This is a genomic window from Enterococcus phoeniculicola ATCC BAA-412, from assembly GCF_000407505.1.
GTDB classification, from domain to species: Bacteria; Bacillota; Bacilli; order Lactobacillales; family Enterococcaceae; genus Enterococcus_K; species Enterococcus_K phoeniculicola.
Map to the genome: position 1 here is coordinate 403700 of NZ_ASWE01000001.1, position 56662 is coordinate 460361.

Annotated in this window: 66 protein-coding genes, 2 tRNA genes, 1 pseudogene and 2 other annotated features (2 of these 71 cut by a window edge); of the genes and pseudogenes, 57 read left to right on the forward strand and 12 right to left on the reverse strand. The window is 36.5% G+C overall.

The window, feature by feature from the left end; genetic code table 11:
* Both I589_RS01725 and I589_RS01730 read left to right on the forward strand, forming a co-directional pair.
* Window positions 1-577 carry the final stretch of a DUF5054 domain-containing protein gene (locus I589_RS01725; protein ID WP_010769862.1) on the forward strand. Its footprint begins 1493 nt before the window's first position, so 577 of the gene's 2070 nt are visible here — the last part of the coding sequence; its start codon lies off the left edge, out of view; it ends in the stop codon at window positions 575-577.
* 300 nt (window positions 578-877) lie between these two features.
* The gene (locus I589_RS01730) at window positions 878-1402 is read left to right on the forward strand and encodes an NADPH-dependent FMN reductase (RefSeq protein WP_010769861.1); all 525 of its coding nucleotides are present in this window, start codon (window positions 878-880) and stop codon (window positions 1400-1402) included.
* Between the two features lie 84 nt (window positions 1403-1486).
* On the opposite strand, the gene I589_RS01735 is transcribed toward I589_RS01730, so the two are convergent.
* From I589_RS01735 to I589_RS01750, 4 genes are all read right to left on the reverse strand, one after another.
* The gene (locus I589_RS01735; protein ID WP_010769860.1) at window positions 1487-1861 is read right to left on the reverse strand and encodes a VOC family protein; all 375 of its coding nucleotides are present in this window, start codon (window positions 1859-1861) and stop codon (window positions 1487-1489) included.
* A gap of 72 nt (window positions 1862-1933) precedes the next feature.
* Window positions 1934-2704, reverse strand: coding sequence for a helix-turn-helix domain-containing protein (locus I589_RS01740; RefSeq protein WP_010769859.1), 771 nt, complete (start codon window positions 2702-2704; stop codon window positions 1934-1936).
* A gap of 210 nt (window positions 2705-2914) precedes the next feature.
* A complete protein-coding gene (locus tag I589_RS17705) occupies window positions 2915-3601 on the reverse strand; it encodes a hypothetical protein (protein ID WP_010769858.1) in 687 nt (228 codons plus the stop codon).
* The gene (locus I589_RS01750; protein ID WP_010769857.1) at window positions 3598-4074 is read right to left on the reverse strand and encodes an RNA polymerase sigma factor; all 477 of its coding nucleotides are present in this window, start codon (window positions 4072-4074) and stop codon (window positions 3598-3600) included. Before I589_RS01750 ends, I589_RS17705 begins: the two co-directional genes overlap by 4 nt.
* A gap of 250 nt (window positions 4075-4324) precedes the next feature.
* Here I589_RS01750 and I589_RS01755 point away from each other — a divergent pair, with 250 nt between their 5' ends.
* The 18 genes from I589_RS01755 to I589_RS17710 all read left to right on the forward strand — a co-directional run bounded on the left by I589_RS01755 (window position 4325) and on the right by I589_RS17710 (window position 18254).
* A complete protein-coding gene (locus I589_RS01755) occupies window positions 4325-5101 on the forward strand; it encodes an AzlC family ABC transporter permease (protein ID WP_010769856.1) in 777 nt (258 codons plus the stop codon).
* Window positions 5094-5411 (forward strand): AzlD domain-containing protein, encoded by a 318-nt coding sequence (locus I589_RS01760; protein ID WP_010769855.1) that lies wholly within the window; start codon window positions 5094-5096, stop codon window positions 5409-5411. Before I589_RS01755 ends, I589_RS01760 begins: the two co-directional genes overlap by 8 nt.
* Window positions 5412-5714: 303 nt before the next feature.
* Window positions 5715-6170: a PTS sugar transporter subunit IIA gene (locus I589_RS01765; RefSeq protein WP_010769854.1), complete on the forward strand. Its 456-nt coding sequence runs from the start codon at window positions 5715-5717 to the stop codon at window positions 6168-6170.
* Between the two features lies 1 nt (window position 6171).
* The gene (locus I589_RS01770; protein WP_010769853.1) at window positions 6172-6456 is read left to right on the forward strand and encodes a PTS sugar transporter subunit IIB; all 285 of its coding nucleotides are present in this window, start codon (window positions 6172-6174) and stop codon (window positions 6454-6456) included.
* Window positions 6457-6467: 11 nt separating this feature from the next.
* On the forward strand, window positions 6468-7730 hold the full coding sequence (gene ulaA, locus I589_RS01775) for a PTS ascorbate transporter subunit IIC (protein ID WP_010769852.1): 1263 nt from the start codon (window positions 6468-6470) through the stop codon (window positions 7728-7730).
* Window positions 7731-7763: 33 nt separating this feature from the next.
* Complete coding sequence (locus I589_RS01780) at window positions 7764-8378, forward strand: SIS domain-containing protein (protein ID WP_010769851.1); 615 nt, start codon at window positions 7764-7766, stop codon at window positions 8376-8378.
* Entirely contained in the window at window positions 8378-9271 is an 894-nt protein-coding gene (dapA, locus tag I589_RS01785; RefSeq protein ID WP_010769850.1) for a 4-hydroxy-tetrahydrodipicolinate synthase, read from the forward strand. Before I589_RS01780 ends, dapA begins: the two co-directional genes overlap by 1 nt.
* An 11-nt stretch (window positions 9272-9282) precedes the next feature.
* Window positions 9283-9906 carry a beta/alpha barrel domain-containing protein gene (locus I589_RS01790; RefSeq protein WP_010769849.1) on the forward strand — a complete coding sequence of 208 codons (624 nt, stop codon included), beginning with the start codon at window positions 9283-9285 and terminating at the stop codon, window positions 9904-9906.
* Window positions 9907-9984: 78 nt separating this feature from the next.
* Window positions 9985-12048 (forward strand): BglG family transcription antiterminator, encoded by a 2064-nt coding sequence (locus tag I589_RS01795; protein WP_010769848.1) that lies wholly within the window; start codon window positions 9985-9987, stop codon window positions 12046-12048.
* Window positions 12049-12224: 176 nt separating this feature from the next.
* Complete coding sequence (locus I589_RS01800; RefSeq protein ID WP_010769847.1) at window positions 12225-12455, forward strand: hypothetical protein; 231 nt, start codon at window positions 12225-12227, stop codon at window positions 12453-12455.
* A 52-nt stretch (window positions 12456-12507) separates the two neighbouring features.
* A complete protein-coding gene (locus I589_RS01805) occupies window positions 12508-13395 on the forward strand; it encodes an SPFH domain-containing protein (RefSeq protein WP_425387025.1) in 888 nt (295 codons plus the stop codon).
* A 274-nt stretch (window positions 13396-13669) separates the two neighbouring features.
* Entirely contained in the window at window positions 13670-13888 is a 219-nt protein-coding gene (locus I589_RS01810) for a helix-turn-helix transcriptional regulator (RefSeq protein WP_010769845.1), read from the forward strand.
* Window positions 13875-14351 (forward strand): hypothetical protein, encoded by a 477-nt coding sequence (locus I589_RS01815; RefSeq protein WP_010769844.1) that lies wholly within the window; start codon window positions 13875-13877, stop codon window positions 14349-14351. Before I589_RS01810 ends, I589_RS01815 begins: the two co-directional genes overlap by 14 nt.
* A gap of 170 nt (window positions 14352-14521) precedes the next feature.
* A complete protein-coding gene (lepB, locus tag I589_RS01820; protein ID WP_034684538.1) occupies window positions 14522-15091 on the forward strand; it encodes a signal peptidase I in 570 nt (189 codons plus the stop codon).
* Window positions 15092-15273: 182 nt separating this feature from the next.
* Complete coding sequence (locus I589_RS01825; protein WP_010769842.1) at window positions 15274-15564, forward strand: hypothetical protein; 291 nt, start codon at window positions 15274-15276, stop codon at window positions 15562-15564.
* Between the two features lie 82 nt (window positions 15565-15646).
* Window positions 15647-15888 (forward strand) — a binding site (T-box leader).
* A gap of 51 nt (window positions 15889-15939) precedes the next feature.
* Window positions 15940-17049 carry a 5-methyltetrahydropteroyltriglutamate--homocysteine S-methyltransferase gene (locus I589_RS01830; RefSeq protein ID WP_010769841.1) on the forward strand — a complete coding sequence of 370 codons (1110 nt, stop codon included), beginning with the start codon at window positions 15940-15942 and terminating at the stop codon, window positions 17047-17049.
* A 4-nt stretch (window positions 17050-17053) separates the two neighbouring features.
* Window positions 17054-17800, forward strand: a complete 747-nt coding sequence (locus I589_RS01835; protein WP_010769840.1) for a cyclase family protein — start codon at window positions 17054-17056, stop codon at window positions 17798-17800.
* 64 nt (window positions 17801-17864) lie between these two features.
* Window positions 17865-18254: an ASCH domain-containing protein gene (locus I589_RS17710; RefSeq protein ID WP_010769839.1), complete on the forward strand. Its 390-nt coding sequence runs from the start codon at window positions 17865-17867 to the stop codon at window positions 18252-18254.
* 412 nt (window positions 18255-18666) lie between these two features.
* Here the strand turns inward: I589_RS17710 and I589_RS18565 are convergent, their stop codons facing one another.
* Together I589_RS18565 and I589_RS18265 are read right to left on the reverse strand one after the other, a co-directional pair.
* Complete coding sequence (locus I589_RS18565; protein ID WP_010769838.1) at window positions 18667-18984, reverse strand: HD domain-containing protein; 318 nt, start codon at window positions 18982-18984, stop codon at window positions 18667-18669.
* Between the two features lie 267 nt (window positions 18985-19251).
* Window positions 19252-19407 carry a hypothetical protein gene (locus I589_RS18265; protein WP_010769837.1) on the reverse strand — a complete coding sequence of 52 codons (156 nt, stop codon included), beginning with the start codon at window positions 19405-19407 and terminating at the stop codon, window positions 19252-19254.
* A 522-nt stretch (window positions 19408-19929) separates the two neighbouring features.
* Here I589_RS18265 and I589_RS01850 point away from each other — a divergent pair.
* The 10 genes from I589_RS01850 to I589_RS01890 all read left to right on the forward strand — a co-directional run bounded on the left by I589_RS01850 (window position 19930) and on the right by I589_RS01890 (window position 28233).
* On the forward strand, window positions 19930-20337 hold the full coding sequence (locus tag I589_RS01850; protein ID WP_010769836.1) for a GNAT family N-acetyltransferase: 408 nt from the start codon (window positions 19930-19932) through the stop codon (window positions 20335-20337).
* 47 nt (window positions 20338-20384) lie between these two features.
* On the forward strand, window positions 20385-21329 hold the full coding sequence (locus tag I589_RS01855; RefSeq protein ID WP_010769835.1) for a phosphotransferase family protein: 945 nt from the start codon (window positions 20385-20387) through the stop codon (window positions 21327-21329).
* A 17-nt stretch (window positions 21330-21346) separates the two neighbouring features.
* Entirely contained in the window at window positions 21347-21502 is a 156-nt protein-coding gene (locus I589_RS18270) for a hypothetical protein (RefSeq protein ID WP_010769834.1), read from the forward strand.
* A 180-nt stretch (window positions 21503-21682) separates the two neighbouring features.
* On the forward strand, window positions 21683-22279 hold the full coding sequence (locus tag I589_RS01860) for a thymidine kinase (protein WP_010769833.1): 597 nt from the start codon (window positions 21683-21685) through the stop codon (window positions 22277-22279).
* The gene (gene prfA / locus I589_RS01865; protein ID WP_010769832.1) at window positions 22272-23345 is read left to right on the forward strand and encodes a peptide chain release factor 1; all 1074 of its coding nucleotides are present in this window, start codon (window positions 22272-22274) and stop codon (window positions 23343-23345) included. Before I589_RS01860 ends, prfA begins: the two co-directional genes overlap by 8 nt.
* Complete coding sequence (gene prmC, locus I589_RS01870) at window positions 23338-24180, forward strand: peptide chain release factor N(5)-glutamine methyltransferase (protein WP_010769831.1); 843 nt, start codon at window positions 23338-23340, stop codon at window positions 24178-24180. The genes prfA and prmC overlap by 8 nt, the downstream gene beginning before the upstream one ends.
* Window positions 24181-24414: 234 nt before the next feature.
* Window positions 24415-25437, forward strand: coding sequence for an L-threonylcarbamoyladenylate synthase (locus tag I589_RS01875; protein ID WP_010769830.1), 1023 nt, complete (start codon window positions 24415-24417; stop codon window positions 25435-25437).
* A gap of 87 nt (window positions 25438-25524) precedes the next feature.
* On the forward strand, window positions 25525-26763 hold the full coding sequence (glyA, locus tag I589_RS01880) for a serine hydroxymethyltransferase (protein WP_034684263.1): 1239 nt from the start codon (window positions 25525-25527) through the stop codon (window positions 26761-26763).
* Between the two features lie 87 nt (window positions 26764-26850).
* Window positions 26851-27480: a uracil phosphoribosyltransferase gene (gene upp / locus I589_RS01885; RefSeq protein ID WP_010769828.1), complete on the forward strand. Its 630-nt coding sequence runs from the start codon at window positions 26851-26853 to the stop codon at window positions 27478-27480.
* A 243-nt stretch (window positions 27481-27723) separates the two neighbouring features.
* Window positions 27724-28233, forward strand: coding sequence for an NUDIX hydrolase (locus I589_RS01890; RefSeq protein WP_010769827.1), 510 nt, complete (start codon window positions 27724-27726; stop codon window positions 28231-28233).
* Window positions 28234-28400: 167 nt separating this feature from the next.
* Here I589_RS01890 and I589_RS01895 read toward each other — a convergent pair.
* Window positions 28401-28473: transfer RNA gene (locus I589_RS01895), tRNA-Thr, on the reverse strand.
* A 124-nt stretch (window positions 28474-28597) separates the two neighbouring features.
* On the opposite strand from I589_RS01895, the gene I589_RS01900 reads away from it, so the two are divergent.
* Complete coding sequence (locus tag I589_RS01900; protein ID WP_010769826.1) at window positions 28598-28834, forward strand: hypothetical protein; 237 nt, start codon at window positions 28598-28600, stop codon at window positions 28832-28834.
* Window positions 28835-29115: 281 nt separating this feature from the next.
* On the opposite strand, the gene I589_RS01905 is transcribed toward I589_RS01900, so the two are convergent.
* The 3 genes from I589_RS01905 to I589_RS01915 form a co-directional block, all read right to left on the reverse strand.
* Complete coding sequence (locus tag I589_RS01905) at window positions 29116-29553, reverse strand: PH domain-containing protein (RefSeq protein WP_010769825.1); 438 nt, start codon at window positions 29551-29553, stop codon at window positions 29116-29118.
* Window positions 29554-30157: 604 nt separating this feature from the next.
* Entirely contained in the window at window positions 30158-30790 is a 633-nt protein-coding gene (locus tag I589_RS18010) for an ImmA/IrrE family metallo-endopeptidase (protein ID WP_010769824.1), read from the reverse strand.
* A 14-nt stretch (window positions 30791-30804) separates the two neighbouring features.
* The gene (locus tag I589_RS01915; RefSeq protein ID WP_010769823.1) at window positions 30805-31176 is read right to left on the reverse strand and encodes a helix-turn-helix domain-containing protein; all 372 of its coding nucleotides are present in this window, start codon (window positions 31174-31176) and stop codon (window positions 30805-30807) included.
* A 275-nt stretch (window positions 31177-31451) separates the two neighbouring features.
* Here I589_RS01915 and I589_RS01920 point away from each other — a divergent pair, with 275 nt between their 5' ends.
* The 17 genes from I589_RS01920 (at window position 31452) to I589_RS02000 (ending at window position 45551) form a co-directional block, all read left to right on the forward strand.
* The gene (locus tag I589_RS01920; RefSeq protein WP_010769822.1) at window positions 31452-31676 is read left to right on the forward strand and encodes a hypothetical protein; all 225 of its coding nucleotides are present in this window, start codon (window positions 31452-31454) and stop codon (window positions 31674-31676) included.
* 97 nt (window positions 31677-31773) lie between these two features.
* Entirely contained in the window at window positions 31774-32163 is a 390-nt protein-coding gene (locus I589_RS01925; protein ID WP_010769821.1) for a RinA family phage transcriptional regulator, read from the forward strand.
* A 350-nt stretch (window positions 32164-32513) separates the two neighbouring features.
* The gene (locus I589_RS01930; protein WP_010769820.1) at window positions 32514-33029 is read left to right on the forward strand and encodes a phage major tail protein, TP901-1 family; all 516 of its coding nucleotides are present in this window, start codon (window positions 32514-32516) and stop codon (window positions 33027-33029) included.
* A 46-nt stretch (window positions 33030-33075) separates the two neighbouring features.
* A complete protein-coding gene (locus I589_RS01935; protein ID WP_010769819.1) occupies window positions 33076-33435 on the forward strand; it encodes a tail assembly chaperone in 360 nt (119 codons plus the stop codon).
* Window positions 33436-33497: 62 nt separating this feature from the next.
* On the forward strand, window positions 33498-33806 hold the full coding sequence (locus I589_RS01940) for a hypothetical protein (protein ID WP_034684549.1): 309 nt from the start codon (window positions 33498-33500) through the stop codon (window positions 33804-33806).
* Window positions 33793-35445 (forward strand): phage tail protein, encoded by a 1653-nt coding sequence (locus I589_RS01945; RefSeq protein ID WP_010769817.1) that lies wholly within the window; start codon window positions 33793-33795, stop codon window positions 35443-35445. Before I589_RS01940 ends, I589_RS01945 begins: the two co-directional genes overlap by 14 nt.
* A 13-nt stretch (window positions 35446-35458) precedes the next feature.
* A complete protein-coding gene (locus I589_RS01950; protein ID WP_010769816.1) occupies window positions 35459-36247 on the forward strand; it encodes a distal tail protein Dit in 789 nt (262 codons plus the stop codon).
* Entirely contained in the window at window positions 36244-39156 is a 2913-nt protein-coding gene (locus I589_RS01955; protein ID WP_010769815.1) for a phage tail spike protein, read from the forward strand. The genes I589_RS01950 and I589_RS01955 overlap by 4 nt, the downstream gene beginning before the upstream one ends.
* Window positions 39157-39169: 13 nt before the next feature.
* Window positions 39170-39961, forward strand: coding sequence for a BppU family phage baseplate upper protein (locus I589_RS01960; protein WP_010769814.1), 792 nt, complete (start codon window positions 39170-39172; stop codon window positions 39959-39961).
* Complete coding sequence (locus tag I589_RS01965; protein ID WP_010769813.1) at window positions 39954-40298, forward strand: hypothetical protein; 345 nt, start codon at window positions 39954-39956, stop codon at window positions 40296-40298. The genes I589_RS01960 and I589_RS01965 overlap by 8 nt, the downstream gene beginning before the upstream one ends.
* Window positions 40299-40676, forward strand: a complete 378-nt coding sequence (locus I589_RS18660; RefSeq protein WP_010769812.1) for a collagen-like protein — start codon at window positions 40299-40301, stop codon at window positions 40674-40676.
* A gap of 1 nt (window position 40677) precedes the next feature.
* Window positions 40678-41196 carry a hypothetical protein gene (locus I589_RS01975; protein ID WP_010769811.1) on the forward strand — a complete coding sequence of 173 codons (519 nt, stop codon included), beginning with the start codon at window positions 40678-40680 and terminating at the stop codon, window positions 41194-41196.
* Window positions 41197-41277: 81 nt separating this feature from the next.
* Window positions 41278-41766, forward strand: a complete 489-nt coding sequence (locus tag I589_RS01980; RefSeq protein ID WP_010769810.1) for a phage holin family protein — start codon at window positions 41278-41280, stop codon at window positions 41764-41766.
* Window positions 41747-42664 (forward strand): GH25 family lysozyme, encoded by a 918-nt coding sequence (locus I589_RS01985; RefSeq protein ID WP_010769809.1) that lies wholly within the window; start codon window positions 41747-41749, stop codon window positions 42662-42664. The genes I589_RS01980 and I589_RS01985 overlap by 20 nt, the downstream gene beginning before the upstream one ends.
* 109 nt (window positions 42665-42773) lie before the next feature.
* The gene (locus I589_RS17715; protein ID WP_010769808.1) at window positions 42774-44105 is read left to right on the forward strand and encodes a peptidoglycan amidohydrolase family protein; all 1332 of its coding nucleotides are present in this window, start codon (window positions 42774-42776) and stop codon (window positions 44103-44105) included.
* A gap of 248 nt (window positions 44106-44353) precedes the next feature.
* Window positions 44354-44443: transfer RNA gene (locus I589_RS01995), tRNA-Ser, on the forward strand.
* Between the two features lie 241 nt (window positions 44444-44684).
* On the forward strand, window positions 44685-45551 hold the full coding sequence (locus I589_RS02000) for a YitT family protein (protein WP_010769807.1): 867 nt from the start codon (window positions 44685-44687) through the stop codon (window positions 45549-45551).
* Between the two features lie 273 nt (window positions 45552-45824).
* Here I589_RS02000 and I589_RS02005 read toward each other — a convergent pair.
* Window positions 45825-47366, reverse strand: a pseudogene (locus tag I589_RS02005) (IS1182 family transposase); the annotation flags it as partial.
* 159 nt (window positions 47367-47525) lie between these two features.
* Window positions 47526-48551 carry a YeiH family protein gene (locus I589_RS02010; RefSeq protein WP_010769806.1) on the reverse strand — a complete coding sequence of 342 codons (1026 nt, stop codon included), beginning with the start codon at window positions 48549-48551 and terminating at the stop codon, window positions 47526-47528.
* A gap of 202 nt (window positions 48552-48753) precedes the next feature.
* Here I589_RS02010 and I589_RS02015 point away from each other — a divergent pair, with 202 nt between their 5' ends.
* From I589_RS02015 to sufD, 9 genes are all read left to right on the forward strand, one after another.
* Window positions 48754-49611 carry a LysR family transcriptional regulator gene (locus I589_RS02015; RefSeq protein WP_010769805.1) on the forward strand — a complete coding sequence of 286 codons (858 nt, stop codon included), beginning with the start codon at window positions 48754-48756 and terminating at the stop codon, window positions 49609-49611.
* Window positions 49612-49833: 222 nt separating this feature from the next.
* Window positions 49834-51024 carry an FtsW/RodA/SpoVE family cell cycle protein gene (locus I589_RS02020; RefSeq protein WP_010769804.1) on the forward strand — a complete coding sequence of 397 codons (1191 nt, stop codon included), beginning with the start codon at window positions 49834-49836 and terminating at the stop codon, window positions 51022-51024.
* Window positions 51025-51029: 5 nt separating this feature from the next.
* Entirely contained in the window at window positions 51030-51386 is a 357-nt protein-coding gene (locus I589_RS02025) for an arsenate reductase family protein (RefSeq protein ID WP_034684562.1), read from the forward strand.
* Between the two features lies 1 nt (window position 51387).
* Window positions 51388-51726 (forward strand): glycine cleavage system protein H, encoded by a 339-nt coding sequence (locus I589_RS02030; protein ID WP_010769802.1) that lies wholly within the window; start codon window positions 51388-51390, stop codon window positions 51724-51726.
* 61 nt (window positions 51727-51787) lie between these two features.
* Window positions 51788-52038 (forward strand) — a binding site (T-box leader).
* Between the two features lie 72 nt (window positions 52039-52110).
* Window positions 52111-53145 (forward strand): methionine ABC transporter ATP-binding protein, encoded by a 1035-nt coding sequence (locus I589_RS02035; protein ID WP_034684564.1) that lies wholly within the window; start codon window positions 52111-52113, stop codon window positions 53143-53145.
* On the forward strand, window positions 53138-53824 hold the full coding sequence (locus I589_RS02040) for a methionine ABC transporter permease (protein ID WP_010769800.1): 687 nt from the start codon (window positions 53138-53140) through the stop codon (window positions 53822-53824). Before I589_RS02035 ends, I589_RS02040 begins: the two co-directional genes overlap by 8 nt.
* 21 nt (window positions 53825-53845) lie before the next feature.
* Window positions 53846-54697: a MetQ/NlpA family ABC transporter substrate-binding protein gene (locus tag I589_RS02045; protein ID WP_010769799.1), complete on the forward strand. Its 852-nt coding sequence runs from the start codon at window positions 53846-53848 to the stop codon at window positions 54695-54697.
* Between the two features lie 517 nt (window positions 54698-55214).
* Complete coding sequence (sufC, locus tag I589_RS02050) at window positions 55215-55988, forward strand: Fe-S cluster assembly ATPase SufC (RefSeq protein WP_010769798.1); 774 nt, start codon at window positions 55215-55217, stop codon at window positions 55986-55988.
* Window positions 55989-56002: 14 nt separating this feature from the next.
* Window positions 56003-56662: the 5' portion of a Fe-S cluster assembly protein SufD gene (gene sufD, locus I589_RS02055; RefSeq protein WP_010769797.1), read on the forward strand. 627 nt of this gene lie beyond the right edge of the window; 660 of the gene's 1287 nt are visible here — the first part of the coding sequence; the start codon lies at window positions 56003-56005; the stop codon falls past the right edge of the window.

The following is a 56662-nucleotide window of genomic DNA, read 5'->3' on the forward strand; positions in this document are numbered from 1 at the left end:
GCAAATCACTCATGAACAAATCGTTCCCTATGTAGTCCATTCGTCTATAGCTAAAGAAAAGCAGAAAAACCGTGTCTATATTCAATTTGAATTAAGCTACCCTAAACAAGCAGTTGAACAATATGGACTGCCTGAAAAAAATAGTCTTACGTACTGTTTGGATACGAATAAGAGAACACTGGAGTTATCTTATCAGTGGCAGAATAAGCAGGCAAATCGAATGCCAGAAAGCTATTGGCTGGAAACGAGTATTCAAGTAGAAAGTCCCGGTTTGTGGCGAGCAATGAAGCTAAATCACTCGATTGATTTTCTAAATACCGTGCAAGCAGGTAATCGTGCAATGCATTGCTGTACAGAAGAAGGAATGGTCTATTCTGACTTCCAAAGAACCATTAAAATCCAAAGTATTGATGCACCGTTATTTTCAATTGGTGGGCGAAAGCTACTTGATTTCTCAAACCATCAACCAGAACCAAATGAGGGGCTATATGTGAATCTGTACAACAACATTTGGGGAACTAATTTTCCTGCCTGGTTTGAAGATGATATGACCTATGAAGTAAAATTAAGTTTTTAGATAGATAAGTCGGTTATGGGAAATATAGATGAGAAGGAGAGTATCGATTTACTGACTCAAGAAAAACAGTCAACTACACTTCTCCTAAGTCCATATGAAGTGAAAGTGCTTGTTCCGCAGAGATAAAAGCGTCTGTCTTATCCTATGAAAGAGAACCAAAAACCTTATGATTAAGCGTTTTTGGTTCTTATTTTAAAAAAACTTACAAAATGTAAGCATTAATCTTTACTTACGAAAAGTAAGTGTGTATACTATGATTTGTAAGTTAATAAAAAACACATTTTAAAGGAGTATTACATTATGAAATTTGGAATCATCTTAGGAAGCACAAGAGAAGGACGCGTTAGCCCACAAGTGGGAGAATACATTAAAAAAGTTGCATCAGCACGTGAAGGACATGAATTTGAAATTGTTGATGTGAAAGAATACAACTTACCATTTATGGGAACTGCAACACCAAACTTGGCTTGGAATGAAAAAATCAACGAATTAGATGGTTACATTTTCATCGTTCAAGAATATAATCACGCAATGGCAGCTTCACTTAAAAATGCATTGGATAGTGCACGTGAAGAATGGTTTAATAAAGCAGCAGGGATTGTAAGCTATGGTTCTGGCGGAGGAATCCGTGCAGCTGAACAAGTACGTTTAGTATTAGCTGAACAAAAAGTTGCAGATGTTCGTACAAACCCAGCATTTAACCTATTTACTGACTTTGAAAACTTCTCTGACTTTAAACCTGGCGATCATATGGATGCAGGTGTAAACGATATGTTAGATGAACTATTGTTATGGTCACAGGCACTTAAAGGAATTCGTGCGTAAGAATAAAAAATATAATTGAATAAATAGTGAAAAAACGTCGCATTCTAAGTTGAGTGCGACGTTTTTTTCTTATGATGTTGAAAATTACAGTGGAGCAAACAACGAGAGTAGGTTTCCATCGACATCTTTAATAATGGCATAGCGTTGTCCCCAGAAAGCATCCCAAGGCTGTTGGAAAATCTCATAGCCTAATTTTGCCATCTTCTCGCAGGTTTGATCTACCTCAGCGATAGAGTCACATAAAAAAGCAAGTTCAAGCTTATCTCCCGCAGCTTTTGGTTCAAATCCATAGATTCCTTCAATCATTTTTTTTGAGTTTAAAGAAATACGTACACCTGCATTATTAAGTTCTAAATAATCATCTGAGGACTCTCCCTGTACTTCAAATCCTAAATGCTGATAAAACTCAACGGCTTTTGTTAAATCTGCTGTAATAATGCCAACCATATCTAATTTCATAAAATCCATTCCTTTCTGTATTCGCTACATTCATCATAGAGAAACTTTCATCGGCTGTCTTGTAAAAATACGTCATTTTTCATACATCGCAAGTAATTCAGTGGGAGTTAGCCCAATATGTTTTTTGAAGTCGTTGATAAAATGAGGTTGGTCATAGTAGTGCTGAAACGCAGAAACGTTTCTTTTATCTCCTTGTGTCGTTAAAAAAAGTAAGCACGATTGGAATCGAATGATACTAAGCACTTTTTTTGGTGATAAGCCATAATGTTTTAAAAAGTTCCGCTGACATTGTCTAGCGCTTAGAAAAAGAGTACGGTAGAGCTCCTGCGCCGTAGCAGGTAGCTGAATGGATAGTTTAGAAAAGAGAGTAGTATAAGAAGAAGGTGCAAGGCCCAGGGTTTTTACTTCTAAGAAATCTCGAAAGAATGTTTTAGCCAGTTCAACATCTAAAGAAAAAAAGTGTGTGTGGTCAAATTCTTGCCAGACTTCTTGCAAGGGGAGAAATTGATCCATAGCTGCTGTGGCAGGTAGGCCGGTTAATTGATGAAATGCACCAGGCATAAGACGCGCACCAAAAGAGAAAGAAGGTACATCGAATGGAAAATCAAAGACCGTCTCACTCATTCCTGAAAAGCCAATTTCTTGGTTAGTGAAGTCGACTACTAAATCAATACAGCCATCAGTCACAACAATGTTATTGACACTGCGAGAAAGAGAGTGAATAGAATCCATAGACCAATAACAAAGAATAAACGATTGATTTTGTGGGATGTATTCTTTATAAATAACATCTTGTGAAAATTTAGAATCAAGTAGATAAGGAATCTGTAGAGGATAATACATAAAAGGACTCCCTTCAAAGAAATAGTTATGCATCATCAGTTTGAAGCAATCGATATAGGAAGTCAACAAAAGAATAACCTTTACTAATAGTAAACATTGAAGTAACAGCTATAGAGTGAGGAGACAAATGTGGGCGGACTTACTAGCTTTTTTTACAAAAAAAGAATCTGAGCCATTCCAAAGAAAAGATCAGATTCTTAAAAATGGCGATTAGCTAACTTCGAAATATAGAATAACTGTTTTGCCAGATTCTATTAGTGTCTCTTTATCAGCAGCAACTATCGCTTCAGAAGAATACCCACGTCCTCCTGTTGTCCAATACTGTAGAATATATCGCTTGTTAGGAAGAAGTGTTCCGTTGCCTATAAGATTGAAGCTCGAAAATGCAAAATCAGAGGCTGCATTTTCTCCGAAAGTAGAAAAGTTGAAACCCGATTTTGATTGACCAGAAGTATTTGTAAATTGAATTCTTACCTCTTTGGTTTGGTCATTTGAACTAAGGATCCCCCAAGTAAGTGTCTCAGAAATCATGCCAACCTCTTCATTTTCGATTCCAGCGACCTCCTCATGTGAAATTCGTTTGTCTTTCTCATAATAGTCCGCATAAACAGTAATTTTTTTTCCTTTTACATTAAACCCATAGCTTCCGTAGTAATCTAAAAGAAGAGAAGCGAGGTGTCCGTTCTCATTTTCAGTAAACGAACGAATTTGACCGTCAGGCACCCCCGCAACTTTTTCTCCTTGGAATGGTCCTAGATTCCAATAGAATAGATAGCCGCCTAAAAGAATGACCGCAAGAAATATGATAGAAAAAGTAGAACCAAGGAGTGTGTTTATTAATCGTTTCCTTCGGGATTTCTTCACTAGTTGTTCAAATTGTTTGTCATCAAAATTCATTTGTCATTCTCCTCCATAATGGTTTGTAATTTTTTTCTTGCACGGTAGAGCTCTGTTTTCAAACTCTCTTTTGGTCGTTTTAAAACAAATGCCATTTCTTCAATTCGAAGATTTTGTTCATATTTCATAAGTAGAAGATTCGCTGATTTTTGATCGAGCTGGTTTAAAGCATGGTAGAGAGGTTCGTAATCGGTTTCTTTCGTCACAAAGTGAGTAGGTAACATATGTAAGTTAAGGATTTCCTGATATTTTTTCTTTCGATTGAACAGATTGAAATAAAGATTGATTCCCACGCGAAATATCCAAGGACGAATCATTTTAGCGGGAAGAATGGCTTCAATTTCTAAAATTTTTATAATTGTATCCTGTGCAATATCCTGAGCGTCTTGATTGTTGGCGCCCATTTTTATTAAATAGCTGATGAGTTCATTAATAATCTCTAATAACTGCTTTTCATAAGCATCAAGCTTCAAAATTTCCCCCTCTTTACAGATAAAACAAATAAAAACTAGAAAAGCGAACAAAAATAATTGTTTTTTTTTATTGTAACATGAGCATCTTTCTCCTGTTATAATGCTTTGCTGAGTAAGTTTTTCTATCGATGCTTTGTATTGTTGTGAAAATTCTAACGAAAAATCCATTGAAAAATACTACATTTTTTCCATAGATATGTTAAAATGTGTACGCTGTCTATTTGTTTTTAAATTAAAAGGAGTCATTTACATGAGTAGAGATAAAACCGTAGCATGGCGTGAAGCTTTACATGCCGTGATGCCACTGTGCTTAAGCTATATTCCTGTCGGATTAGCATGTGGTGTTTTGCTACAGCAGGTTGGATTTAACGTTTATTTAACAGCATTTCTTTCGATTATTGTCTTTTCTGGAGGCGCTCAATTTTTAGTTGCATCCATGTTAAGTATTCAGGCACCCATTTATTCGACAATTTTAATGACATTTTTCCTTGAGCTACGCTATATGCTATTAAGTTCAAGTATGTCTATGTTTATGAAAAAAGAAAAAAAACGATTCATCGCTCTGTTTTCTCAGTCATTAAATGATGAAAACTATGCGGTAAATTATTTAAAATATTCCACAGACCCTACATGGAATTCAAAAAAAGCACTCTATGTCAACTGGTTTTCATTGTTGTCGTGGTTGTTGAGTAATGTTGTCGGCACACTGCTAGGCTCAATGATTACATTGGATGCAGATATGGTTCATTTTGCTTTGACGGCTATGTTTATCTTTATGTTTGTTATGCAAATGAAGGATGCCACACTTATTTTTACGGGACTGTTATCGGGTGTACTTTCAGTCATTTTCATGTTAGCGTTTCAAAATACATTTGGACTTATTGTGGCAACTGTCCTAGCTTCACTTTGCGGGTATGTGGCCGAGCGTCTGTTTAAAAAGCAGGCAGAGGATAAGAAAAAAGTGGAGAATGAGCTGAATCCGCCACTTTTCCCATTCAGTGAACAGGAGACAAATAATAATGACTAATCTAAACTTGTTTTTGATGATATTAGGTTTATTTGCAGTATCGTATATTCCACGTGTAATTCCCTTGCTTTATTTTACAAAGAGAAAAGTTCCTACATGGTTTAGTGAGTGGATGAAATATGTACCGGTAGCTTTATTTGCGGCATTATCCTTTAAGGATGTATTCATTACCCACGAACATTTAGATTTAGCGTGGAATATAAAAATAGTTGCCATGCTGTTAGTTGCAGGAGTTGCCTATAAGACACGCTCAATGGCTCTTTCTGTTTTAACTGGTTTGTTAGCAATATTTTTATTGACGATGTTATAGAAGAAAAATTTCTAATTGCTGGAGGACATAAGTGGGTGTCACCGGCTTTTTTTTATCGGTAAGTGAAAATCGATTGTTTCACTATCTGTTCCAGCTAAAAACAAAATGTGAACAGACTAGGGGGAAATAGCAGAAAATAGCCCAGCGATTCATAAAAATAATCAACCTCCAAAAGAAATCGGATAATTCCGGTTTCTTTTTGTTCTCTCTGCCCACAAAAGTAGGCTTTAAATAAGATTGCGAACGAAGAATAGCTACATTATAGTCAAAATGTAAAGAAAACAACTTGGGAGGTGAACTTGATTGCTCAGTACAATCGTTAAACCAGAATACATTCAGTTGAAACAAGAGGTCCATTCATTTGAAGAAGCAATTGAGCTTGCGATGAGTCCATTATTGAAGGGAGGAGCAGTTACACAAGAATATGTCAAAAAAGTGATGGAAATCTATAAAGAAACGGGACCCTATATTGTTATTACGAAGCATGTAGCTTTACCGCATGCACCAACAGAATATGGGGCACTAGCTACAGCAATGGGGATTACTACATTAAAAGTGCCTGTTGAATCAGGACACGAGACCAATGATCCTGTAAGGTATTTATTTTCATTAAGTGCTGCAGATGGAGAAAAACATTTAAAAGCTTTATCTGAACTGGTAGCCTTTTTGAGCGATGATAAATTTTTAACAATGCTAGATAACGCGACAACAAAAGAAGAAATTATCAATTATATAAAAAAAGAAGAAGGGAATGAGTAATATGCATAAAGCATTAGTTGCATGTAGAGCAGGAGTCGGTTCAAGTTTGATGTTGAAAATCAAAGTAAGTGAGGTTGTGAGAGAACAGGGGTACCCAATAGAAGTGGAGCACTCTTCTTTAGATGGTGTTCCTGGATTTTCAGGAGATTTAATTATTACTTTAACAGATGTTGCAGAAGAGCTTCAGCAAAAAAAATTACCACAAGAAATTATTGGAATTACCAATATTGTAGACAAAGTGGAAATAAAGGATAAATTAGAGCGATTTTTAAATAATAAGGGATAGGAGTGAACGAAATGGAGTTCATTATAAGTTTTTTAAGTACACCAGCTGTACTTTTAGGGGTTGTTGCATTTATAGGATTATTAGCGCAAAAAAAGACAGGAACGGAAATTTTAACGGGTACATTTAAAACAATCATCGGCTTTTTAGTCTTTAGTGCCGGTGGAACCATTATGACGGGGGCACTGCAAAATTTTAATAAACTGTTTCAAACAGGTTTTCATATTGTTGGGGTTGTTGCCTCGCCAGAAGCAGCGACAGCCTTAGCGCAAACACAATATGCATTAGTTACTTCTAGTACACTTATTCTAGGATTTATTATGAATTTAGTGATTGCTAGAATTACACCGTTTAAAAATATCTTCTTTACAACGGGTCATAGTTTGTTCTTTGCCTGTGTTCTATCGTTAATTATTAAATCACAGGGATTTTCTGATATTGGGGCAATTTTACTTGGCGGAACGCTTTTAGGATTTTTCTCAGCTGCGTTACCACAGCTATGCCAACCATTTATGCGTAAGATTACAGGCAGCGATTCAACGGCTATCGGACATTTCAATATGATTGGCTACGCACTTTCTGGTTATATTGGAAAACTGTTCAGCAAACACAAAGAAAAGACGACAGAGCATATAAATTTTCCAAAGTGGCTTTCATTTTTTAGAGATTTTCTGATGGGTGTGGCAGTCGTTATGCTGGCTTTATTCTATATTTCAGCGATTAAAGCTGGGCCGGAAGTAACACAAGAATTAGCAGGAACACAGCATTGGTTAGTTTTTCCATTCGTGCAAGCGTTTACCTTTACTGCAGGGATGTCTATTTTAATGACAGGTGTAAGAATGTTTCTTTCAGAAATCACTGCAGCATTTGTTTCTATTTCTGAGAAGTTTATTCCGAATTCACGTCCTGCTTTAGATGTTCCAACTGTTTTCCCTTATGCCCCTACGGCTGTTATTGTTGGATTTATCTCAGCGTATGCAGCGGGATTACTTGGCGTCGGTGTTATGGTTTTCTTTAAATTTCCAGTGGTGATTATTCCGGCGGCACATATTTGCTTCTTTTCAGGAGGGACTGCGGGGGTATTTGGTAACTCGACTGGTGGATGGCGTGGAGCAGTAGCAGGTTCTTTCGTAGTCGGGCTACTACTTGCCTTTTTACCAATTATTCTTTATCCAGTCTATGGCAGTATGGGGATAGAAGGATCAACATTCCCAAATATTGATTACAATGTAGTCGGAATTCTATTAAATAAACTTCTTGGGTTCTTCCAATTTTAATTGAAAAATTTCTGTTTGTGAGAGGTGTCGTTGATGAGTAATGAGAGTTTGATAAAGTATCTAAGCGTGACAAAAAAAGAACTAACGTCTGTCATAAATAATCTAAACGAAAAAAGTTTGCTTTTAGCAGCAGATTTAATAGAAAAAGTAGTAAGCAACAATGGTCGGGTTCACGTAACGGGTATTGGCAAACCAGGTCATATTGCTACCTATGTGGCTTCGTTATTTTCTTCAATTGGAACCCCTACTTACTTTTTAGATGGGACAGAGGCGGTCCATGGTTCCTCAGGACAGGTCGCTTCTGGCGATGTTGTGATTGCTATTTCAAATAGTGGAGAAACAGAAGAGTTGAAAAAAACAATCCTTACGTTAAAGAACAATGGGGCACACCTCATAGGAGTGTCTGGAAATGAAGCTTCCTGGCTTTCAAAAAATACGGATATCTTTTTATTTGCAGGTGTGAAAGAAGAGGGCGATGTACTAAATAAACCCCCGCGAAACTCAATTTTAGCAGAGGCGATTGTCCTGCAAAGCTTATCTATTCTTCTGCAGGAAACGAATCAATTAGATTTACAAAAGTACTATGAGTGGCATCCAGGCGGGGCTTTGGGCGCATCAATAAAAAAGCTTGGAAAGGAGGAGAAGTAATGTTGGAAGGAATAATTACAGCCATGGTCACACCAGTTGATGAATCTGGAAAAATCAATCAGACAGCTACGTGTCAGCTGATTGATCGCCTCATTGAAAATGGCATCCACGGATTATTTATTTTAGGAACGAATGGAGAATTTCATCGCTTGTCAAAACAGCAAAAGAAAGAATTCATGAAAATAGTCGTTGAGTATACGAATAAAAGAGTTCCTGTCTACGCAGGAACAGGTGGAAATTGCACGGAGGAAGTCATACAGATGACAAAATCAGCCTCTGAAATAGGGGTAGATGCAGTATCTGTGATTACACCTTATCTCTTGGCGTTAACAGAAGAGGAACTGTATCAGCACTACAAAAAAATAGCTGATGCATCCTCTGTGCCGGTCATTTTGTACAATATACCAAAAAATACAGGAAATGCCCTTTCGCCATATTTAGTCAGCAGACTTTCTAAACTTCCGAATATTATCGGAATAAAAGATAGCAGCGGGGACTTGGAAAATCTAAGAAGCTATATTGATGAAACAGCTAAAGAAAACTTTTCAGTATTAGTTGGTTCAGACTCTTTGATATTGGAAGCTCTGAAGATAGGAGCAACTGGAGCGGTAGCAGCAACGTCCAATGTGCTGACTAAGACAGATTTGTTAATTTATCAATTGTGGAAAGCAGGAGATTTAGCTCAAGCAGAAAAAGTGCAAAAAAGTATTGATGCATTCCGTGCAGTTCTGAAATTTGGCACAGTGCCTTCTGTATTAAAGTTGGCTATAACAAATACCGGTATTGATGTGGGGTCTCCTATTGCACCAGTTCTTCCTCTGAAGGATAAGAAGCAATTGGAAAAGGTGAAACAAGTGCTTGCTTCTTATGAAAAGACAGAAACGATAGGTTAAGGAGTATTTAAATGAAAAAAATAGAAGTATTATCAAGAATTTTTAAAGAAAAGGTGATGGCCATTGTCCGTGTGGAGACAATCGACAGAGCCTATGAAATCGTCGATGGCTGTTTAGCTGGGGGAATCAGCTGTATCGAAATTAGTTATACAAATAACAATGCAGGGGATATTATTCATCAATTGGATAAGGAATATGGAAATCAGTTAGTCATTGGTGCAGGAACCGTTTTAGATAGCGAAACGGCTAGATTAGCAATCTTATCCGGTGCAAAATTTATCATTTCACCTGCTTATAGTATGGAAGTGGGAAGATTATGTAACAGATATCAAATCCCATATATGCCTGGCTGTACATCTATGACTGAAATAGTGGAGGCACTAGAGGGCGGAGCATCTATGGTGAAAGCCTTCCCCATTTCAAATTACTATGGTCCTAGTCTGGTACAGACGATTAAGACGCCTATGCCTTATGTTCCCGTGCTTTCTTCTGGAGGAGCAACTTTGGAAAATTTGTATAAGTGGATTGAAAATGGGGTGGACTGTATTGGAATAGGCAGCCTTCTAACAAAAGGCAGTAAAGAAGAAATTGCAGAAAATGCAAAACAGATACGTGCTATACTAAATACCAAATAAATAACGAGAGCGAGACAGAACTGGTGAGTGGAGGCAGTTCTGTCTCGGCTTCCTATTTTTAAGAAAGGAGTGAACCTGGTGTTAGATGAGCGTTCCCGAATGTTAATTGAAAAGTTAGTTGAGCGATCAACTGTAGAAACTTCAGTAATTATGTCAGATAAACAAATTACGAGAAGACAACTTGAATATTCTATTGAAAAGCTAAATCTTTTTTTAGAAGAAAATAAACAACCAATAATTACGTATGATGATTCGATGATTAGTTTAGATAAAAAAAGTCGGGAGTTCTTTATCACAATTATGCTCTCTAATGAATTTACAGAAGACTATATTTTTAGCAGTGAGGAACGAAAAAAGTATATTTTCTTTATGCTATTTTATTATTCAGACAATTACTTATCTCAACAACACTTTTTGTCCGAGCTGAAAATAGGAAAAACAACTTTTTCTAGTGACTTAAGAAAACTTGAAGCGGAGCTTTTTACTGAGGGCATAACGATCAGGTATACACGAAAAGATGGTTATTCGCTGATTGGGGATGAGATGAATATTCGCTATCATTTGATGCGGATGATTATTATTGATTTTTCGACAAATACCAATCGGATTTTGTATGATCATTTCTTTTTAGAAAATCAAGTGCGCTTACTAGATAAATTTGAACATTTTTTAGATGAGCAGATGGAAAAATATAATATTCGATTAGTTGAAAATAGAAAAGCAGAATTTATGGCAACCTTTCTTTTACTCGTTCCTCGATTAGATAGAGAAATTGAAGAATTCTATGAAAAATATAACTTTTCAATGTTTCTTGAAATGGATGAATACTTTTTTGCAACAGCGTTGTTAGATGAGTTTTCTGTTAACAATAAATATGCAGCACACTATATTTGTGCATGGATACTCGGAATTTCTGTCGGAAATCCTGAAAAAGAAACAAAAGATCATTCGATTATTTTAGAATTAGTCGAGCGGATCACCCATCGCTTTGAAATTTTGTCGGGAATACGATTTAAAAATAGAGAAATTGTTATTCAACGATTGTTTAATCATTTTCGCCCAACTTATTACAGGCTATTTTTTAAACTGCCTATTGTTAATCCTCTATCAGTGAAAATAAAAATGGAATACAAAGACCTTTATGAGATTGTTAACGAGACATTAAAGCCCATTACAGCATTGTTTGAATACACAATTCCTGAGGAGGAAATTGCTTTTTTGACCATCCATTTTGCTGCTATGATTAGTGAATATGATGAGGTTTCGGTGAAACAAAAAGTGGCATTGATTGTTTGTCCAAACGGGATTGGCAGTTCTTCGATTGTTTATACAGAATTAAAGGCGACATTTCCCGAGTTCATTTTTATTGGTCCAGTTGAAACGAATGCAGTAGCCAATATGGCATCCAGTTACGATGTTATTTTCACAACGGTTCCAAATGTTCGGTTATTTGCTTTAAAAAGACCAGTCTATGTCGTTAGTCCTATAATGAATACAGAGGAGAAGTATGACCTTATTAGGGATGTTTATACAGAAGTTGGGTCATTAACTTTCCGATTACCAAGCGTACCAGGGATTCTTTCTATTGTTGAAAAACACGCTGAAATTCAAGATTCGTTTGCATTGGAAAAAGAGTTATACAGCTATCTGATAGAGTCTGACGCTTCTGTTAGACAGGTAACAGAAGAAGGACCGAGTCTTTGGGAAACGATTGATGTTGACTGCATACAGCTTAAGCTGCATGTTCAAAATTGGGAAGAAGCAATTTATATGGCAGCAGCACCAATGGTCAATAAAGGAATAATTTTGAGAGAATATGTAGATAAAATTATTCAAACGGTAAAAAGAGAAGGAGCCTATATGTTAATTACAAAACATGTTGCGCTACCTCATGCACGACCAAGTGATGGTGCATTAAAGCTTGGCTTGGGCATTACAACACTAAAAAAGCCTATTTCATTTGAGGGAGCGGAAACAAATCCAGTAAAGTATATTTTTACGCTTTCGGCTATAGATAATACAAAGCATATTAATGCGATTTCCAAGCTTGTTCAGCTCATTGATAAGAAGGAATTTTTCTCAGTGCTGGATAAATCCACCGATTCAAGACAGATTTTAGATTATATCAAAGCGCATTCTTGATAGAATCGAAGGCGCAAATCTATACTTATTAAAAAACCTACAAATGAGTTTAATTGCTGAAGAACAGGCATTTTTGTCTCCAGCAATTTTTTTGTTTTACTCTTTTCAAGAATGTTCTGTATTTTTTCAAAACTAAGGGTATACTAGTAGGTAGAAAAAGAAGTGGAGAGTTTGTTATGGCAGATTATCAAATGATAAAAACAGTTGGAAAATGTTTCCGAAGTAAAAGTGAAGGATACTCAGGGTCCATTCGTATTTTGGGCAGCTGGTATGATTACAAAGTTGTTGAGGGAATACCGAGCGAGGGTGCGATGCTGGAAGTATTTGACTTTACCAGTAAAGAATTACTTGTTCGTGTAAATAATTATTTATTTGAAAGTGATGTGAATTATATTGGCAATTTTTAGTACGATTCTTATTTTGTTGATTTTAGTGGTGGTGGCAACCTTAGTGATTAAAATGGTTGTTATTGTTGAGCAGGGACAAGTGAAAGTTGTTGAAAGTTTTGGGAAGTACGTGCGTACGTTAGATCCAGGGCTACACTTTTTGATTCCAGTGTTATACAACGTGAAACAGCGTGTTTCATTAAAGCAGACACCGCTACAAATTGAATCACAAAGCGTGATTACAAGAGATAACGTAATTGTCGAAATTGATGAAGCGATTAAATATCATGTGACCGATGTTCGTGCATTTGTTTATGATAATGAGGATTCAGTGACGTCCATGATTCAAGACTGTCAGTCAAACTTACGTGGGATTATTGGAAAAATGGACTTGAATGAAGTGTTGAATGGGACAGAAGAAATCAACGTCAATTTATACGAGAGTGTAAAAGATATTACCGCAGGGTATGGACTGTCAATTGACCGAATTAATATTGGAGAAATCTCTGTTTCCGATGAGATTATTAATTCAATGAACAAATTAATTACAGCAAGCCGAGACAAAGAGTCATTGATTACTATTTCTGAAGGGAAAAAACAATCAACTATTTTAGAATCAGAAGCAAGAGCCTCTGAGATGGAGATTGATGCAGCTGCTCGTGCTAAACAAACTCGTATTGATGCTGAAGCAAGAGCTGATCGTACACGTATTGATGCCGAAGCTGAAGCAAGTCGTATTCAAGTAATCACTGATGCAGAGAAACTTCGAATCAAAGAAATCAATAAAGCGATTGAGGAAAGTGCGCTGAATGAACAAATGTTGGCGTATCTAGGCATTGAAGCCTTTAAACATGTTGTAGAAAGTAATAGTAATACAGTGATTATGCCAAGCAATTTAACAGAGCTTGGAAATATTCCTGCGATGAAAGAGCTGTGGCAGGCAACGGAAAAAACAAAATAGTCAGAAGTAGTTGAGATAGAGGCTCGGTTTGTTTCCAGCTATTAGTAAGAGCTCAGTCATTTGAAAAAAAGAGACGCAAGCATGTTTCGTGTGTAGAAGATGATGTGAACGAAGTGGAGATCTTTATCAAGATTTTAGAGGGTGGAGTATAACTTAAATAGTTATATCTCACCCTCTAGTTTTTTGTTTTTATGTAAAGTTAAGTTGACATTTTAAGGATAAATAGCTATAGTAAATGTAAAGTTTGTTTTACATATTTGAGGAGGAGACTCATGTGTCTGTTGTTAATCAAGTAAAGGAGTTTCGAAAATATCATAAGCTTACCCAAGAGGAGCTTGCCAAGCGAGTTAATGTTTCAAGGCAAACGATTATTTCTTTGGAGAAAGGCTCTTATGTGCCGTCTTTGGAGCTGGCACTAGATATTTCAAGCGTGTTTGGTGTAACGGTAGAGCAACTATTTAAAAAAGAGAGGAGCCGCCATGAAAAAAATTAAACGAGATACAATCATTTTATTAAGTTCATTTTGGTGTGTAGGAATGGTTACTATTTTTCTTAAGTCTATTGATACAATCAGCCAGATGGTCACTCCTGCATGGATGCTAATCTTTTTAACAGGAATCATTGGCATCTCAGCCTTGACAGCAATTTTACTAGTTGTCTATGTTTGGCAAGCATGGATAGACTATAAGCAAGCGAAACAAGCAAGCTTCTTTCACTTTTTATGGACAGATTCATCCATTAATGAAGAAGATGAACGCAGTATTAAGATTAGTGAACGAGCACTAAAAAAATCAAATGAGTATACAGAAGGAATTGTTGCGATTTTATTTTTACTTTTAGTTGTCTCAGGTGTTCCTTCAGTATCCACCGTTCAGTTGATTCTCGCGCTTCTACTGGTTTTTTCAATAAAGACCGTGAGCTATTATCTTTTAACTAAGAAAGGATATTATACATAATAAGTCATTTTTTTTGCTAAATTTATGTATAGATAACTTGAATTTTTTTTAATTTAAATCAAACTTTTTCCCTTGTAGTTCTATATGATGATATACTAAAAAAGATATTAAATGCGTTCTGTCAAAAAGGTTGTTGCAGAGCGAATTGAAGAAGGAGCGTCTTATTGGTTATGAAAAATTTTTTAAAAAATTGGGGACCGATGTTTTTATTAATTATCTTGGTTCTCGCAGCACGGATTTTTGTATTTACTCCGATTACGGTAAAGGGACATTCGATGGATCCAACGTTACAAGATGGACAAAAGTTGATTTCCTCTAAAATATCCAGTTATGATCGTATGGATATTATTACAACATCAGAACCAGACGATCCTGATCGTTTAATTGTAAAACGGCTAATTGGTTTACCAGGTGATACGGTTGTCATGAAAAATGAGAAACTTACCATCAACGGAAAAGAGTACGAAGAAGAATATCTAGACGAGTTTAAAAAAATGTTTGCAGAAGACAAGCTCCAAAAAGAATATGATTATGATGAGAATTTCCAGGCCATTGCAAGTCAGGCAACACAATTTACGCAAGACTTTGAAGTGACCATTCCAGAAGGACAATACTTAGTCTTGGGTGATAATCGTCCCATTTCAAAAGATAGTCGTTCATTTGGTTTAGTGGATAAGAAGTATATGCATGGAAAAGCAGTGTTTAGATACTGGCCGTTGAATAAAATTTCATTGTTTTAAATGAAATAAGAAGAATTTCGCTTTTTATAAATATAAAGCGAGGTTCTTTTTTTTTCTGGAAAGTGGCACAACTATATGTAATTAACAGTAAAATCTCATTAAATATTTACTTTCTCATCTTTTTGTAATATAATTTATGTGATACATATTTATTTCAATTTCTTTGATAAGGAGTGATAAGAATGTTTGAAGAGTTTTCTAATCAGTTAAAGAATAGGCGTTTAGAAAAAAGACAAAAGCTTAGAGAGAGAAATGTTCGACTTCGTGCAAAGGGGAAAGACCCTTTAAAGGGCTGGAATACAATGGTAGATACAGGGCTTGGTGGTCTGAATAAAGGTGGTCCAGTGGCTAATGGTCTAGTGGATATAACCGGACAAAATTTAGGCACAGTCAATTTATTTTCTGATGAACAAAAAAAGGTAGCAAAAGAGGTAGTCAAACGTAACGATAACAAGCAGGATATCGATAAATAATGACCTGTTGAAAAGTGGAACAATGCGAAAAAAAATTTGACAAATAGATAATCTAATTGTAGGATGATTCTAATAAAATGATTAAAACACTGTGAGAAAGAAAGTAGAACTGCACAATTTTCTAAAAGAGAGTCTTGGTAGCTGAAAAGAGACGAAAATAGGTAGTTTGAAAATGGCTTTTGAGTGGATTCTTCGAATAATTAGGAGAATACGGGATGTTCCGTTAAACAACAGCAAGTCTCCAAACGATTGGGTACTTGTCAAGGAAGGGCTTGTGAGAGCTCTTTAAAGTAAGGTGGTAACACATGTAACTATGTCCTTAGGTGTCTGAATAGACGTCTAAGGACTTTTTTTTATAAAAAAGGAGTGAATCATATGAATAAAGTTCCATTTCGATTTGATCAAGTAGGAAGTTTGCTAAGGCCAGAGAAATTGAAAGAAGCACGAGAAAAATTCGCAAAAGGTGAGATTTCTAAAGAAGAGTTGACAAAAGTAGAGGATGAATCAATTATTCAAGTAATCAGCCAGCAAAAAGAAGTAGGTTTAAAAGCTGTAACGGATGGGGAATTTCGTCGAAGATGGTGGCATTTAGACTTTATCGCAGGATTGAATGGAATCACCGTCTACGATTTTGAAACAACCGCATTTGGCATTACAACACAAGCACAAGGGACGTATGTCAGTGGGAAACTTTCATTTTCTTCAGATCATCCATTTCTAGCACATTTTAAATTTACAAAAAAACATGCAGGCGAAGCCATCGCGAAACAGACAATTCCCGGTCCAAACATGATTTATTTGGATTCATTTATTTTGTCAAAGCAATATCATGAGCAGCCTGTCTATCAAACAAAAGAAGCATTCGTTGAAGATTTAATTCATACTTATCAAGAAGTGATTCATGCGTTTTATGAAGCAGGCTGTCGTTACTTACAGTTAGATGATACAAGCTGGGGTGGTTTGTTTGATGAACGTTTTAGAGCGCTTATAAAAAGTAATGGCTATGACCCTGATGAGCTGATTCAGGAATTTGGGGATATTACAGAAGCTATTTTAGAAAACAAGCCTGAGGATTTAGCCGTTACATTCCATTTTTGTAAAGGAAACTTCCAATCTCATTGGCTATACAATGGTTCTTATGAAAAGATTGCTGAACGTCTTTTAGCGATTCAACAGTTTGACGGTTTCTTTTTAGAATTTGATGATGAACGCTCAGGTAGCTTTGAACCATTAAAATATAGTAAGGACCAACGAATTGTTTTAGGGTTAGTCACAACGAAAACCCCTCAGTTAGAGGAAAAATCAGTTTTGAAGGAACGGGTGACACAAGCGGCTCAATTTGTTCCATTAGAACGATTGTGCTTGAGTCCACAGTGTGGCTTTTCTTCTACCCATGAAGGAAATAAGGTACTGGAAGAAGATCAATGGGCAAAGCTTCGTTTAGTAGTAGAAACAGCAAAAGAAATTTGGCCAGAGGAGGAGTGAATAGATGACAACTATTAGAGAAAGTATCGAATTTTTAAAAAAGCAACAATGGATTGATTTAACGCATGAGGTTTCTGAAGAAATTCCTTATTTCTCTGCTTTTCATCCACTGAAGGAAAAAACACTTTTCTCAGTAGAAAAGGAAGGTTTCTTAGCAAAAGAATATCAAATCGTAAGTCAATATGGGACACACATTGATGCACCGGTTCATTTTGCGACTGGAAGACGTTCGCTAGAAGAACTTGAGTTGAAAGATTTTGTGTTACCTTTATTTGTTCTACATAAAGAGAAGGATGTAGAACAAAATACAGATTATGCAGTGAGTGTAGAGGATATTTTGGCATTTGAAAAAGAGTATGGAATAATTCCATCAGAAAGTTTTGTTGCATTTTCCAGTAATTGGTCAGCTCGCTGGGAAAATCATCAAGAATTTTACAATTTTGACGAAAATGGGCAAGCTCATACGCCGGGCTGGTCATTAGAAGCTTTAAAATTTTTACATGAAGAAAGAAATGTCTTAGCAATTGGCCACGAAACGTTGGATACGGACACAGCTGTTGACTGCACGAAAAACAAAGGACTGCTTGGCGAGTGCTATTGGTTATCCCAAGACAAGTATCAGGTTGAGGTTTTGAAAAATCTTTCATTGTTACCCGCAGCAGGTGCTGTGATTGTACTAGGAGTTCCTAAACTAAAAGGGGCTCCGGGATTTTCGACACGCGCCTTTGCGATTACATCAGAAGAGGACTAAGAGACATATACGGTGTGGAGAAAAAAGTATTTAAAGAACAGTATTTTATAAAAGGGAGGAGAAAATGAATAGAAAAAAAGTAAAATTTGGCGAGACCTCTAAGGAACAGGACGAATTAGCAGGTCTTGTGGAACAAGGAGTAAAAGTTGCCACTTCCTCATTAAAATTTTTTCAAGATGAGGGACTGTCTGTACCCACATCTATTGGTGATAAATGGGCAATTGAAAATAGTTTGGGGGAGCTCATTTGTTTGGTTGAAGTCACGGCGGTTTGCTATCAAACTTTTAGCAAAATTGATGAGACGTTTGCAATAGCTGAAGGAGATGGCTCATTTGACCGTTGGTATTCCATCCATTCAGTGTATTACAGCCACTTACTTAACAAGTACAAACAAGAGCTGACAGATCAAACGATACTCGAATGTGTTTATTTCAAAAAAAGTGAAGAACAGTAAATTTAAAAAAGTAAAAAGACTCCTTTGGTTTCAGACAAGTGATTGTTTGAAATAGAAAGAAGTCTTTTTTAGTTGCTATAGGGTTGCCACGAGTGGTCATTTAAATAGACGACAGGTGTCAATTTTAGTTTCTTTGAGAATGAACTAATGGCTCGAAACACTTTTTTTGTAAAATAGAATTCTTCTAATTCCAGTTGATCTAATGATTTATCGCATAAAAAACGAATAGTCAAGGTAGAGGAATCCAAAATAATCTGGATATCGTTTACAAAGCAGAGTTGACGCATCCCCGGAACGTTACGTCCTGCTTTAGCTACCCGAGTGTGCTTGATGTCTAATTTATCACTAAAAATAAGTACGAGAGTCATTAGATTTTCTGTATCGAATCCAGCACTATGTAGGAGAATGGCTTCTAGGATTTCCTTTTTATAAACAAGAGGAATCTCGTTTTTTTCGAAATATGCTTTGGCAAATAGGGCACTTCTTGTGCATGACCTTCTTTTCCTTGTGCGGCTCCAACATCATGTAGAAGCGCAGCAATTTTTGCTTCTTCAATGAAAGATTCCTCACAACGCATATTTCTTAATAAAGACTCCACCATTTGTGCAACGTTTGAGACATGTTGATAATCATGATGTGCCCAGCCATTATCTTGTTCTTCAAACTCCGCGACTGACTGATAAGCAGATAGAATAACAGGATCATTGGCAATTTGTGTAAATCGATTCATGTTAGCCCCCCTTTTCTAAAAAATAGTGTAACAGAAAAAATAAGAAAATAACAGGAGTGTAGGGGAGAGTCAAAAGGAAGTGACTCCGAAAATACCAGCTTATTCTCAGATTCTTCACTTCTTAAGATAGTCCATTTATAGTGGTAGCTAAACATAAAATAAAGTGGACATTTTCAACTCAAATACTTAATCTATTCAACTAAAAAAACGTCTTATTTGATAGACAGCACGGAACACTGTACGATAAAACATAGACGTTTTTTATGTTTAGTAGCCCATAATAATAAAATAAATAACATACACCCAACTGAACATCCCATGAATGACTGCCCAAACGATACTTTGCCACTTCACATAAGAGATAATCATTGCTAACGCGCACCCAAAACTAATCCCTGTTTTAATGGACTCTTTTTTCATCATAACATCGACTCCTTTTGCTCTTTTTTTTATTATATAGGAAAATAAAAAGGATAGAATCAGCCATTAGACTGAATTTTTTCATTTTTGTTAGCGAATTCATGTTACACTAAAGATAGAAGAAATACACACAAGTGTTGAGTGAAGAGTTGAAAAATGGGAAGACCAGGAAATGGATAGGAAAAAGCAGTTTTCAATCGGTAAAACTCCCGACTATTCGCAACACAATAGAGGCTAGTTTTGCAGGAAGCTTTAAAGAAAATTGACAAAATCTTATTGAGACAAAGCTGATGAAATAGAGGGCATTTGACAGTTTAGAGCAAAATTATTTCATGAATATCACTTGTATATGGAAAAAAATATACGTAGAGATGTAGGAAAATGTAAAGAAACTGGAAATCACACATTGTGAATTTTGTCCTTTAGCGATACACTAAAAGAAGGAATTATTATAAAGTGAGGGTAGAAAATGGTGAAATTGAGAATAGTCCTTTAAATTTAGATAACATTTAAAGGAGAAGACAAATGATAACATACAAAACAGAAAAACAGATAGAAAAAAAACAACTTATAGCCCTTTATGATAGTGTGGGCTGGAGCGCCTATACCAATGAACCTGAGAGACTTTTTTCGGCAGTCGCACATTCTTTAACAGTGATTTCGGCTTGGGCTGATGAACAGCTAGTAGGGTTAATAAGAGCTGTTGGAGATGGGCAGACGATTCTGTACATTCAAGATATTTTGGTGATGGAAGCTTATCAAAACAGAGGAATAGGATACGAATTGATGACAAAGCTATTAGACATGCATCCGAATGTCCGACAAAAAGTGTTGTTAACAGAGGATGCACCTGATGTCCGTCATTTTTACGAAAAATGTCAATTCTCTTCGTGTGATAAAGGAGAGGCAGTTGCGTTTTATCGTTCTTATTAACAGGCAATGAGACAAGAAACGATTCTTACCTTATAAAGGAGATTGCAATGGATGAATTAAAGCATATCCCAGAATACGCAAGTTGGAGAGAGGTTCGCTTGATTGACAAAGGCTGGTCATCAGATAAAAAGTATAAGGTAGTCACAAATACTGGAGAAGAACAGCTGTTGCGAGTATTTTCTAAACAGGCGATTTCAGCAAAACAACAAGAATTTCTATTTATAAAAAAAGTTGCTAGTGTGATAAAAGATAGCTCACAGCCGATTATTTGTGGAGAAATTCCGAACACGCCCTTTGGCTATATGTTGCTAAGCTACGTGCAAGGGAGAGATTTGAATAGCCAACTGCCGGAATTATCAAATGAGCAGCAATTTTTTCTTGGAAAATCAGCAGGGCTACTTTTAAAAACCATCCATGAGTTACCTGTTCCTGAATCGGTTTCACAACAGGGTATTCAGCAACGGATTTATGATAAGAAATGCAATCAACTTCAAAGATATCTTGATTCTGAGTATTATCTGGAAGGACAAGAAGCAGTTCTTTCTTATATAGAAGAACAGCTAAAAAATATCCGAACACGACCTGTTTGTTACCAACATGGTGATTTTCATGTTGGTAATTTGATTTATTTACCTAGTAGAGAGATTGGCGTGATTGATTTTAACCGTTGGGATTTTGGTGATCCGTATGAAGAATTTTATAAACTGCAATCTTTTTCTCGAGAAACGTCTCCGCTCTTTTCTTACGGACAAATACTGGGTTATTTTGATGGAGAGGTTCCTGAGTCATTTTGGACGTTTCAAAAGCTTTATGTTGCACATATTTCGTTGTTCTCAGTTATATGGGCTATTCCATATGGAAACAAGCAAGTTGAAGAAATGATTGCACGCTACTATCAATTTAAACGTGATTACCCAACACCTAAAACCCTTGTTCCAGAATGGTACAACAAAGCAGAAGGGGCAGCTATTTCCATCAACATGGATTTATAGGAACAGGAGGAAATAAAGTGGCTGAGTATGAGAAAGATTTCGTTTTAAGACAAACACAAATGTTGGCAAAGGGTCTAGGTGCATTTTTGAAGAAAGATTCTATTGATGAGATTTTGTCGATAAAAAAAGAAGAACAAAAAAATAATATAGAGGAAAAGAAGACAACGAAGTAAAAAGTAGTAGGATGAAATGACTATAATAAAGAAAGTAAGGCTTTTGTCTTACTTTTTTTGTGGAAATCATCAATAAAAAAGAAAAAGTGCAGCTATTTTGCTGGATTAGAAAATCATACTGTAAAAAAAGTTGTTTTTCTAGTATAATATCAAAGAGTAAAACGAAGGGTGACAGGTGAAATGGCGCAATTATTTTTTAAATATGGGGCAATGAATAGTGGAAAAACAATCGAAATATTGAAAGTTGCTCATAATTACGAGGAGCAAAATAAACCTGTTGTACTTATGACCAGTGGGTTAGATACACGTGATGGTGTCGGAATGGTTTCTAGTCGAATCGGTTTGAAAAGAGAGGCAACGCCAATCTTTCCAGAAACGAACGTATATGAGTTTATTAATCAAATGGCAGTAAAACCATTTTGTATACTTGTAGATGAATCACAATTTTTACTAAAAAAACATGTCATTGAATTTGCTCGAGTGGTGGATGAACTGCACATTCCAGTGATGGCATTTGGGTTAAAAAATGATTTTCGAAATGAGTTATTTGAAGGCTCAAAATATCTGTTGCTTTATGCAGATAAAATTGAAGAACTAAAAACAATCTGCTGGTTCTGTCACAAAAAGGCAATTATGAACCTGCATTATGTGAACGGTAAGCCTGTTTATGAAGGGGACCAAGTACAAATTGGTGGAAATGAAGCGTATTACCCGGTTTGCCGTCATCACTACTTCCATCCGGAAATGAAAGAAGAGGGAGAAAACAACTATGTATGATCAGTTACAATCCATTGAAGATCGTTATGAAGAGTTAGGTGAGTTATTAAGTGACCCTGAAGTCATTTCAGATACGAAACGGTTTATGGAGTTATCAAAGGAAGAAGCAAATACAAGAGAAACAGTCGAAGTCTATCGTCGTTATAAAACGGTCGTTGATGGAATCAGTGATACAGAAGAGCTGTTAGGCGAAAGCTTAGACGCGGATATGGCAGAGATGGCAAAAGAAGAGTTATCCGATTTAAAGAAAGAAAAAGAAGTGTTAGAAGAACGAATCAAAATCTTACTTTTACCTAAAGACCCTAATGATGACAAAAATATTATCATGGAAATTCGTGGGGCAGCAGGCGGAGATGAAGCAGCGTTATTTGCTGGTGATTTATTTAATATGTATCAAAAATATGCAGAATCTCAAGGTTGGCGAGTAGAGGTTTTAGAAGCTAACGTGACTGGAATTGGCGGGTATAAAGAAGTTATTATGATGATTACTGGAGAGAACGTGTATTCAAAATTGAAATATGAGAGTGGTGCGCACCGGGTACAACGTGTTCCTTCTACAGAATCGCAAGGAAGAATTCATACCTCAACGTCAACAGTTGTGGTTATGCCAGAAGCCGAAGAAGTTGAAATTGATATTGCTGACAAAGATATTCGTACCGATATTTATCATGCATCGGGTGCTGGTGGACAGCACGTCAATAAGACTGCTTCAGCTGTTCGCTTAACCCACCTTCCAACAGGAATTGCTGTGGCAATGCAAGATGAACGTTCTCAAATTAAGAACCGTGAGAAAGCAATGAAAATTTTGCGTGCACGTGTCTACGACCAAATCTCTCAAGAAGCGCAAAGCGAGTACGATGCAAGTCGTAAATCAGCTGTAGGAACTGGAGATCGTTCTGAACGTATCCGTACCTATAATTTCCCTCAAAATCGTGTAACAGACCATAGAATTGGGTTAACAATTCAAAAGCTAGACCAAATTTTAGCTGGGAAATTAGACGAAATTGTTGATGCGTTGGTTCTTTACGATCAAACATCCAAACTAGAAGAGATGCAAAATGGCTAAACAAACATATCGAGAAGTCCTTTCACGGGCTTCTTCTTTTTTAGAAGCTAAAGGAAAAGAAGGCTACGGGATTCAGTTTCTATTTTTAGAAAGAAAAAATTGGACGAAGACTCAATGGGTATTGAATATGAATCAAGAGATATCAGAGGCTGACCAGCAACAGATTCAAGCAGATATCGCTGCTCTGTTGGAAAATATTCCGCCGCATTATTTACTAGGATATGCTGACTTTTATGATCATCGATTTAAAGTAACAGAGGCTACACTGATTCCACGTCCAGAAACAGAAGAGCTGGTGGCCCTTTGTTTACAGGAAACCTCTAAAAATCTCCCTCTCCATGTTGTAGATGTAGGGACAGGGACAGGCGCAATTGCGTTAAGTCTAAAAGCGAAACGGCCCCAGTGGCAAGTAGATGCTGTGGATATTTCTCCAGAAGCACTAGAGGTAGCCAAAGAAAACGGGGAACGGCTTGCGATTGCAGTTACGTTTATTTTAGGTGATGGTTTGAAGCCGTTACTAAATGAAACAATCGATGTTCTCATTTCTAATCCACCCTATATTAGCCAAAATGAGTGGGATTTGATGGATGAAAGTGTGCGTACGTATGAGCCAAAGCTGGCACTGTTTGCCGACAATGAGGGATTAGCAGTTTATGAACAACTTGCAGAAGAAGCGGCTATCTGTTTAAAGACCGAAGGAAAAATATTTTTAGAAATTGGTTTCCAACAAGGAGAAGCTGTTCGACAAATATTCCAAAAGAAATTTCCACAAAAGAAAATAGAAATTAGAAAAGATTTGTCTGGAAAAGATCGAATGATTTATGTTTATGGATAAGGAAATCATTTTTGTAAAGAATAGTCAGGCAAAAAAATTGACAACTGTGGATAAAAAAAATTTTTCGAGAAGCTGAGGAGTTAAAAAACGTTTGAAAGTAAGTTTTCATAGAACATAAAAAGTTATCAACAGAGTTATACACACTTGACAAATCATTTTTCCACAGTTCGTGGATAAGTGAAATATGAAGTGGAAAACGACTCTGTTTTAGAAAAAAGGAGCTGTGGATAAGCTGTGGATACAAAAATATATCAAGAAGATCAAATTGCTGAAGCGTCTAAGCAAATAGTGAATGGAGAACTCGTTGCTTTTCCAACAGAAACAGTCTACGGATTGGGTGCGAATGCGTTGTTGGCAGATTCTGTACGAAAGGTTTTTGAAGTGAAAGGACGACCTAGCGACAATCCATTAATTGTTCATATAGCAGAGGTTTCTCAACTAGAAGAGTATGTGGATAACTTTCATCCACTGACGGAAAAAATAATTAAAAATTTTTGGCCTGGACCATTAACGATGATTTTCTGTATCAAAAAAGGGAGCTTACCACGTGTAGTTACTGGTGGTTTATCCACAGCTGCTTTTCGGATGCCGGATAATAAAAAAACACTAGATTTTATTAGATTGTCGGGTGTACCAATTGTCGGACCGAGCGCAAATACTTCTGGTAAACCAAGTCCAACAACAGCCGCACATGTCTATCATGATATGAAAGGAAAAATTGCGGGAATTCTTGATGATGGACCGACTCAAATTGGTGTAGAATCGACAGTTCTTGATCTAAGTGATCCAAAAAAACCACCAATGATATTGAGACCAGGAGCTGTAACAAAAGAGGTGTTAGAAAAGGTGTTACAGACAACCATTGAGATAGACAGTCATCTAGTCAAGGAAAATGAAGCACCAAAAGCTCCGGGAATGAAATATAAACATTATTCACCAGATACACAAGTGATGATGATTCGTCCAGAGGATTGGGAGGCAGCTATCCAGTGGGGCAAAGAAAATCATCAGGTAATAGGAATTTTGGCAGGACCCAAAGTGATAGAACGCTGGGGGAAAGAAGTAAGAGAAACATTTTCTTATACAGATAATTCAATAAAAGCAGCTACACACGGACTATTCGCAGGACTCAGAGCTTTAGATGATTCGCAAAAGTTGTCGATTATTTATGTAGAAATCTTTTCTGAAGAAGGACTTGGGGAAGCGTATATGAACCGATTGAAGAAAGCGGCCGGTCAAAAGTATTTTGAAAAGTAATACTTTGTTTTAAGAAACTTTCTGTAAGTATGATACAATTTAATCTGCAGCTATAAAAAAATAATTATTGAGGGGTGTTATTTGTTTATGGATTATAAGGCAATGGATACAGAGGTATGGGAAGCAATTGCAAAAGAGCATGAACGACAAGAAAATAATTTGGAGTTGATTGCTTCAGAAAATGTTGTTTCAGAAGGCGTTATGGCAGCTCAAGGAAGTATTTTAACCAATAAATATGCAGAAGGTTATCCAGGAAAACGTTACTATGGTGGTTGCGAATTTGTGGATGTTATTGAAAACTTAGCAATTGATCGTGCAAAAGAAATTTTTGGTGCAAAATTTGTTAACGTGCAGCCTCATTCTGGCTCTCAAGCAAATACAGCAGCCTACTTGGCTTTGATTGAAACAGGTGATACTGTTTTAGGGATGGATTTGTCTGCGGGAGGACATTTGACCCATGGTTCACCAGTAAACTTTAGCGGAAAAACATATAATTTTGTAAGCTATGGGGTTGATCCTGCAACAGAGGTCATTGATTATAATGTTGTGCGTATTTTGGCTAGACAGCACAAGCCAAAATTAATTGTTGCGGGCGCAAGCGCTTATGGACGAACGATTGATTTTTCAAAATTCCGTGAAATTGCAGATGAGGTTGGCGCAAAATTGATGGTGGATATGGCACATATTGCAGGCTTAGTTGCTGCAGGCTTACATCCTAATCCAATTCCTTATGCAGATATTACGACAACGACTACCCATAAAACGTTACGTGGTCCACGTGGTGGTATGATTTTAACAAATGATGAAGAATTAGCGAAAAAGGTGAATAGTGCAATTTTCCCAGGCATCCAAGGCGGACCGCTAGAGCATGTGATTGCAGCTAAGGCTGTTGCTTTCAAAGAGGCTTTAGATCCAAGCTTTAAGGAATACAGCCAACAAATCATTGATAATGCAAAAGCGATGGCTAAAGTGTTCAATCAAGCACCAGAAGCACGCTTAATTTCTGGTGACACAGATAATCATTTATTATTAATTGATGTGACTGATTTTGGATTAAACGGAAAAGAAGCAGAAACTATTTTAGATACAGTAAATATCACAGTAAATAAAAATTCCATTCCTTTTGAAAAGCTAAGCCCATTTAAAACAAGTGGTATCCGAATTGGAACTCCAGCGATTACAAGTCGTGGATTCAATGAACGTGATGCAATTGAAGTAGCTAAGCTAGTCGTAAAAGCGTTGCGTGCAAAAGATGACGAAGAACAATTAGCTGAGGTAAAAGCTGGCGTAAAAGAATTAACGAATAAATATCCCCTCTATCGTTAAAAGTTTTCGAAGGATTGACTAGTCAATCCTTCGATTTTGTTTTACAATAAATAGAAATGAAAATAAAGAATAGTAAGGAGAATTGAAATGGGCAAATTTCAAGTAATTGATCATCCATTAATTCAACACAAACTAACAATTATCAGAGAAAAGAACTGTGGTACAAAAGTTTTTCGTGAGGTAGTAAATGAAATTGCTATGCTAATGGCTTACGAAGTTTCTCGTGACATGCCGTTAGAAGATATTGTTATTGAAACACCAATGGGCGAAACAACACAAAAAACTTTAACTGGGAAAAAAGTAGCAATTATTCCAATCTTGCGTGCCGGAATCGGTATGGTTGATGGAATCCTAGAATTAATTCCAGCAGCAAAAGTAGGTCATGTTGGTTTGTATCGTGACGAAGAAACATTAGAGCCACATGAATATTTCTTGAAACTTCCAGAAGATATTGATAGTCGTCAATTATTTGTTGTTGATCCAATGTTGGCAACAGGTGGTTCAGCAATCATGGCTATTGATTCATTAAAAAAACGTGGTGCTTCAAATATTAAATTTGTTTGCCTAGTTTCTGCTCCAGAAGGCGTAAAAGCTTTACAAGATGCTCATCCAGATATTGATATCTATACAGCAGCATTAGATGAAAAACTAAACGAAGATGGTTACATTGTCCCTGGTCTAGGAGATGCAGGTGACCGTTTGTTTGGAACAAAATAAATAGTGGTAGAGAGGAGGGTGGAACGGAAAACTTTGAGCAGCAATTAGGTACATCTCAAGTATGTATTAAATTGTTGAAGAGGATGAGTTTTCCCCTCCTACCGACCCTTATTAAGATTTTAGAAGAGCTGAAAGTAACTGTTAGAGTTATGTGTAAGCTCTTCTTTTTTATTGTAGATAGTATGGAGTTCATAGAAAAAGGATAGTTTTAATACCTAACTGGTTGCGTAAGGAGAGACTTTTATGGAAGAATGGGACATTTATACCGAAAATCGTGAAAAGACCGGACGAGTACATATACGGGGTGAAAAAATGAAAGAGGGGGAGTATCATCTTGTGGTGACTGCTCTGATTTTTAATTCAGAAGGAAAACTTCTCATTCAGCAAAGGCAGGCAGAGAAAGAAGGGTGGCCCAATTTTTGGGATTTTTCTGCAGCTGGTTCAGCGTTAAAAGGAGAAAATTCTCAACAGGCGATGGCAAGAGAAGTGAAGGAGGAATTAGGGATTATAGTTAATTTATCAAACAGTCGCCTAAAGTTTTCTTGGCACTTTCCTAACGGCTTTGATGATTTTTGGATAATTCATCAAGATGTATCATTAGAAGAAATGACTCTGCAAAAAGAAGAGGTTCAAAATGTTCGCTGGGTCACTCAAGAAGAAGTAAATCAATTGGCAGCAGAAGGAAAAATGATTCCGTATTTCTTTTTAAAGGATGTTTTTTCTTGGATGCATAATAAGAATTTGACTTTATGAGCATGGAGAATATTCTTGTGTCGAAAAGGTACAAATGATTTTATGTGGAACAGCGGATGCATAATATAAAAAATTGTAAAGATATAATTTGGACGAATAAAAACTGACATGAAATAAAAAAGCTGACCATTCGACGAGTGAACGTTGAATGATCAGACTTTTTAGAATGCCAACTGCAGGAATCGAACCTGTGACCTACGCGTTACGAGTGCGTTGCTCTACCTACTGAGCTAAGTTGGCGAAACACATATGAAATTATAGTAAAAAAACTTCAATTTGTAAAGTAAAAATATTTCTTCATTTTCATTTCATGATATTTTTCACAAAATGTGCTATAATTATATTAGAAAGGTAGGTTTTATGAATGGCTACATTTGGAAAGTTTGATTCTACCGTTGTCCCCTCTGAACTTGGAGAAGATTTTATGGTAGATACGCATGTTACTTTTACAGTCCATGGAAAGATGCAAACAGGAACAATAACTAAACAGCTTAAGAACTCTGCCGTAGTTGAGATTGATCAAACACACGAAAATGATCAACTCATGACACAAAGTAATGGAGTAGTTATTATTAACTACAAACAAATGCAAAAGATTTAACCTCAGCCATCTCATTAAATAGAGATGGCTTTTTATTTTTTGTGGTAAATCTTTAACCGATGTAGATTTATCGAAATATTATGTAAAAACTGGATTATGAACTAGTAAGGGAACTAGAAGAACGTAAAAAACGAGTTCTACAATTTTTGATGCGGATGAAGACAATTCATCTGCGTCTATTTTTTAATCGAAACATACTTCTCACCAATTGGTGGGAAGTATGTTTCTACATTCAATTTTGATTTAGGATCAGAGAAATCGATTACAATTACTGAAATGAATTACTTATTAATTCGTTCTCGATTGGCGATACTAATGCTACCTAAATAGCGATAAACGGGTAAGATATCCGTTTTTTTAGGAAACTCAAATAAATGGGTTTGATGAACTTCATTATTTGATCGTTGATTAACATTTGCCAAATAGGTTACTGTGAGTTGACTGTCATCTAACCCAAGCCCAGCCGTTTCCATGTCAACATCAATGATTGAGTCTAAATGAATGGAACGAAAAGCGGTTTTTTTCCCTGTTGCCCCTTGCTTATCAATGAAAATAATTCGATGAGTTGTGAAGACCAAAGCATCACGAATAAGCTGGTACCCCATTGTAATTGTTTCATTGTCAAAAAGATAATCTCCATACTCTTTCTGCAACTGCTCAGGAGTTTTTTCAGAATAATTACCTAACGCACCTTGTACCAAATTGCCAAATAAAGCCATCATATTTCCTCCTTGTAAGTAAAATCGTTTTAGTAAAACTGTGTTCAAATGAGTTAATCAAAAAAGTACATGAATAATCTGAAATAAATATCATTTCTATAAATGTATTATATCATAGGAAAACAAGAATAATAATAGAAATAAAGCCAACTGATTGCAATAATTAAGTATAGGTGAGGATAAGGTGTTAGTAAATATTATAGATAAATGAAATAACTAATTTGCTTTAACGAATGGTTATTGAAGAGTATAGTCAGGGGATATGTAGATAGGTAATGTGGATATGCTAAATTTTCATGTTGAATGAACACAGGATATTTTGTTGTTGAGAGAGAACTTAATTAATAGAATTTGTTTGTTTTTGACAAGAAGCATACAAATAATTTTCTGGCAAATGAATTTTACTGCTTGTTTTATTTCTACAAAAGAAAGGTGTACTTTTAAATGGGTGTCTTGTCCAGAGAGAGTGCCTCCTATATTCTGCGAAGATTTTTCAAAATACAAGCGCCCTCATTAAAGTCATAGGAAATAAAATAACCCTTCCTCGTAAGAATCTGAGATTTCTACGAATAAGGGCTGTTTGATGGGTGACTAGTTTATCTAGCTAGCTGAAAAAAACTTGAAATAAATCGTTTTTCCGGCCGAACTTATAGTGATTGATAAGGGTTCTTGAATAAGAAGGAGTGCAGTTATGAACATAGATTAAATAATCACTCAGCCTATTGAACAGCGCCGCTTTACTCATGAAAAAATAGCGCGCTACTTCTTCGAAAGTTTCAAATTTTTTAAGAGCATATTGCAGGGCTTGATCATTAGCCATCAGGATACTTGCTCCTACATTTGCTCGATACTCTTTTGGGAAATCTTCCGACAAGTAGCCGTTTTCTTCAATCATATCTGAAAAGGTATGGTTTTCTTGTTCATAAGGAATATCCCGATAGTAATGAATAATTTCATGCATGCATGTGAAGTTCTTTCGTTCGATCATTAACTCTGCATTTATAGAAATAAAAATTTCTCCTGCAATTTTTGAAGTTGAGCCAAGCATCATCTTTCTTAGATGTTTCTTAAAAGTCACTTCAATAAACTCGATATCTTCAACTTCTTCAACATATGTTTTTACATCAAAGCAGTTCACTCGCTCAATTGGTTTTGAAAGATAAGCAGCTGCTTCGTTACATAACTCGTTTGCAATATCTGAGGCTTCAAAATAAAGCCCCGAATCAACGTAGTCCAATACGATCAACCACCTTACTTATTACGTCTTTTTTTCTTATCCATTGCTTTTTGAATGAGAAAATCCATATATTCTTTTAGTTCTTCTTCTAGTTCTTCTGTATCCTCTACATTCATATTTGCAGTATTTAGACGGAAATGAGAGATAAAGCCATCTTCATCTATTGATAAGCTTTGAGATGAATCAGAAGGACTATTTGTCCTACCTAAAAGATAGTCTGTACTAACATGAAAATAGTCTGCAACTTTTTCTAGTCGATCAGATTTTGGACTTGCCGTTTTCCATTGATAAAATAAATTTTCACTAAAGCCTAACTCTACAGCAACTTGAGAAACACTTTTGCCACGTTGCTCAGAGAGCTGTTTAATTCGGTCGAATACAGACATGAGAAAATTCCTTTCTAATTAATTTATAGTTTTCTATAATTTTGGTTGACTATTTTTATAGTTTGCTATAGTATTGATTTTGTCAGAAAAAGTAAAAGCAAAGAGAAAATTTACGTATAGAGTGGATTAGTAGTTAAAATTTCTTTCTTTTGCTGTTTTTAAATATAGCTCTTTGCTTTTATTTTATAGTTTTCTATAAAAAAGTCAACTACTATCTTCTATTCACTAAAATTTTCTATAAAACTAATTGAAAAAAAGGCTAAGGGGGGAGTCGGATGAACTACAAAACGATTTATGGAGAAAAAATCGAAGGAAAAATGATTCGCATATTGGAAAATACCGTCATTGTCGAAACTATGGATGGAAACAGGTACCTTGTTCATAAGAAAAACACACCTTTGTATTATACGCATGCTTTCCAATTTGACTTAGGACGGTGTCAAAAAATCGGCAAACAACTATTACCAGAAAAAGGCGTAAAAGACATCGCGATATGGTAAATCATTCTTGTATCGTTAGCACAAAGTAATAGAAGGAGAAAGTGGATTATTTTGGGTAAGAGATTTTAGTCATTTATATATAGAGGAGGAAACCATTTTGAAAACAACCACGATGAATTATTTAAAAGATATTTTGGGTGACTACTACCGAACGGATGAATACATAAAAGAGCGTGAAAAAGAGCTGTTGTATGTATTGGAAGAAAAAATGGAGGACTGTTTTGAAGAGGAGCGCAAGTCTCAGGAACGGATGACCATTACAACAGATCGAAGACTTTGGACTTTAGAGAAAAATAAGCGAGCAGTAGAAAGGTGTTTAAATCGTTCAGATGAAACGACTCAAAAAATAATTAAGGAGATTTACTTAAATAAAAAAACAAATTTAACGTTACTTGGGATGTCACAGAAACTGTTTATAAGTAAAACACAAGCATATAATTTACGAAATTTATTTTTTGAACAGTTAGCGGATGAGTTAGGCATTTAAGGATGGAAAAAAGTTGGAATTTTTCTATAGGAAAATTGTCTAAACTAAGAGTATGAGGTCATTCAGCAAATGATAAACCAAAAATATCAATTTAGAAGGAACGAATTCTTTCACCGTATATGTAAGTGGGTTTCATCATATTGAGGAAAGAGCTCAGTGGTGTATTAAGAAGCTTTACTATACCAATAATTTAACGTAAGAAAAGAAGATAAATAACAAAAGTCCATATCTTCTTACTAGTCGAAAAGGAGTGAGTCCGATGGTTTAATTATTCAGTATTTTTTGAAGAAAGAGAAATCTAGGGATCAACTTAAGAAAACAAATAAAAGTATACAGGAGGAATTAGAAAGATGGAAGTAGTAAAAGGATTAGATATTATTTTGTTATACAGATTAAAAAGAAAAGCAGAAGAAGAGGAAGCGTGGAAAATGGCTTTCCAAACTGAACATGAAAGTTCAATGACGAGAGAAGCAGAATCTACTATTACTAAAGACGGAAATGTACAAAGTTTGAATCCAATTGAATATGAGTTAACCGCAACTTCTTTGATGGCAAAAGGTGATGCACATATTGATGAAATGAAAAAGGCATTGATTGATGGCGAAGTTATTGAAATTTGGGAAATTAATAAAGCAGAACTGGGCGTAGATGAGAACAAAGATAAGTATAAAGCAACCTACTATCAAGGATACGTTTCAGAATTTACACCGTCAGCTAACGCGGAAGATAATGTTGAGTTGAGTCTTTCATTTGTGATTAATGGAATTGGACAAGAAGGTTATGCAAGTTTAACAGATAAACAAGCAGAAGTTGTTCAGTACACGTTTACAGATACTGTAGCAAACGCTACAACAACTGAAGGCTAGTGATTGAGAGAGAAACACTCTCTCTTTATAACGAGGAGGAAATTAAGTGGAATTAACAATTAATAATAAAGACTATTTATTTACTTTTGGTGTGAAGTTTGTGCGTGAGTTAGATAAACAAAGACCGATTGAGCAAAATGGCATTCGATTTGGGCTGGCTTTGTCAGCAGCAATCATTCCTGAACTAAAATCAACGAATATTGCAACCTTAGCAGATGTTTTGTATTTAGCTAACAGAACAGAGAATCCTCGATTGAAGCAAGCTGAAATAGATAACTATCTTGATGAATGTGAAGATATTGAAGCACTGTTTGATGAGGTTCTTAAAGAATTAGGCGATAGTAATGCGGGGAAGTTAGCTATGCGACAACTAGAGAGCCGAATGAAGCAAGCCGAACAAAGATAATAAATCGTAGCTCTGCTGAGGTATATGAGGAAATTCTTTTGTCTGCCATTCGTTATTTAGATATGGTGGATTTCAGAAGCATAGAACGGATGACTTTATACGAATATGAAATTCGAATGACCGCATTCAGATTGAAATCTTTGGATCAATTAAACAAGATACATGAACAAGCGTGGGCGAATCAGCAGGTCCAAGCAACGAAAAAGATTGGAAAAAAAGAGGTTCCTTATTTTAATACGTATAAAAAATTTTTTGATTTTGAAAAATATGAAAAGCAGGTTCTAGGAATAGAAGAAAAGCAGAATCTGACATTAAAAAGTTTGCTTATAAAAGCTAATTCTAAGAAAGGAGGAAATCATGGAAAGTCATAGAATTGAAACCATACTTTCTGTAACGGACCAAAACTTCACCTATACGATGAATACAATCAATGAAACGTTAAAAACGACTGATGAACAAGCAGAAAAAACAAAAAGTTCATTTCAATCAGCAGTTGATGAAGCAAATAAAATGGGTTCATCGATTGTAAACACAGTAAAAAAACTGGATGTTTTTAACATAATAGACTCAGGTATTGGTCTGCTAAAAGATTCTTTTGGCGAAGCAATCCAGCGCTTTGATGAGTTGGATCGTGCATCTGGAACAATGGGGATTTCTGAAGGAATCGGTAGTGCAAGAGAGTCTGTTACCACAGGATTTACGGAGATTATTGCAGCAGTTGATGAAGGACTTCAGAAGGCTAATCTAGGAAGTATTGGGGATATTATTGGAAACGCAGGAGCGATTATGGGAGAAATTTTACTAAAAGCTGCTGAATTTATTCCACCGATTATCGAATTTGTTACGAATTTCATCGGAAGCCTGAGTGGTTTAGAACCAATTTTACCTGTTGTGGGTGGAATGATTCTCGCGTTTATTGGTTATCTTGCCGGTATGTCTATCATTGGCAATATAGTGGGGATGATGGGGAGTTTGACTACGGCAATATCATTTTTATTATCACCGGTAGGCTTGGTTGTATTAGCCATTGGTGCTTTGGTAGGAGCAATTGTCTATCTTTGGAATACGAATGAAGGTTTCAGAGAGGCGATTATCAGCGCATGGAATGCGATTACAGAATTTTTACAACCGATTATTGCGAATATTGCGATGTTTATTCAAAATGCATTCAACGGATTACTTACGTGGTGGCAGGAAAATCAACAATCGATAATGACTGTTGTTAATACTGTTTGGACAGTTATTTCTAATATATTTACGACTGTTGTAAAAGTGATTACAACTGTTGTTAAGGGAGCATTTGAACAAATTAAAGCAATAATCGATTTTGTTATGACATTTATTTCAGGAATCATTCATACGGTCTTATCTTTAATAAAGGGAGATTGGGATGGTGTGTTGGAAGGGGTTATGACAATTGTTGGAGCTTTTGGTGATTTTATTACTTCAACGTTTAGTAATTTTATGGAAGCTGGTAAAGAAATCATAGGGACTGTTTTAGATGGAATAAAAGATTTATTTTCTTCGTTAGGAGATATTGATTTATTGGCGGCTGGTAGAGCGGTTATTGATGGATTTGTTAATGGCTTAAAAGAAACTTGGGAAGCAGGTAAAGAATTTGTTAGTGGAATCGGCGACTGGATTCTAGATCATAAAGGGCCTATTAGTTATGATAAAAAGCTCTTGATTCCTGCAGGTAGAGCAATTATGAATGGACTAAATAAAGGATTAAATGACACTTTTTTAGATGTTCAAAATAATGTCTCTTCCATGGCTGGCATATTAACGGATAGTTTTGAGAAAGTTGCACCAGAATCAATTGATGTTAAAGCTTCGATTCGTCGCAGTTTTTCCGGAATGAATGCACAAATGGAACATGACGTAAATGTAACAAGTGGCACTAAACCTGCAGTGATTAATGTTCGTCTGGGAAAACAACAATTTTCAGCTTTTGTAAATGATATCTCTAATGAGATGGGTGCAGAGTCAGAAATTAATTTAGCTTTTTAGCAAGGAGGAAATTATGAGTGAATGGAAAAATAGAATGTATTCTTTTGTAGACACGAAAAATAGCAATTTGCTTTTTAATGAGTGGCTTCCTTCTAGTGCGATGAGTTACGACGGCCTTTTTCTCGAAAAAGAAATCGACGGGTATCAGACGCTGGCTGTAGGCGGTCGTGAAATGCTTTCTGTAGATTTTGAAACGGAATCCATGAGCGTGGGTTCTCTCATTTCTAAGCAAACATTACCATCACGAACAATTACTGTTAAATATAAATTATCAGATAATAACGCAGAACAACTACAATTTAAGTTTAAAAAATTGATGAAGCTACTTTATAGAGTTGAAGATGTAACCATTCAATTTAATGATGAACTTGATTATTTTTATAAAGGAAGATACAGCAGTGCTGAAGAAGTCGCTGGTGAATCAAATAGTGTCATTTCTAGTTTTACTATTTTTTGTCAGGACCCGCGGAAATATACGAAAGAATTTATATCAAGTGGAAAAATTCAGACGGAACTTCCATTTGAAACAGTACCAACAAAACTACAAGTTACCTTAGCGTATGATAACTCCATAGAAATTTCAAATGGACGAGAGAAGCTTTCTATTACGAATGCTCAAATTAAGTCGGGGGATTGCTTGGAATTTCGAATTAAAGAAGGAAAACTACTTGTTAATGGTTTGAATCAAACGAATATACTTGATCTTTCCAGTGATTTTAAGAATTTCACACTAAGAGAAAATGACCGGTTGAGCTGTAACAATGGAAAGATGACTATTTACTATAGAGGTGTGAGCCTATGATTGAAAAAGTTGTTTATTTTTTTAACGACAGTCAGCAGATGATAAAAATTGTAGATGAAAATCAATTAATTGAAGTGCTGCAGACGAAAGAAATTACGGCGAACAAACAAGAATTATTGAATGATCGTTTATCAGTAACTGCTAGTTTTGATAGAGAGCTAAGAGATGCAAGGTATATGGCTGTGAAAGAAGAGAATGATTTTTCAATGTACAGAATTATTGATGATACGGATCAGGGAAATCATTTATTGTTCAACGGAATAGGATTTGGACCAAACGAGTTAGACTCATATATTGTAAAAAAAGTACAGTCTAAAAAAAGAGAAATGGTTAGTGTTATACAGGAACTTCTTAAATCCACAGAAGGTGAATGGCGTTTGGGGCACGCTGATACTGGTTTATCAAAGGTTACACAGGATTTTGTTTTCGTTTCCGTTAAAGAAGCACTAAAGTATTTACAATCGTTAGACTGTGAAATTTTATTTCGATGCAATGTAACAGGCAAAGGAATTACTGATAAGTGGATAGAAGTTTATCATCAAATTGGAGATGAAAGCAATACTCGTTTTGACTATGGAGACAATGCACTAACAATAGTAAAAGAAAGAGATAGAAGTGAAGTTTATACGTCATTAATTGGACAAGGAAAGAAACAAGGGGTCGGTACAGAAACAGAACAACGAGTTGAATTTACCAATATAGAATGGAAAAAAGAGTTGGGAAATCCACTGGATAAACCGAAAGGACAAAACTGGTTGGAGTATCCTGAAATGACAGCATTACATGGCATACCAACAAAAAAAGGACGTATGAGAAAACGAGAACAAGTTTTGTTATTGGACGATTTGGAAGACCCCAAAGAACTGTTAGAAAGAACATACCTTCAGCTTATTGAGTGTTCAAGACCACTTGTTCAATTTAAGACTACAGTATTTGATGGGGATGCTATTGGAAATATTGTAACTATCCATCGATATGATAGAGACTACCATTATAAAACAAGAGTTTATCAAACCAAATTAAATAGATTAACTGGACAAATAGAAGCTAGCTTGGGTGATAACTTATCTAAGAGTTCCGTTCGCCAGAGCTCATCCATGAGGAATAGTATACAAGCCTTAGATGAAAGTAAAACGACTTTTTATGAGTCAGAGGAAATCTCAAAACAGCAGTCAGATATTATTCGAGGAGCAAATGGTGGTTCGGTACTCTTAATGTCTCCTTCAGATTTAGGAAAATCAACAAGTCGAGAACCTTTCCAAATGATTTGGATGAATGGAAGCAAGATAAGTAATTCCAATCATTTTCTAGTTGCAAATTCAGATGGAATAGGATTCATAAAAGGAGAGTTTGATTTAGATAACTTAAAGACAGCTTGGACGATAGATGGGAAATTTAATGCGGATTATATAGCAGCAGGAAAAATCAAAGCAATAGATATTGAAGGTGTAAATATAAGTGGCTCCAGTATTAAGGGAACAAAAATAAATGGATCTTCTATCAAGACAATGGATGCGAAAGATTTTCAGGTTGTTATTGAAAATGGGGGAATTGACTTTGAGAAACGATCAAAAGAACTGCATGGTGAAGGATTAGGCTCTATCTACGCAACATATGGTGGCAGCAAAATTAATGGGTTTGCGATTATTCAAAAACCTGGCTATATATTTTCAATTAATTCAGAATCAAAAAATTTCAGTAGTTCAAGACCTGTTTTCCAAGTTCCCAAAGAAAGTACATCAGAGAATATTTTATATAACGTGTATGGAAAGGGGTCGTTTTATGGTCCCGTTGAATTTAACGAACCAGTTATCTTTAAAAAAAATGTGAAATTTAATGGTCAAGTTGAAATTAATGGAAAATTATTTGTTGGTGGAAAAGAAATAATTCCTGGTCAAGGTGGTGGACCTGGAGGCGGTGGAGGTACAGGAACAGGTGGTTATCCTCCAGAAGTATCAACAAATTCCGAAAAATGGGCATGGGATTTATGGATATTCTTGGTAGCAAATGGCTATACCAAGCAAGCGGCTGCTGGAATTTTAGGAAATGTCCAAGGTGAAACTGGTTCAATGAATCCTGATACAGCCCAAATTAACGGTCCTGCTTACGGAATTGTTCAGTGGGACGGTTCAGCTTACCCACTAGTTGGTTCTCAAACTTGGGACGGTCGCGAGTATGTCCAACGGTTAATGGCTGCTGCTGGAATTACTACAGATTATAAAACAATGTCAGCGCAAAGCAGGTTGCTAGAGTGGTCAATGTATAACGGACAGTGGTTAGGGCGTGTGTCCCCCACTAGTGTTAGTGGGTTCAAGTTGATGACTGATGCGGCAGAAGCAGCAACTGTATTTGAACGGAATTATGAACGTCCAGCGGCTACTCATCCAGAACGTCGCCAGTACGCTATTGAATGGTACAACAAATTTAAAGATTTGAAGGCAAGTACGACGACTGGAGAATCAGGTTTAAAACACTTAGAAACACTTGTTGGAAAACAGATAGGAAATGGTCAGTGTTACGGTTTGTCGGCTGAATACTCTGGTTATCTAGGAGGATGTGGTTTAGGTGCTGGAACTCAGTACGCATTAAGTCATGTGATTGGAAATACATCTGCCGCTTCTGACATAGGAATTGCCTATGACTGGGGAGCGCTTGGCTGGAAGGTTGTTAAAAACCCCTCAAAAAATCAATTAGCAGTGGGAGCAATTATCAACTGGAGCCGCGGTGGTAGAGTCAGTACCTGGTATGCGGACGCAACTTATGGTCATACAGGGGTTATTCGCGGATTAAACAATGGAAAGATTCAAACCTATGAACAAAATACAGAATTAGGGATGATTTGTGGAAAGCTAGAGCGTGACTACTACAGCGCAAATGATATTTCTTCAATTGTCATTCCCCCAAAATAAAGGATGTGATGAAATGTCAAAATGGAAACTTAATTTAAGTACTACTGAACCAGCACAGTTTATTGGAATGATAAGAGTCAGACAAGAAAACAAACAGACAGAAAGCGTAGAGGTTCATATTTCTGAAAATGGAGAGCCACTTGACTTAACAGGTGGAGATGTATTTTTAGAAGTAATGATTGGTACGAAAGCCGTACAGAGTAAGGCTGTAGTGGTAGATGCAAAAAAAGGAATCATTCGCTATACCTTTGATTCCTATTCTATGCAAAAAATTGGCCGTATTGAAGGTGCACAATTTGTTTTTTATAAGGGAAAATCACTCATCGGTTCTACTCAGCCTTTTTCATATTTTGTCATTCGAGCGGTTTCTCAAACAAAAGGAGAAACGGGTTCTTATTGGCAAACTATTGAAGAGTTAATTGAGGAGATGACAGACTTTATTAACAGTAATAAAGGAGAGTTTACCCAATGGTTTGAAGAGGTAAAAAATCTGTTGTATGAAATGGATCCTGGCGGAACGATTGTGAAGGAACTAATGGAAGCTAGAAAAAGTATAACTGGGCATGGGTATTCCTCTTTGTCTGAGAGGTTGGAGGCAGACTTCACTGATTTGTATGCTATAGATTCGTCAAAAATTGATGGATTAATAACTATACAAGATGATCTTTTTAGCCAAAACCATGAAACAGTAAAACTAGCAGATGTAATGTTTACGACAGAGAAATGTGCAAGGGTAATTGCCACCATCGATGATAAAAATCAAGATACTTTCTACTTAAGTAAAGTAGGTGAAATAAATGAGTAATCAAGTGGACATTCGTAAACTTATGAAGAAAGATTCTAAAGGAGTACAAAGACAATTTATGCCAGAAACGAGTGTGAAAGCAATTTTCGATATTGAAGAGATGATTGCTGGAACTGCTCCAGTGTTGTCAGTAAATGGGAAAGTTGGAAATGTACAGATAACAAAAGAGGATTTAGGAATTAGTCAAGAACCGGAGACAATTGATATTGCTTCAGAATCAAATGACGGGATTATTACTAGTGCGCTATTTTTAAAGCTGCAGCAAATAATAAGCGATTATGACAGTGGATTATTAGGAGGTTCAGCAATCACGATTGAACCAGTAGGAGAAGAATAAATGACAGATATTGTAAGAATTAAAAAAGAGGGGATCCAAGTATATCCTCAAACGCATGCAAACGCGATTATTGGTTTAACAGCAATCAAAGGAGAAAAGGGAGATACGGGTCCTGCAGGTATTCAGGGAGCAACCGGACCTAAGGGAGAAAAAGGAGACACGGGTCTTGCAGGTATTCAGGGAGCAACTGGACCTAAGGGAGAAAAAGGAGACACAGGTCCAATAGGTCCTCAAGGAGCACAAGGACCTGCTGGAACAAATGCAACAACAACGGTAGCAACATCGACTGTGAATGGCTTGATGTCGTCAGCAGATAAGAAAAAATTAGATAACTTAACGGCTTTAAATATTATTTTTGAAAAGATAGGAGAAGTGTAAAATGGCAGATATCGTACAATTACAAGAAAATGGGGTAAAAAAATACTTGAAAACACATGTGAATGCAGTGGATGGCATTGAAGAAAAATATGTGGATAAAACAAGTAATGAAACAATTGATGGAATAAAAACATTTGTCAAAACACCATTAATAGGCACCCAAAAAGTAGCAGTAGTGGAGGATACAGGGTGGAAAACATTGCCGATTACAGGGGCAGCTTCACAGCCTGGATCTACTACTGATAATAACTATATCCCGAAATATCGGGTAAAAAATGGGATACTAATGTTGCGTGGTTCTGTAAAAATAGATGCTGGAAAAACAGGCATGTTTACTACATTGGCTTCTGTTGTAAAACCAACATGGACAAGAACCGCTTTTAAACAACCTTTAATGACTGCCGATATTAATGCTAGTGCAACTATATACGCTCATGAAAGTGGCGAACTACAGCTAGTCTCGAGAACATCAGGTAATCAGGATGTGTGGCTAACAGGTATCCAAATACCGCTTAGTTAGTAATTATTAATAAAAAGACTTATTTAGTGCAAGGCTCTATTATTTTTTAGGCTATCTAGTCTTTCAATTAGGAGGAAATAAATGACAGAAAACATAATTAAAATGAGTGCTGCCGCTCTAGGGGGGATTTTTGGGATTGTTTTTGGGGAGTGGAGTACAGTGATGCAAGTGATTTTAGGGATTATAGTTGTAGATTATCTTACGGGGATTTTGAGTGCGACAACGAATGGCGCATTGTCGAGTAAAGTTGGGTTTAAAGGGATTGCAAAAAAGATGGCTATATTGTCTGTGATTGTTGTAGCACATCTTTTAGATACCTTGTTGGGGGATAAATCGATGCTTAGAGACGCAGTTACATTTTTCTACATTGCCAACGAACTCATTTCCATTTTAGAAAATGTTGCAAAAATGAATGTAGGTATTCCATCAAACTTGCAGGATATGATAAAGAAATTGCTTTCTATGTCTGGAGAAGGCGAATCCTATACTGGAGGCCATGAGTTTATCGATTCTGACCCAACGAAAAAATCAGACGAAAAGGGGAAGGAAGATGGTTCTAAGAGGAATTGATATTTCTAGTTGGCAAGCAAACATTGATGTATCAAAAATTTCTGGTGATTTTGTTATCGTAAAGGCAACAGAAGGAGTGAATTATGTAAATCCTTATTGTGATAGTCGATATCAGTTAGCCAAAAAATCAGGCAAGTTACTTGGTGTATATCACTATGCAAAAAATGGAAATCCAGAAGCGGAAGCTACGTATTTCTTTGAAAATATTAAGGGCTATATTGGTGAGGCGATTCTTTTTCTCGATTATGAGGAAGAAGTATCTGCCAATTCACCTAGTTGGTGTCTTCGTTTTTTAACACATCTTGAAAAATTAACAAATGGTGTGAAAGGGATGCTCTATACGTATCAATCCCTGCTCAATAGCCAAAATTGGCAAAGTATAAGAGACGCTGATTATGGGCTGTGGTTTGCAGCATATGGGGCAAATCCTCCAGAAAAGGGCTACAAAAGTTTGCCAGCACCAACAGTTAATTATTGGGGAACACCAGCAATTTATCAATATAGTTCGAAAACTCGCTTAGATGGATATTCCAATGATTTAGATGCCAATATTTTTTATGGGGATAAAGAATCATGGACGGCCTATGCAAAAGGAACACGCACAACCGACAAATTTGAACAAGCGCCTCCAGAAGATGCTGGAGGAAAGGTGACAGATACCCGTGCCTTTGGTAATCAGACAATTGTTCGATTGAGAAAAACTGCGACGCATTGGTATGGCGGAGAAAAAATAGCAAACACAGAAAAAGAGAAGGCCTATATTACGGCTAGTCGTCAAGAAATCAATCAATACGGCTCCAAGTTTGTTTATACACTTTCTACAGGAAAGAAAGTACTAGCACATGATTTAGACTATCTTTGCTGTATAGGCTGGGACACGATAGGAATAAATATCTAACAAAAAATAGGATGGAGCTAGGGTATTTAATGCTTGCTCCGTTAATTATTAAGAAGGAATCAAAAAAGAGATTAGATTCAACTAACTTATAGAAATGAGGAATGAAAAAATGGCAAGTATTGACAAAATGATTCAATGGTTCAAAGATCGTGAAGGAAAAGTAACCTATTCTATGACTAATCGTTATGGACCGAACAGTTACGACTGTAGTTCGGCAGTATACTATTCATTAATTGCTGGAGGATTTTTACCTTCTGGAAGTATGGGGAACACAGAAACACTATATGGATTAGAAGGGAGTCTTTTACTTCCAATCAAGCGAGCAGAAGTGAAAAAAGGAGATATTTTTGTAGCGGGTATAAAAGGTGGCTCTGGCGGTTCAGACGGACACACAGGTGTATTTTTAAGTAATGACACAATCATTCATTGTACTTACCCTAAAAATGGAATTGCAACAACACCTGCAACTGGCTGGATGGGAGATTATTCTGGATTACCAGTGTATTATTATCGTTTGAAAGGTTCTGAAAATAATTATCCGTCAGTCACATTTGATAAAAAAGTTACGGTTGTTAAAGCTGATTGGACCCTTTGGGGAGATTTGGACTATAAGACAAAAAAAGGTGTAACTAAGTTAGGTACTGTATATGATGCAAAGAAAATCTTTACAGTAAAAACTAATAAATATTATGAACTGTATTTTGCAGGAGTTTTTGCAGGGTTTTTAAATACTGGTGGAGCTGATGAATTAAAAGCTGTTGGAGCAAATGATGTATATGTGTCAGCTATTAGTCCAAATTATAAAATTTGGGGTTCATTTTTCTTTAATAAAGAATTAGGAAATACAACAGGATATAAAGATGGATTGGTTTATAAGGCAAAATATAAATATACATTAGGAAATAATGTTTCCTACTATTCTTTATATCAAGGGGGAAACTGGAAAGGATATATTAACGCGAAGGCAGTAAAAACTTGTCCACCGGTTGCACAAAATGATGTTTATGTAACTGCAATCAGTCCAAACTATACGATTTGGGGAGATTTATACTGGTCATCTAAATTAGGAAATACAGCGAACCAAGATGGAGGTTTGGTGTACAAGGCTCGCTATAAATATACCATTGGAAATGAGCGTTCCTATTATTCATTGTATCGAGGGGATACATGGAAAGGGTATATTAATACATCAGCAATGCGTAAAATGGAACCAGTGACGATAAATAAAAAAGTAAAAATAAACGGTAGTAAAACGTATAACATTTGGAAAGATTTATATTGGTCTACATCTATTGGTAAATCAAATGAATCGAAATTCGCAGGTAAATTGTATACAGCGAAATACTCTTATTTACTGGGCAATGGTTCGACATACTATTCTTTATATAATGGCAGCACATGGGTTGGATATATTGGAAAGGGTGCTACAATTGATCAATAACTAGCCCTGACTATAAGCTTATAGAAATCAGTTAAGTGATAATCTGGGATATTTTGAGGTGCAACCTAAAAAGTGTATTTAAAAATGGCAACTTTTAGAAGTTGCTCCTCGAAATCCCAGATTAATTAAAAATTGTTTTTTTCAAAAGGTAGTATCAATATGATTTTGTAAATGACACATGTCTGTCTATTTTTTTATTTTATATCCTAGACTTTTTTTTCAGAATATGAGAAAATCCTATTGTTGTTGGGAGGTTACCCAAGCTTGGCTGAAGGGGGCAGACTCGAAATCTGTTAGGCGGGTAAAACCGTGCAAGGGTTCGAATCCCTTACCTTCCGTAAGAAATCTAAAAGTGAGGATGGGATAGAAGAAGTTGCTTCTATCTACATCCTCACTTTTTTTGTTAATTGTGTATGGTGGTAAAAAAGCAGAGTTGGTCCGTTTTTTACAGGGGACTATTTAACTTTAAATAATGGAGGAATGAATAAGCTAAATTGAAAAAATTATTTTTTGAGGTCTATCCCTTCTGAAGAGATTATGTTACGTTAGATTAGGACATTTTTAGTAGAGGGTGAAATTGTGAAAAAATTTGATATCCGTGTTTTTTTTAAAGATTATATTTACGTAACTATCGGGTCGCTCATTTTAGCGATTACGATGAATACGGTACTTTTACCAAACCATCTGGTTGCAGGTGGTGCAAGTGGAATCAGTGTTGTACTGAATCATGCCTTTGGTTGGGATGCAGCCTTAACCTTGTATGCAATCAATATTCCGCTATTATTACTTTGTTTTTTATTATTAGGGAAAACAACAGGGATTAAGACTATCTATGGTAGTTTAATTTTTCCGTTTTTTGTTGGCTTATCTGCAGGACTTCCAACAGTTACACATAATGTGACGCTTGCAGCTGTGTTTGGTGGAGTTTTTGCAGGAATAGGTATTGGTCTAGAGTTTCGAGGCAGTGCTTCAACAGGTGGGACAGCGATTATTGCTCAAGTGGTCAATAAGTATTTCCATGTTCCTTTAGGTGCTTCTGTTTGGGTGGTTGATGGCTTAGTGATTTTATCAGCCTTTATCGCATTTGATATTGATGTTGTTCTCTTTTCATTAATCTGTCTATTTGTGATTGGTCGAGTAATTGACTTAGTCCAAGCAGGGCCTGTTCGTTCGAGAAATGTATTTATCATTTCAAAAGAATACTTAGTTATGAAGGATCTTTTAACCAAGTCTTTAGACAAAGGCGTCACTATGATGCCGATAGAAAGTGGTTATCATGGAAAAGAGGGCATGATGCTAATGACCGTTGTTCATGAAAAAGATTTCTCTCAAGTAAAAGAAGCGCTGCAGGAAATTGATGAAGAAGCATTTATTATTTCGATGCCTGCTAATGAAGTTTTGGGACGAGGATTTGATTTGAAACGAGTGATGGAATCAATTGACTAAGCAATTTTTTATTGGAAACCAGTATTTGCTTAAGTTGAGGAAGGAAAAAGATGTAGGGACGTAATTTCAGCTTATTTTCGAGAACTTCAACTCAAACATATCCTATGCGTAGAAGATGAGTTCCTCATCTTCCCAACCTTTACTAATATTTTACGAGGGGGGCGTGACATAAGTTAGTTAGTTACGTCCTCGATAAAAACAAAATGCACGCGAAAATAAAAATATTTTCGCGTGCATTTTGTTTTTTTAGTATAATTGGTTGGTTTAATTACTTATTTTTGCCAGCTTCATCATATTGATTGCCGTAATCAGTAAACCTGATTGCTTTCTTACATTATCTAACCCTCGAACTGTGAATCGAGTGAAGCCTAAACAAGCCTTCATAAATCCGAAGACTGTTTCTACATCAATCTTCCTGCGACTATAAACCTTTCCGGTTTCAGGGGTAGAAAGAAGCTCATTTTGTTTGGCTTTATGATATTCCCAAGCAGGGTTTACTGTAATTTTTCTAATATACCCCTTCGGTGTTAGAGCTTCAGGAATCACTTCTTGATTTAGATCGATTTTTTCTGCTTGATATTCTTTAAACTCTCGAATAAATCCATCTTTATCGGTTCTTTTGCGATAGGCATGAAAATTAAATCGCACACCTTTAGGATCGATATAGTAATCTTCCTGTTCATTGTAAGTCCAGTTCATTATTTTTTGCTCATCGGTTTTCCACTTTTTACTTTTCTCTTTTAAAAAGGTCCCGTAGGGAATAAGCGCGGTATGTTGAGGGAGTTCATCTTCTAGATATCGATAATTACTTTCAGAGCCATACCCTGCGTCTGCGACAATATATCGATGTGATTGGTTAATCACATTCATTTTTTCAAGTAATGGTTGTAAGGTTCTAGTGTCAGTTGGGTTTTGAAAAACATCATATCCTAAAACAAATTGATTACAAGTAGCGATTTGTAAATTGTAGGCTGGCTTTAATTGACCATTCATCATATGATCTTCTTTCACGCGCATGAAAGTAGCGTCATGATCGGTCTTTGAGTAACTATTTCTGGCACCATAAATAGAAAACTGATCTTGGTGTTCAATCAGCTTCTCTCGTTTTTCAGTTAATTTGCGTACTTGACTTTTTAGCGTTCGGCGCTGTTTTTTTGCGGGATTAGGTGAAATTCGTTTCGTTGACTGGACTTTTTTTTCAATTTCTTCCAATCTCAGTTCCATTCGTGTCAACAGCTCATCTACCATGTCTAGTGTAAGGGAAGTCCCTTCGGGAATCTCTTTTACTGCATAAGCTTCTTTTAATTCCGTCATCAATAAAAGGAGTTTTTCACGATTCATCTGATCAAAACGGATCGTGTTTTTCTTCCAGACAAAGCTGTATTTATTCGCATCGGCTAGAATTTTCGTGCCATCGATAAACAACGCATCATCAATCAGATTGCGCGCGCGAAGATACTCGGTCAGATGTGTTAATCCTTTATTCGTCAATTCCTGCACATCATTGGACACGCAGAAACGGGCAATCGTTCGATAAGAAGGTACACGTTCTTGAGTCAACCAACGGGCATATAAATTTTCTTCAGCCAATCGCTCAATCTTGCGACTGGTGAAGGTTTCTCTCGTATAGGCAAACAGAACTAGCTTCATCATGGCACCTAGATCATACTCTCTAGGGCGTCCAAAAAGATACGGCTCATTGATTTGAAGAGATTCCACTAATTCATTGATGAAAACAGCGACGTGATTTTCTTTGGGAGAAAATGAAGTTGATAAGTCCAAAGTGAGTTGATTCATGTTATAATAGGTATGCATATTTTTAGTCCTTTCAGGATTAAATGTTTGAAGCACAGGGTGCCACCTGTGCTTCTTTTATTTTAACTAAAAAAGCGCATGAAATGAACGGTTTTTCGTCATTTCATGCACTTTTCTGTTAGGGACTTATGTCACAGCCCCTTCTTTTTTTGCCACTTTTTACAGCCGAATAAGGAAAATAAGAAGAAGTGCTACAATCGTTTGCAGTCCCCCAACAGATAATCCATACAGCAGAAAGCGAGGACCTTCTTTCATAAATTTTGCGAAATCTAATCGTAAACCAATGGCAGCTAGTGCAGTAATTTCAAACCAAGTACTGATGAAATGTGCGCTTTGGTCAATAAAGGTAGGAAGTTTAACCACGCTATTAAGAATACAAAAAAGTAAAAAGCCGAGTACATACCATGGGAGAGGAAGCTTCTTCTTTTTCTTTTCTGAGGGAGTCGCTACAACAGAAGAATTTCGTTGCATAAATTTTTCAAATACAAAAACAACGACTACGAGTAAAACAATACGCAAAATTTTGAAGAGCATCGCATACTGAACAACCATCTGGTCAAGCATGCTCGCTCCAGCAACCACTTGACCTACGGATTGAAGCGTTCCGCCAAGCAAGGCACTTTTCTCTAAAAGATTGTCACCAAATAAAAATAGACCTAAGAAAGGAAGCGTGAGCATCATAACGGTTCCTAATAAATTAACCAGCGTGATAACCTGTCCCTTTTCTTCATCCTCTGCATGAATCGCAGGCGCAATAGAAGCTATTGCCGATGATCCACAGACTGCATTTCCTCCAGCCATCATTAATGAAAATGTATCATTAAAGTTCATTTTTTTCCCGATAAGATATGCACCCGTAATCGTAATAGACATTTGAATGAGGATAAAAAGAATCCCCTTTAGTCCAATTTGTGCAATTGTTTGGAAAGTAACGGTTGCTCCAAGTAAAACAACAGAAACTTCTAAGAGCTTACTTTCTGAAAACTTAGTACCTGCAGCGAGGCTTTTTTGTTTAAAAAAGGTATTTCCTAAAAGAATCCCCAACAGTATGGCAATAGTAGCTCCTCCTAGCTGTGGAACGAAAAGAGCGAGTAACCGACTAATTGCTGCGACCATAACGGAAAGAATGAGCCCTGGTAAGATAGGGAAGAATTTTTGTTTTAGTGAGTGGTTAGACACGTGCATAATAAACTCCTTTTAAAATGAATTTTTTGAAATTTCATAGGTGAAAAATTAAATAATTACCTAACAATAGGTTGAAATGAAAATGCGTGATAGGAAAAACAAGCATCTCTTTGTTCTTAAGTAAGTATAAAACAAGTTTATCTATATTTGAAATAAATAGTTATTATAGTTATTATTAAGAAAACTGATGGAAGTGATGATTATGTTTAAATTACTGCAAACCTTTCGTGTTGTGTATGAAACGAGAAATTTTTCTCAAAGTGCAGAGATTCTTTTTCTTTCTCAGCCTTCTGTCTCCCATCAAATTAAGCAATTGGAAACAGAATTAAAAGTAGAACTCTTTCAAAGAAAAGGTCGGCAGGAAATGATTGCAACGAAACAGGCGGAACTCTTGTATCAACGTGTGTTGAATTTGATGGATGACTGGCAGCAAACCATCGATGCGCTGGCTAAAGAATCAAGTCAACGGGTCCGGTGTCGCGTGGTTGCCTCTCATACATTTGCTGTGTATTGTTTACCTGAACTTATGAAAGAATTATTTGAAAAATTTCCGAATGTGGCATTTGAAATCGACATGGCAAACTCGCACGAAGCACTGGAGAAGGTAGCCAAACATGAAGCAGATATTGGGTTTATTGAAAAACCTCTCACTACAGAAGGGATTTTACGACACCCTATTTTGAAAGATCAGTTAGTTCTGGTGGGCGATCCTTCAGCCAGCCCATGGCTAGTAAGAGAAAAAACTTCCGGGGTCTATCATTATACCAAGCGCTTTTTCGAAGAGGAAAACATTTCCCAGCCTGCAATAGAAATCAAAAGCAATGAAGTGATTACAGCGATGTTAAAGAAAGGAATTGGCCGTTCTATTCTTTCAAAGAGGGCTGTGCCGGAAGGTGTTTTCTATCAGTTACTGTCGGAAAGCTATCAGCGTCATTTTTATTTCATTGAAAGAAATCATCTGACCTCACCGGAAATAAATCAAGTGACCCAAGCACTACTTGCTTTTTATGAAAAAGAAAATGAGACTAATATTACTGGAGACAAAAAGTTTTCTTTCTAAAACAGCTAATGAGATATATTTGTATAGAAGGGTGCTTGTCTCCTTTTTAGGTAAGTCAGGAATTTGAAATTGTTAGTGATTCTTCAGTGTAAAATAGAAATTGGTAACTATTCTGGGGAAAAGGTTAATTTTTTCCCAAAACTACCAGACTCAGACTTTCTTTTATTTGCCGAGACGACTATAATATAACCCAGTATGGTTTTTGTAGAAAAGGGATGAAGAATGAATAAGAATAAAACGAATTCGTTAGATAATAAAATTGATTATGGCGTTATTTTACCAGTGTTTTTACTTTGTCTTATAGGGCTGCTTTCCTTATACGTAGCACTGACACATGACGTGTTGGAAAAAGAAATTGTAAAAGAAATGTTCAAGCAGTGTATGTGGTACGCGTTAGGGACAATCGCAATTATTATTATCATGCATATGCGCTTAAAATGGATATGGAAGCTAACCCCCTACATCTATGGATTAGGAATAGCAGTTATGTTGGCTTTGTTAAAATTTTATGATAAGGACATGGATCAATTAACTGGGTCAAAAAACTGGTTTCGATTTGGACCACTAACATTTCAGCCTTCGGAGCTCATGAAGATTGCGTTTGTCTTAATGTTGGCATTAATTGTTACGCAGCATAATGCAAAGACGAAGGAGAAAACCTTAAAAACAGATGGGTTTCTCATTTTGAAAATGTTTGCGGTCACGTTACCTGTGATTGCTTTGGTCCTTCTTCAAAAAGATTTTGGGACAATGCTTGTTTTCTTAGCAATTTTTGGCGGAGTCTTTCTCATGTCGGGCATTTCTTGGCGAATTGTAGTTCCTATTATTTTATTTGCAGTTATTGTCGGCGGCGGTACTATTTATTTGGTTACGACCGATACCGGGCGAGCTTTTTTAAGTGACTTAGGTATCTTTAAGGCATATCAGTTTGCTCGAATTGATTCATGGCTGGATCCATTCCACGATGCTGGAGGCGCTTCTTATCAGCCAGCTCAAGGCTTACTTGCAATTGGTTCTGGCGGGATGTTTGGAAAAGGCTACAATGTAAGTGATATCTATGTGCCTGTTCGCGAATCAGATATGATTTTTACTGTTATTGGTGAAAATTTTGGTTTTGTAGGTGGTGCATTTGTTATTTTACTTTATTTTATTTTGATTTATCGAATGATTCGTGTATGCTTTGATACGAATAATGAATTTTATGCGTATATTGCAACAGGAATTATTATGATGATTTTGTTCCACGTGTTTGAAAATATTGGTGCAAATATCGGACTGCTCCCATTAACAGGGATTCCGTTGCCGTTTATCAGTCAAGGAGGTTCAGCCATCTTAGGAAATATGATTGGTGTGGGACTGATCTTGTCAATGCGCTATCAATCAGTAAGAGAACCTAGTGAAACAAGGAGGTAATGAGTATCTATACATTATATTGGTATCCTAAATGTTCGACTTGTCGAAATGCAAAAAAGTGGTTGGATGCACATAATGTGCCAGTTGAAACAGTAGACATGATTTCAACACCACCTAAGCCTGAAGTGATTGAAGGCTGGATGAAGAAAAGCCCGCTACCTATTCGACGTTTTTTTAATACAAGCGGAATGAAGTATCGTGAGTTAGGCTTGAAAGATCAAGTAGAAAGTTTTACAGTAGAAGAAGCTAGTCAGGTGCTGTCAACCGATGGCATGTTAATTAAACGGCCCGTGCTGGTGAAAGATGGGCAAGTAGTAGCGCTAGGCTTTAAAGAATTAGATTACGAAGGAGCGACCAGTTAAAATGGCAGGAGTACATTTAAAACGCAAAGACAACTTATGGATTTTATTTAATGGAAAAGAATATTGTGTAGGATTAACAAATGAAGCGCAAGAAGAGCTTGGGGCGATTACCTTTGTTTCATTACCAAAAGTTGGTCAAAGTTTTAAACAAGGGGACGCATTTGCTGAAGTGGAAGCAGAGAAAGCAGTGAATGAATTTCCAAGTCCGCTGACAGGTGTGATTTCATCTGTTAATGAAAAAATCGATGCAGACATTCAAGTGTTAAATGATGAAGATGAGATGGTTGCATGGATTGTTAGTTTTAAAGAGGTTGATCCAGCAGAATTCGACAAATTATAGGCAGTCTGTAAAAAAAAGAATTGACAGTTTCAAAAAGTGTTGTTATAATTTCAGCAATATACCGAAAGCTTTGAAAAGAAGAGTACATGTCACCGACGTTTGAAGAGAGCCCTGTGTGCTGAGAAAGGGTAACGAACATGAGATGGAAGATGGTCTTTGAGCAGAATGAGTGAGCGAAAGTGAACTTGTTACGGGAGCGCCCGTTAAAGCGCAGCAGTATGCGAAGCAAATTTCAAGTACTGAACGAGGTTATTGTTGTGAAAGAATAACGAATCAAGGTGGTAACACGAAAGTCAGACTTTCGTCCTTTTTATGCAGAGTGCTGCACAAAAAAGGGCGGAAGTTTTTTTGTTGCTTATGGAAACAGAAGGGAAAGAAGTAAAAATGGCATTGATTGAATTGACCCATGTCAAAAAAGAGTTTTCTGGGAAAAACGGTGCAATTAAAGCGGTAAATGATGTGAATCTGACCGTTGAAAAAGGTGATATATACGGGATTGTTGGATACTCAGGCGCTGGGAAAAGTACCCTTGTCCGTTTATTGAACGGACTTGAGTTGCCGACCTCAGGGACAGTGGTTGTTAAAGGGCAGGATATTACAAAATTAAAAAACAGAGAATTACGAAATTTTCGAAAAAAAATCGGGATGATCTTTCAGCACTTTAATCTGCTGTGGTCGCGAACAGTGATCGATAATATTAAATTACCGCTAGAATTAGCTGGTGTTAGTAAAGCAGAACAGAAAACGCGTGCGGCAGAGCTTTTAGAACTTGTAGGCTTAGAAGGACGGGGTGATGCGTATCCTTCGCAGTTATCTGGAGGGCAAAAACAACGGGTAGGGATTGCACGAGCATTAGCCAACAATCCGGAAATTCTTCTTTGTGATGAGGCAACGAGTGCGTTGGATCCCCAAACAACAGAAGAAGTTTTAGATTTACTCTTAGATATCAATAAAAAATTAAACTTAACCATTGTTCTTATTACCCATGAAATGAATGTGATTCGTAAAATCTGTAACAAGGTAGCAGTGATGGAATTAGGGAGTGTGGTGGAAGAGGGCGACGTGCTTGATGTGTTCCGCCATCCACAACAAACAGTGACCAAGCGTTTTGTTCAACAAGAGCTTGCGCCAGAAGATGACACAGATGAGATGATTCAAAGCTTTATGAAGGAGAATCCCGGAGGCAAAATTGTGACACTTTCCTTTAAAGAAAATAATGCAAATGAGCCAGTAATTTCTCAAGCTATTCGCCAATACGCAATTGATATTAATGTTGTATATGGGAAAGTCCAGCAGGCAAAAGGAAGCACGCTAGGTTCGTTAACCGTTTTGCTAACAGGCGACCCAGAAGAAATTGATAAAGCTGTAGCCTTTTTTAATTCAAAGGAAGTTGGCGTGGAGGTGATTACGCATGAATAAGAGTATTTCAGAACAATACTTCAATTTTAGTCAAATTAATTCAGAGACAATGAAGCAAGCAATCATTGATACCTTATACATGACTGTCATCTCAATGGTGTTAGTGTTTGTTTTGGGACTCTTACTAGGATTACTTCTCTATACTATTGGTCGAAAAAATAAACCTTATGCAAAAATTGTCTATAGCCTAGTTTCTATTATAAGTAACATTTTCCGGTCAACACCGTTTATGATATTGATGGTTTTAATCATCCCGTTTACCAAAGTTTTAGTCGGTTCCATGCTGGGTGCAAAAGCTGCCATTCCAGCATTGGTGTTATCTGCAGCACCGTTCTACGCTCGCTTAGTGGAAATTGCTTTACGCGAAGTGAGTCCGGGTGTGCTTGAAGCAGCAGATGCAATGGGTGCAAGCTATTGGGAAACAATTTATAAGGTGTTGCTACCAGAAAGTGTACCTGCGTTAATTTCTGGCATTACTGTAACAACAATTTCTATGATTGGATTTACCGCCATGGCTGGTGCTATTGGCGCGGGTGGCTTAGGCGCACTCGCATGGCAAGAAGGGTATCAACGAGGAAACTATACGGTGACGTTAGTTGCTACGGTGATTATATTAGTTATCGTATTCATCGTACAAGGAATCGGCGATGCATTAACAAAACGAACAGATAAGCGATAAGAAAATGAGGGGGAAAAGGATATGAAAAAGAAATTCTTTGGATTAGCAGCAGTATTATTAGTAGCCGTTGGATTGGCTGCATGTGGAAATGGAAGCTCAGATACAAAAGCAACAGGAAGCTCAGAGAAAAATGACGAAAAGACCGTGTTAAAAGTAGGGGCCTCACCTTCACCACACGCTGAAATTTTAGAGCAGGTAAAACCTATTTTAGCGAAAGAAGGCGTTGAGCTAGAAATCGTTAATTTTGATGACTACGTTCTACCCAATAAAGCATTAGCGGATGGAGAAATTGATGCAAACTACTTCCAGCATTTACCATTTTTTAACAAAGCAGTAGAAGATAATGGCTATGATTTTGCGAATGTTGGCGGCGTACATTTAGAGCCAATGGGTCTATATTCTAAAAAAATTAAAGATATTAAAGAATTAAAAGATGGTGCAACAATCATTGTTTCAAGCTCTGAATCAGACTGGGGACGTGTTATCAGCATTTTACAAACAGCTGGTTTGGTTAAAGTAAAAGACGGAGTGGATTTAGAAACAGCAACATTCGATGATATTGCAGAAAATCCTAAAAATTTAAAATTTGAAAATACGATTGCTCCTGAATTGTTGGCGACAACTTACAATAACGATGAAGGGGATTTAGTAGCAATCAATTCAAACTTTGCTTATGGGATTGGATTGAACCCATTAGAAGACGCCGTTCTTTTAGAGGGTGATGATTCTCCATATGTAAACATTGTAGCTACTCGTACAGAAGACAAAGATAGCGATGCAGTGAAAAAACTGATTGCGGCTTTGCATGAGCCAGAAGTACAAAGCTGGATTATTGAAAAATGGGGCGGCTCTGTAAAACCAGTGGATAAATAGATTCAAAAGAAATTAGGGAGCTGAAGAGACAGGTGTTTTTCTGTTCCTAACCTGTATTAAGCATTTCAGGAGGACTTAGAAGTAACGATTGCTGTTGCTTTTAAGTTCTTTTTTGTTGAATAAAAAAGTTTAAGTAAGTACAAAACCAAGTACACGAAGACATTTCTCAGCAGTGAAAAATACATTTAAATCGACAAGACATTCAACAAGAAGAAAAATGAAGAGAGGAGTACAATAGAAAAGAAACTATTAATTAATAAAAAAATTCCCATTCTTTTTCACTAACACAAAATATATGAAGATTTTTTATGAAAAAAAAGAAAGCTTACCGCTCTAGCATACATTGGTTCCTTTTTAATAGTTATTATAAAAAGAACTGGTGGCTTCCGAAGAAAATTTGAAATAAAGTTAGAATTATCAAAGGATAAATCCAAACATTCTCTAGCAAGAATATTGCGATTCATTCTCAATTAGTCTAAAATGAATGAGAACGTTAAAAGAATCTGGAGGGAATCGCATGTCAGTTTTAGAAATTAAAAATTTACACGTTTCAATTGAGGAAAAAGAAATCCTTAAGGGCGTAAACTTAACCATGAAAACAGGAGAAATCCATGCCATCATGGGACCAAATGGAACCGGGAAATCAACTTTATCTGCGGCTATTATGGGAAATCCAAACTATGAAGTAACAGAAGGCGAAATCCTGTTAGACGGTCAAAACATATTAGAGCTCGAGGTAGATGAACGCGCACGTCTAGGATTGTTTTTAGCGATGCAGTATCCAAGTGAAATTCCAGGAATTACCAATGCAGAATTTATGCGTGCAGCAATTAATGCTAAGCGTGACGAGGACAATAAAATGTCTGTTATGGAATTCTTGAAAAAGTTAGATAAAAAAATGGAACTACTAAATATGCCTGAAGAAATGGCTGAACGTTATTTAAATGAAGGATTTTCTGGCGGCGAAAAGAAACGAAATGAAATTCTACAATTATTAATGTTGGAACCAACATTTGCCATCTTAGATGAAATTGACTCTGGATTGGACATTGATGCATTGAAGGTGGTTTCAAAAGGGGTAAATGAAATGCGTGGTGAAAACTTTGGTTCACTGATTATTACCCACTACCAACGTTTATTAAATTACATCACTCCTGACGTGGTACATATCATGATGGAAGGCCGCGTCGTTTTAACAGGTGATGCAGAGTTGGCAAAACGCTTAGAAGCAGAAGGCTATGCTGGAATCAGTAAAGAGTTAGGAATTGACTACAAAGAAGAAGAAGCGTAAGGAGGACAAGATAAATGGCAAAAAAAGAATGGATCGATTATCTTGATGAAATTAACGCTTTTTCTGCAAGTAATGGGGAACCTGAATGGATGACTCTCTTGCGCCAACAAGCTTTAGCAAAAGCAGATGAGCTGGAATTACCAAGAATTGAGCGTGTAAAATTTCATCGTTGGCCTTTATTTAATGTGTCTATGGATGAGTATACGCCAGAATCCATTGGTGTAGCAGCATTTGATGAAATGAAAGATAATCCTGTACTGGTGCAACAAGGGACAACTACTGTCTTTGAACAGCTCCCACAACACTTAATTGAAAAGGGTGTTATTTTCACCGATATATTTACAGCTTTACAAGAACATTCGGATTTAGTAAAAGAATACTATATGAGTAAAGCCGTGTTAATGGATGAAGATCAGCTTACAGCATTTCATGCAGCCTTTATGAATAGTGGCCTGTTTTTATATGTACCGAAAAATGTGGTCATTGAAGAGCCAATAGAATCCATTTTCATTCAAGATGGAACAACGAATCAGCATTTCTTTAAACACGTGCTGATTATCGCAGATGAGCATAGTCAATTCAGCTATCTGGAACGATTTCAGACAGAAGGAAATACAGCGAAAAAAGTTTCCGGAAATATTGTTGTTGAAGTGATTGCCAAAGCAGGCTCTAAA

What these genes read in the sequence shown, in the direction of transcription:
- I589_RS01730 (WP_010769861.1), top strand. Translation starts at nt 878, where the DNA reads ATGAAATTTGGAATCATCTTAGGAAGCACAAGAGAAGGACGCGTTAGC.
- I589_RS01735 (WP_010769860.1), bottom strand. Translation starts at nt 1,861, where the DNA reads ATGAAATTAGATATGGTTGGCATTATTACAGCAGATTTAACAAAAGCC.
- I589_RS01740 (WP_010769859.1), bottom strand. Translation starts at nt 2,704, where the DNA reads ATGTATTATCCTCTACAGATTCCTTATCTACTTGATTCTAAATTTTCA.
- I589_RS17705 (WP_010769858.1), bottom strand. Translation starts at nt 3,601, where the DNA reads ATGAATTTTGATGACAAACAATTTGAACAACTAGTGAAGAAATCCCGA.
- I589_RS01755 (WP_010769856.1), top strand. Translation starts at nt 4,325, where the DNA reads ATGAGTAGAGATAAAACCGTAGCATGGCGTGAAGCTTTACATGCCGTG.
- I589_RS01760 (WP_010769855.1), top strand. Translation starts at nt 5,094, where the DNA reads ATGACTAATCTAAACTTGTTTTTGATGATATTAGGTTTATTTGCAGTA.
- I589_RS01770 (WP_010769853.1), top strand. Translation starts at nt 6,172, where the DNA reads ATGCATAAAGCATTAGTTGCATGTAGAGCAGGAGTCGGTTCAAGTTTG.
- ulaA (WP_010769852.1), top strand. Translation starts at nt 6,468, where the DNA reads ATGGAGTTCATTATAAGTTTTTTAAGTACACCAGCTGTACTTTTAGGG.
- I589_RS01780 (WP_010769851.1), top strand. Translation starts at nt 7,764, where the DNA reads ATGAGTAATGAGAGTTTGATAAAGTATCTAAGCGTGACAAAAAAAGAA.
- dapA (WP_010769850.1), top strand. Translation starts at nt 8,378, where the DNA reads ATGTTGGAAGGAATAATTACAGCCATGGTCACACCAGTTGATGAATCT.
- I589_RS01790 (WP_010769849.1), top strand. Translation starts at nt 9,283, where the DNA reads ATGAAAAAAATAGAAGTATTATCAAGAATTTTTAAAGAAAAGGTGATG.
- I589_RS01800 (WP_010769847.1), top strand. Translation starts at nt 12,225, where the DNA reads ATGGCAGATTATCAAATGATAAAAACAGTTGGAAAATGTTTCCGAAGT.
- I589_RS01805 (WP_425387025.1), top strand. Translation starts at nt 12,508, where the DNA reads ATGGTTGTTATTGTTGAGCAGGGACAAGTGAAAGTTGTTGAAAGTTTT.
- I589_RS01815 (WP_010769844.1), top strand. Translation starts at nt 13,875, where the DNA reads ATGAAAAAAATTAAACGAGATACAATCATTTTATTAAGTTCATTTTGG.
- lepB (WP_034684538.1), top strand. Translation starts at nt 14,522, where the DNA reads ATGAAAAATTTTTTAAAAAATTGGGGACCGATGTTTTTATTAATTATC.
- I589_RS01825 (WP_010769842.1), top strand. Translation starts at nt 15,274, where the DNA reads ATGTTTGAAGAGTTTTCTAATCAGTTAAAGAATAGGCGTTTAGAAAAA.
- I589_RS01830 (WP_010769841.1), top strand. Translation starts at nt 15,940, where the DNA reads ATGAATAAAGTTCCATTTCGATTTGATCAAGTAGGAAGTTTGCTAAGG.
- I589_RS01835 (WP_010769840.1), top strand. Translation starts at nt 17,054, where the DNA reads ATGACAACTATTAGAGAAAGTATCGAATTTTTAAAAAAGCAACAATGG.
- I589_RS17710 (WP_010769839.1), top strand. Translation starts at nt 17,865, where the DNA reads ATGAATAGAAAAAAAGTAAAATTTGGCGAGACCTCTAAGGAACAGGAC.
- I589_RS18565 (WP_010769838.1), bottom strand. Translation starts at nt 18,984, where the DNA reads ATGAATCGATTTACACAAATTGCCAATGATCCTGTTATTCTATCTGCT.
- I589_RS18265 (WP_010769837.1), bottom strand. Translation starts at nt 19,407, where the DNA reads ATGATGAAAAAAGAGTCCATTAAAACAGGGATTAGTTTTGGGTGCGCG.
- I589_RS01850 (WP_010769836.1), top strand. Translation starts at nt 19,930, where the DNA reads ATGATAACATACAAAACAGAAAAACAGATAGAAAAAAAACAACTTATA.
- I589_RS01855 (WP_010769835.1), top strand. Translation starts at nt 20,385, where the DNA reads ATGGATGAATTAAAGCATATCCCAGAATACGCAAGTTGGAGAGAGGTT.
- I589_RS01860 (WP_010769833.1), top strand. Translation starts at nt 21,683, where the DNA reads ATGGCGCAATTATTTTTTAAATATGGGGCAATGAATAGTGGAAAAACA.
- prfA (WP_010769832.1), top strand. Translation starts at nt 22,272, where the DNA reads ATGTATGATCAGTTACAATCCATTGAAGATCGTTATGAAGAGTTAGGT.
- prmC (WP_010769831.1), top strand. Translation starts at nt 23,338, where the DNA reads ATGGCTAAACAAACATATCGAGAAGTCCTTTCACGGGCTTCTTCTTTT.
- glyA (WP_034684263.1), top strand. Translation starts at nt 25,525, where the DNA reads ATGGATTATAAGGCAATGGATACAGAGGTATGGGAAGCAATTGCAAAA.
- upp (WP_010769828.1), top strand. Translation starts at nt 26,851, where the DNA reads ATGGGCAAATTTCAAGTAATTGATCATCCATTAATTCAACACAAACTA.
- I589_RS01890 (WP_010769827.1), top strand. Translation starts at nt 27,724, where the DNA reads ATGGAAGAATGGGACATTTATACCGAAAATCGTGAAAAGACCGGACGA.
- I589_RS01900 (WP_010769826.1), top strand. Translation starts at nt 28,598, where the DNA reads ATGGCTACATTTGGAAAGTTTGATTCTACCGTTGTCCCCTCTGAACTT.
- I589_RS01905 (WP_010769825.1), bottom strand. Translation starts at nt 29,553, where the DNA reads ATGGCTTTATTTGGCAATTTGGTACAAGGTGCGTTAGGTAATTATTCT.
- I589_RS01915 (WP_010769823.1), bottom strand. Translation starts at nt 31,176, where the DNA reads ATGTCTGTATTCGACCGAATTAAACAGCTCTCTGAGCAACGTGGCAAA.
- I589_RS01920 (WP_010769822.1), top strand. Translation starts at nt 31,452, where the DNA reads ATGAACTACAAAACGATTTATGGAGAAAAAATCGAAGGAAAAATGATT.
- I589_RS01930 (WP_010769820.1), top strand. Translation starts at nt 32,514, where the DNA reads ATGGAAGTAGTAAAAGGATTAGATATTATTTTGTTATACAGATTAAAA.
- I589_RS01940 (WP_034684549.1), top strand. Translation starts at nt 33,498, where the DNA reads ATGGTGGATTTCAGAAGCATAGAACGGATGACTTTATACGAATATGAA.
- I589_RS01945 (WP_010769817.1), top strand. Translation starts at nt 33,793, where the DNA reads ATGGAAAGTCATAGAATTGAAACCATACTTTCTGTAACGGACCAAAAC.
- I589_RS01950 (WP_010769816.1), top strand. Translation starts at nt 35,459, where the DNA reads ATGAGTGAATGGAAAAATAGAATGTATTCTTTTGTAGACACGAAAAAT.
- I589_RS01955 (WP_010769815.1), top strand. Translation starts at nt 36,244, where the DNA reads ATGATTGAAAAAGTTGTTTATTTTTTTAACGACAGTCAGCAGATGATA.
- I589_RS01960 (WP_010769814.1), top strand. Translation starts at nt 39,170, where the DNA reads ATGTCAAAATGGAAACTTAATTTAAGTACTACTGAACCAGCACAGTTT.
- I589_RS01965 (WP_010769813.1), top strand. Translation starts at nt 39,954, where the DNA reads ATGAGTAATCAAGTGGACATTCGTAAACTTATGAAGAAAGATTCTAAA.
- I589_RS18660 (WP_010769812.1), top strand. Translation starts at nt 40,299, where the DNA reads ATGACAGATATTGTAAGAATTAAAAAAGAGGGGATCCAAGTATATCCT.
- I589_RS01975 (WP_010769811.1), top strand. Translation starts at nt 40,678, where the DNA reads ATGGCAGATATCGTACAATTACAAGAAAATGGGGTAAAAAAATACTTG.
- I589_RS01980 (WP_010769810.1), top strand. Translation starts at nt 41,278, where the DNA reads ATGACAGAAAACATAATTAAAATGAGTGCTGCCGCTCTAGGGGGGATT.
- I589_RS01985 (WP_010769809.1), top strand. Translation starts at nt 41,747, where the DNA reads ATGGTTCTAAGAGGAATTGATATTTCTAGTTGGCAAGCAAACATTGAT.
- I589_RS17715 (WP_010769808.1), top strand. Translation starts at nt 42,774, where the DNA reads ATGGCAAGTATTGACAAAATGATTCAATGGTTCAAAGATCGTGAAGGA.
- I589_RS02010 (WP_010769806.1), bottom strand. Translation starts at nt 48,551, where the DNA reads ATGCACGTGTCTAACCACTCACTAAAACAAAAATTCTTCCCTATCTTA.
- I589_RS02015 (WP_010769805.1), top strand. Translation starts at nt 48,754, where the DNA reads ATGTTTAAATTACTGCAAACCTTTCGTGTTGTGTATGAAACGAGAAAT.
- I589_RS02020 (WP_010769804.1), top strand. Translation starts at nt 49,834, where the DNA reads ATGAATAAGAATAAAACGAATTCGTTAGATAATAAAATTGATTATGGC.
- I589_RS02030 (WP_010769802.1), top strand. Translation starts at nt 51,388, where the DNA reads ATGGCAGGAGTACATTTAAAACGCAAAGACAACTTATGGATTTTATTT.
- I589_RS02035 (WP_034684564.1), top strand. Translation starts at nt 52,111, where the DNA reads ATGGCATTGATTGAATTGACCCATGTCAAAAAAGAGTTTTCTGGGAAA.
- I589_RS02040 (WP_010769800.1), top strand. Translation starts at nt 53,138, where the DNA reads ATGAATAAGAGTATTTCAGAACAATACTTCAATTTTAGTCAAATTAAT.
- I589_RS02045 (WP_010769799.1), top strand. Translation starts at nt 53,846, where the DNA reads ATGAAAAAGAAATTCTTTGGATTAGCAGCAGTATTATTAGTAGCCGTT.
- sufC (WP_010769798.1), top strand. Translation starts at nt 55,215, where the DNA reads ATGTCAGTTTTAGAAATTAAAAATTTACACGTTTCAATTGAGGAAAAA.